Below are 56,527 nucleotides of genomic sequence, written 5' to 3'. Positions count from 1 at the left end.
GGACCGTCTGACCTTTGAATTGCTTCGTCAGTTTTTCAACCACAATCATGCGTTCAAGACTCCTGGTCGTGCCGATTGACCCGCTCTTCCAGACGGTTCTGCAGGTGCGCGAGCAGGCTGGCCAGAATCCAGTAGATCAGTGCGGCGGCAAGATACATGGTGAAAATTTCGAAGGTTCGGGCGGTGATCAGCTGCGCCTGACGGAACAACTCCGGTACTTGAATGGTGGCTGCCAGTGCGGTGTCCTTGACCAGCGAAATAAAGCTGTTGCCCAGTGGCGGCAGAGCGGTGCGCGCCGCTTGCGGCAGGATCGCCCGACGCAAGGTTTGCGCACGCGTCATGCCGATACTGGCGGCAGCTTCCCACTGGCCGCGTTCGATCGAGCTGATCGCGGCACGAAGGATTTCGCAGGCATAGGCGGCCATGTTCAGCGAGAAGCCGATCAACGCGGCCGGCAGCGGGTCAAGTTCGATACCCAATTGCGGCAAGCCGTAATAGATCACGAACAATTGCACCAGCAGCGGTGTGCCGCGAAAGAAAGACACATAGACGCGGGCAATCCAGCTCACCAGCTTGAAGCGCGAAAGGCGCATCAAGGCCAGGCCGAACCCCAGTAACAGGCCGAAAAACATCCCGCCCAGACTGAGAAATACCGTGTAATACGCGCCCTTGATCAGAAAGGGCGCGGAGTCCAGCGCAAGCTGCAGCGCCGCCTGGAGCTGCGGGAAGTGCAGTGCTTCCATTATTGAGTGACGTCAGCGTTGAAGTATTTTTCCGAGATTTTTTTCAACGTGCCGTCTGCGCGCAGTTTCTCGATGGCTTTGTTGACGGCGGCCAGCAGTTCAGGCTCGCCTTTGCGCAACGCGATACCGGCTTCCTGACGGGAGAAGGGTTCGCCGGAGACTGCGGTGTCCTTGGCCTTGCCGACCAACTCAAGGGCTGCCAGACGGTCCACCAGAATGGCGTCGATGCGGCCTACGCGCAGGTCCTGGTACTTGGTCGGATCATCATCATAGGTTTTGATGATGGCTTGTGGAACGTTGTCCTTGAGCCATTGCTCGTAGTTGGTGCCAAGGCCCACACCGACCTTCTTGCCGGCCAGGTCAGCGGAGGTCTTGATAGTACCTTCGTTCTTTTTCAGGGTCAGGGCCTGAATCCCGGAGATGGTGTAGGGCGTGGAGAAGTCGTACTTTTTCTTGCGCTCTTCGGAGATGGTCACCTGGTTGATCACGGCGTCCAGACGCTTGGATTCCAGCGCTGCGAGGATGCCGTCCCATTTGGTCGGCTGCAGTTTGACCTTCACGCCCAGCTCTTTGGCCAGCGCCTCGGAGAACTCTACTTCGAAGCCGGCCAGCTTGCCGTTTTCATCGACGAAGCTGAACGGAGGATAGGTGCCTTCAAGGCCGACGTTGATCACGCCGGCATCCTTGATTTTTTGCAGTTGCTCACCGGCAACCGCTTGCCCCAACAGACCGGCACCCAGTGCCAGGCCCAGCGAGCCGATAAGCAGACTTCGACGTAGTGCGGAAAAATTCATGACAAGCCCCTATGTTTTCTTATGAAGATGCATTTGGAAAAGAAGGCAAATTTCAGGATCTGGACGACTGCAGCATCCTGCCTGAAAGCAGCCTATGCGTCTTTCGGCATATTCGCCTACAGAGCGACTATATGGCGGTTTTTTTAGATTGGAAAATAATAAAAATTAATGTTGTTATTCTTTTATTTTGATTAAAAAGTTCGTATTGATCATTCCCACGCTCGCGCGTGGGAATGCCTCCATGGATGCTGCGCGTCCAAGTGACACAGAGCGTCGCAGGCTGCATTCCTACGCAGAGCTTGAGGAGGAACGATCAATCCCTAGGCGAGCGTGTTCGCATACGCAAACAACGCCGGCGCCCCGCCGGTGTGCAGGAATATGATCGGGCCGTCATCAAAACGCTGGCGGCCGATACCGTCGAGCAATCCAGCCATGGCCTTGCCGGTGTACACCGGATCCAGTAATAAACCTTCCTGGCTCGCCACCAGCTTGATCGCCGCCAGCGTGCCGGCGTTTGGCTCGCCATAGCGCGGAGCGAAATATTCGTCCCACAGTTCAACCTTGAAGCTCGCCGGCAAACTCACACCGAGCAGCTCGGCGGTGCGTTCGGCCAGGCCTTGAACCTTCGGCCGCTGGGCTTCATCGCTGCGGGAAACCGTGACGCCCACCACAGGTAAATCCGGCAGTACTTCGCTCAGCGCTAGCGCCAGGCCGCTATGAGTCCCGGCACTGCCAGAGGCTAGCACCACGGCGGCGAACTTCAGGCCGGTGTCCTCGATCTGTCCGGCCAGTTCCAGGCCGGCCCGTACATAACCCAAAGCCCCCAAGGCGTTGGAGCCGCCAATCGGCACCAGATACGGTTTTTTGCCGTTGGACCGCAAGCGGTCGGCGAGGGCGTGCAGCTGATCGTCGGCGTTGTCCAGGTTGTCCACCAACTCGACCTTGGCATCGAACAAATCCAGCAGCAGGCGATTGCCGTTAGCCAGATAGTTGCTGTCGTGGGTGCCGATAGGGTTTTCCAGCAGCGCGACGCAACCAAGACCCAGCCTGGCGGCCAGCGCGGCGGTCTGGCGCACATGGTTGGACTGGATGGCGCCGGCGGTGATCAGCGTATCGGCACCGGCGGCCAGCGCATCGGCCGCCAGGTATTCGAGCTTGCGCAGCTTGTTGCCGCCCAGCGCCAGCGGTGTGGTGTCATCGCGTTTGACATAGATATCGCGACCCAGCCAGGTCGACAGGCGTTCGAGTTTTTCGAGCGCGGTGGCATTGCCAAGGAGTTCCAGACGATTGAAGCGAGCAAGCTGTTGTTTGATCATGGGTCCGCACTGGCTGTAGGAAATGTCTGGACTATAGGCAGGCCCTTTTACTCGGGCAACCGCCAATCGCTTATATCAAAAAATGCTGAGAGCAGCACAATTCGTTCTTAATTCAGGTCTGGGCGCATACCGTAAAGTGGATGTCGTTTGCGCGGCCAGACAGTCCGGCTGCCAGAGTGAGGAGTCTTTACCGTGAGCGAGCGTTCCAGCCATTGGCAATTGCAGACCATCGTCGGCCAATTGCGCTGCGCCAGAGATCAGTGGCGCACTCAGAACGGTCGCATCAGCGGCGAGCAGGGCGGGCGCGAACTGCCATCCCGCGCTGCCATGGCCGAGATTCTTGAAGCGCTGTGTGGTGCGCTGTTCCCTATGCGCCTTGGCCCGGTGGATCTGCGCGAGGAGAGTGAAGATTTTTACGTCGGTCACACTCTGGACGTGGCCCTCAATGCCTTGCTGGCCCAGGCACGACTTGAGCTGCGCTATGTCGCTCGGCAAAGCGCGCAGGTCGATAGCGAAGTCGAGATCAAGGCGATCCGGCTGATCCAGGATTTCGCGCTGGCCTTGCCAGGGTTGCGCAGCCTGCTCGATACCGACGTGTTGGCGGCCTTCCACGGTGACCCGGCGGCACGCAGCGTGGATGAAGTGCTGTTGTGCTACCCGGGGATTCTCGCGGTGATCCACCATCGCCTGGCGCATCACCTGTACCGCGCCGGGTTGCCGCTGCTGGCGCGGATCAGTTCGGAAATCGCCCACTCGGCAACGGGCATCGATATCCATCCCGGCGCGCAGATCGGCGCCAGTTTCTTTATCGATCACGGCACGGGTGTGGTGATCGGCGAGACGGCCATTATTGGCGAGCGGGTGCGCATCTATCAGGCCGTGACCCTCGGTGCGAAACGTTTTCCTGCGGACGAGGACGGGCAATTGCAGAAGGGCCATCCGCGCCACCCGATTGTCGAGGACGACGTGGTGATTTACGCCGGCGCGACCATCCTGGGGCGGATCACCATCGGCAAAGGCTCGACCATCGGCGGCAATGTCTGGCTGACCCGCAGCGTGCCGGCGGGTTGCAACCTGACCCAGGCGAATCTGCAGCATGATGACGGGACGCAGAAGTAGAGATCCACGGTGATCGTTCCCATGCTCTGCGCTCATCGTATTGATCGTTCCCACGCTCCGCGTGGGAATGCCTCACTGGACGCTCCGCGTCCGCTTCGGCAGTGACGCGGAGCGTCACGGGCTGCATTCCCACGCTGGAGCGTGGGAACGATCGGCGCTGCTTCGCCCGAGCGCGGACCGGCCGGCGGGAGCAAGCTCCCTCGCCACAGAGATTCCCCCCACCACACCACCTCATACCCCTCCTTGAGCCAGCGTACGAAAGCTGCCGCTGAGCCTTGCGATTAGTCCTGAAACGCCTATCCATGTTTAACTTGACCGTTCGTTCAAGTTAAACCGGTGGTTCGCTGCCCGCTCACAACAGGAGGCTTACCTTTGCTGAGTCCGTTTTATTCAGCCACATTTCACACCTTCGAGGTGCACCGTTCATGAGTGCATCGTCTACCCCTCCCAGAGGCCAGATCCGCATGAACCCGCCGGTGTTTTACTTCGCCGCAGGCTTCATTCTGTTGTTTGGCCTAGTGGTAATCGCCATGCCGGAACAGGCCGGCGCCTGGCTTCTGGCCGCACAAAACCGGGCGGCCAATACGGTCGGCTGGTACTACATGCTGGCGATGACCCTGTATCTGGTCTTCGTGGTGGTCACCGCCTTGTCCGGCTACGGCAAGATCAAGCTCGGTGCCGACCACGACGAGCCCGAATTCAGTTACCTGTCCTGGGCCGGCATGCTGTTCGCCGCCGGGATCAGCATCACGCTGTTTTTCTTCTGCGTCTCTGAACCGCTGACGCACATGCTGCAGCCGCCCCAAGGCGAACCCGGTACCGCGGACGCCGCGCGCCAGGCCATGCAGATTCTGTTTCTGCACTGGGGCTTGCACGGCTGGGGCGTGTTCGCCTTCGTCGGCATGGCGTTGGCCTACTTCGCCTATCGGCATAACCTGCCGCTGGCCCTGCGCTCGGCGCTTTACCCGCTGATCGGCAAGCGCATAAACGGCCCGATCGGTTACGCGGTGGATGGCTTCGGGATCATCGCGACGGTGTTCGGTCTCGGCGCGGACATGGGTTTTGGCGTGTTGCACCTCAACTCAGGTCTCGACTTCCTGTTTGGCGTCGCTCATACCCAGTGGATTCAGGTTGGGCTGATCACGCTGATGATGGGCGCGGCGATTCTCGTCGCGGTCTGCGGCGTCGATAAAGGCGTACGGGTGATGTCCGACATCAACATGCTACTGGCCTGTGCGCTGCTGTTGTTCGTGTTGTTCGCCGGCCCCACCCAGCACCTGCTCAACACCCTGATCCAGAATGTCGGCGACTACCTCGGTGCGCTGCCGACCAAGAGTTTCGATCTCTACGCCTACGACAAACCCGGCGACTGGCTGGGTGGCTGGACGGTGTTCTACTGGGCCTGGTGGATCGCATGGTCGCCGTTCGTGGGGCTGTTCATCGCGCGGATTTCCCGTGGCCGGACCATCCGCGAATTCGTCTTCGGCGTGCTGCTGATTCCGCTGGGCTTCACCCTGGCGTGGATGTCGATCTTCGGCAACAGCGCCATCGATCAGGTACTCAATCACGGTATGAGCGCACTGGGGATGTCGGCTATCGAAAATCCATCGATGACCATTTACCTTCTGCTGGAAACTTACCCGTGGGGCAAGACGGTCATCGCGGTCACGGTGTTCATCAGCTTCATGTTCTTTGTCACCTCGGCGGACTCTGGCACCGTGGTGCTTTCGACGCTCTGCGCCCGTGGCGGCAACCCCGACGAAGACGGACCGAAATGGCTACGGGTGTTCTGGGGAGCGATGACCGCGCTGATCACCAGTGCCTTGTTGTTTGCCGGCAGCATCGATTCGCTGAAGTCAGCAGTGGTGCTGACCTCGCTACCGTTCTCGTTGATCTTGCTGCTGATGATGTGGGGGCTGCACAAGGCGTTTTATCTCGAGTCGCAGAAGCAGATCGCGCAACTGCACTCGTTGGCGCCAGTGTCCGGTTCACGACGTGGCGGTTGGCGTCAGCGCCTGAGCCAGGCCGTGCATTTCCCTTCACGGGATGAGGTGTACCGTTTCCTCGATTCAACGGTGCGCCCGGCGATCGAAGAAGTGACGGCGGTATTCGTCGAAAAAGGCCTGCATATGGTCACCTGGCCGGTCCCGGCCAACGACAGCGTCAACCTTGAAATCAGTCATGGCGAACAACAAGCGTTCATCTACCAGGTGCAGATGCGCGGCTACTTCACGCCATCTTTTGCCCGTGGCGGGATGGGTTCCAAAGAGCTCAACAACCGTCGTTATTACCGGGCCGAAGTGCATCTGAGCGAAGGCAGTCAGGATTATGATCTGGTGGGTTACACCAAGGAGCAGATCATCAACGACATCCTCGATCAGTACGAGCGGCATATGCAGTTTCTGCACTTGGTGCGTTGATCGAGGGCCGGTGGCGCTCAGGCTCTGGTCAGCATCAGGAACAGCAGCAGAGCGATCACCGGCACGCCAAACACCACACTGCCGACCGCCAGTTCCGTGGTCAGCGGCTGCTTTGCGGTGACCATGCCGACCGCGCCGTTGATCACCGCGAGTGCCAACCACAGGCCGACGAAGCTATAGCTGAGCGTCTGCTGGTTGAAGCCGAGTTTGTCGCCGATAAAGAGCATCAGGGCCAGAAGGATCAGGCCGAAGGTGATGATGATGGTGGTGTGCATGTGGGTGATTCTCCTGATTTGAAATCTTTGGCGCCTGTTAAGCCGCCATCGCAGGCAAGCCTCGCTCCTACGGGGGGTGTATCGATCACATGATTGTGGCCTGACCCAACTTTGATCGTAGGAGCGAGGCTTGCCCGCGATGGGGCCCTTACGGATTCACTCGCGCTGAGGCGTTGTCCATCACGTCGTGATAATGAGCATAGGCGTCGCGGCGGGCCACGTCGGCCGGGCGGTTGTGCTGAGTGTTGAGGGCTTAAGCCAAACCGCCGTTGGTGCGCAGGATTTGCCCGTTGACCCAAGCGGCAGCGGGGCTTATCAGGAAGGAGATGACGTTGGCGATGTCTTCCGGCTGACCGAGGCGTTCCAGTGGCGGCATCTTGGCGAAGGTCTGGATCTGTTCTTCGCTTTTGCCGTGCAGGAACAGTTCAGTAGCGACCGGGCCGGGAGCGACCGCATTGACGGTGATGTTGCGACCACGCAGTTCCTTGGCAAACACCTGCGTGAAGGATTCCACCGCCGCTTTGCTGGCGATGTATACCGCGTAGCCCGGCAGGTTCATGGCCACGGTGCTGCTGGAGAAGTTGACGATCCGCCCGCCGGCATTCAGGCGGGTCGCGGCTTCGCGCAGGGTGTTGAAGGTGCCGCGGGTATTGATGGCGAAGGTTTGCTCGAACAGTTCGTCGCTGTGCTGGGCCAATGGCAGAACGTTGAGGATTCCGGCGTTGTTCACCAGTACGTCGACCTTGCCCAGTTGCGCTTCGGTCTCATCGAACATCCGGCGCACGTCGGCAGCGTTGGACACGTCAGCCTTGATCGCTATGGCCTGATGGCCGGCCTGGCGCAGTTCCACAACCAGAGCCGAAGCTTCGTTGGCGCTGCTGGCGTAGTTGATGGCAACCGCGAAACCTTCGCAGGCGAGTTGTCTGGCGATTACTGCGCCGATGCCGCGGGAGGCGCCGGTAACGATCGCGACTTTCGAGGTTGGAGTAGTCATGGCGTTGTTTCCTTGAGGTGGTGAAGTTGCTTGCCGGGTGTGAAGCAAGATTCACCTGTTTACCCATGGCGATAAATGCACCAGAGTTGCCTTGACTGTTCAATAATCGCCAACAATCGAGTGCCAGGAGTCCCACGTGGATCAAGTCAAAGCGATGAAGGTTTTTGTGCGGATCTACGAGCGCAGCAGCTTCACGCTAGCGGCCGATGACCTGAATCTGCCCCGCGCGACGTTGACCCACATCCTCAATCAATTCGAAGCCTGGCTCGGCACCCGGCTGCTGGAACGCAGCACGCGTCGGGTGCGTCCGACCCTGGATGGCGAGGCGTACTACGTGCGTTGCGTGCAATTGCTGGCGGAGCTGGAGGAGGCTGAACTGGCGTTTCGGAGCGTGGCACCGAAAGGGCGGTTGCGGGTCGATTTGCATGGCACGTTGGCCAAGTACTTCGTGATCCCGGCGTTACCGCAGTTCATGGAGCGCTACCCGCAGATCGAGTTGTCCATCAGCGAAGCGGATCGCTTTGTCGACCTGATCGCTGAAGGGGTCGACTGCGTGTTGCGGGCCGGCACATTGGGGGATTCGTCGCTGATTGGCCGCCGCGTCGCGACCTTGCGCCAGGTGACCTGCGCCAGCCCGGCCTACCTGCGTAAATACGGCGAACCGAAGAGCCTCGACGAGCTGGCGCAGCATCGGGCGGTGAACTACGTCTCGCGCACCACCGCCAAACGGTTCCCGTTCGAATTCATGGTCGACGGCGAGCTGAAAGAGGTCGCCATCGAGGGTGCGTTGTCGGTGTTCGGTGCAGAGATCTACGCCGCCTCGGCGGTCGCAGGTCTAGGTCTCATCCAATGCCCGCACTACCGCATGGCGACGCAGATTTCCCAAGGACTGGTGCAGGAAATTCTCCTCGACACTCCACCACCGCCCATGCCGGTGTCGGTGCTCTATCCGCACAACCGCCACATGTCGCCCAGAGTGCGAGTGTTTGTCGATTGGTTGAGCGAGGTGTTTGCCAAGGCTCAGTAACCGTCCGTCTGGGCAGAAGCGGGCGAAGCTCTTGTGGACTAATATTTAACATGGTGTGTATGGTGTGTATTAATTCCGCCCTTTGCTGCATACAGTTCGCCGCAGATGCTGTCGAAAAGGGCGAGGGTGATGCGAAGTCGGGAAATGATTAACGCGATCGAGGAGGATGGGTGGTATCTGGTGGCGGTGAAAGGCAGTCATCATCAGTACAGACATCCGAGCAAGCCGGGTAGGGTCACCATCAAGCACCCGGACTCCGATCTTCCAAAAGGTACGATCAACAGCATACTGAAACAGGCCGGACTGAAATGAGGCCGGCAAGCGGGTACGAGAGCCCACATGGGATCGCATTGAAGACAAACCGGTCTCCAACGAAACCGGATTTAAAGGAAGGGTCCACCAACATGAAATTCCCAGTCGTTCTGCACAAGGATGCCGACTCAGACTATGGAGTGATTGTCCCTGACGTGCCGGGTTGCTTCTCCTCAGGTAGCACGGTGGCGAAGGCATTCGAAAACGTGAAAGAAGCGTTGTCCTTGCATTTCGAAGGATTGGTCGCCGATGGCGATCCACTTCCACAAGTGCACGAGATAGATGATCACCTTGATAACCCCGACTACGCCGGCGGTGTATGGGGTGTGGTTGAGTTTGACGTGACACCTTACTTTGGGAAGTCGGTGCGCTTTAACGCCACGCTTCCTGAGCGGTTACTTGAACGTATCGATCAAACCGTAAAACGGGATCATCGTTACAGCTCGCGGTCCGGTTTTCTGGCGGCTGCGGCATTGCGAGAGTTGTCGGCTTAAAAAACAGTTGATCGTTCCTCGCGCATTTTTGGGGAACGATCAGGCTGTGTGCTGTTTCCATACCGAATACGGTGGTCATACCTTGCCCGCTAAATGGTCGAAACGACCTTCAGAATTCAAAGACACTGTTACCCCAAACAAGTAGAGAGTCCGATGACCTATATCGCTGCTGCTGATCGCTACGACTCCATTCCTTACCGCCGCGTTGGTCGCAGCGGGCTGGTGCTGCCGGCGCTGTCTCTGGGCCTGTGGCACAACTTCGGCGACAGCACGCCGATCGACACCCAGCGCTCCTTGCTGCGCACCGCCTTCGACCTGGGCATCAATCATTTCGACCTGGCCAACAACTACGGACCGCCCTATGGCAGCGCTGAGATCAACTTCGGTCGTTTGCTGCGCGAAGACTTCAAGCACTACCGTGACGAGCTGATTATTTCCAGCAAGGCCGGCTGGGACATGTGGCCGGGCCCGTACGGTCAGGGCGGCGGCTCGCGTAAATACGTGCTGGCCAGCCTCGATCAGAGCCTGCAGCGGTTGGGAGTCGACTATGTGGATATCTTTTATTCGCACCGCTTCGACCCTGACACACCGCTGGAAGAAACCGCCGGCGCATTGGCTACTGCAGTGCAACAGGGCAAGGCGCTGTACATCGGCATCTCGTCGTATTCCGGGGCTAAGACCCGGGAAATCACAGCCTTGCTCAAAGAATGGAAAGTCCCGCTGTTGATCCATCAACCGGCCTACAACCTGCTCAACCGCTGGGTGGAAAAAGACCTGCTGGACACCACCGACGAACTCGGTGCCGGGGTAATCGCCTTCACCCCATTGGCCCAGGGCCTGCTGACTGACAAATACCTCAACGGTGTGCCCAAGGATGCGCGGGTCAATCGTCCGGGCGGCGGTTCGCTGCAAGACTCGCACTTGTCGCAGGCCAACATTGCCCAGGTGCGGGCTCTCAACGAAATCGCCCAACGCCGTGATCAAAGCCTCGCGCAAATGGCGTTGGCCTGGACCCTGCGCGACCCGCGCGTGACCTCCGCCCTGATCGGCGCCAGCCGCCCGGAGCAGATCATTGAAAATGTCGGGGCGTTGAAGAACCTGAGCTTTAGCGCAGAGGAACTGGACGAAATCGACCGGTTTGCGCAGGAAGGCGGGATTAACTTGTGGGAGAAGCCTTCTACAGCTGAGTGATGCTGATCGTTCCCACGCTCTGCGTGGGAATGCCGCCGTGGATGCTCCGCGTCCACAGTGACGCAGAGCGTCACGGGATGTGTTCCCACGCGGGAGCGTGGGAACAATCATTGATCACTTAAACCGGTACATCCCCCAATATCGTCGCCCGGTGCATCACACGCCGTTGCGGGCGATAGTCATCCACTGCGTAATGCTGCGTCACGCGGTTGTCCCAGAATGCCACGTCGCTTTCCTGCCAGCGCCAGCGGATGGTGAACTCCGGGCGGGTGGCGTGGGCGAACAGCAACTTGAGGATGGCTTGGCTTTCCGTCGGCTCCAGCTCGTTAATGCGGGTGGTGAAGCCATCGTTGACGAACAGCGACTTGCGCCCGCTGACCGGGTGAGTACGGATTACCGGGTGCGACAGCGGCGGGTTTTTCTGGCGGGCTTCTTCCCAGCGCGCCAGGTCTTCGGCGGTGGTGCCGAAGCGTTCCAGCGGGAAGGATTTGGTGAAGTCGTGGGTAGCGGTCAGACCTTGCAACAGGGTTTGCATTGGTGCCGACAACGCCTCATACGCCGCGATGCCGCTGGCCCATAAGGTATCGCCACCAAACGCCGGCAACAGCTTGGCGCTGAGGACCGCGCCCAGCGCCGGGGTCGGCAGGAAAGTCACGTCGGTGTGCCAGATTGCGTTGTCTCGCACGTCGGTCACCGCGGTGTCGAGGATCAGCACTTCAGGCTGTTGCGGCACATTCGGATAAATCGGGTGGATATGCAGATCACCGAAGTTGGCGGCGAAATGCGCGTGTTGCTGCGGGTTCAACGGCTGCTCGCGAAAGAACAGGACTTGATGCTTTAACAGAGCCTGCTCGATGGCATCGCGCTGTTCGACGCTCAGTGGCTGAGTGATATCGACGCCGCTGATCTGGGCGCCAAGTGCGGAGCTAATCGGGGTGATGGTCAGGCTCATGATCTTTCTCAAATTCGGCGCCGAAGTGTCGGCGTGGTCAGTTTTTCAATACCTGTCAATGCGTCTGGCCATGCCACGGCACTAGCTTGCGTTGCAGCGCACGCAGACCCATTTCCATGGCGAAGGCAATCAGAGCGATCACCAGAATCCCCAGCACCACCACATCGGTGACCAGAAACTGCGCAGCCGACTGGACCATAAAACCCAAGCCACTGGTGGCGGCGATCAATTCGGCGGCAACCAGGGTCGACCAACCGACCCCCAGGCCGATCCGCACACCCGTGAGAATATCCGGCAAGGCGCTGGGCACAATCACATGGCGAATCAGCTGTGCCCGCGTCGCACCCAACGATTGCGCGGCGCGCAGTCTGGCCGGGTCGACCGTGCGCACGCCGGTAGCGGTAGCGATGGCAATCGGGGCGAATATTGCCAGGTAAATCAGCAGGACTTTGGACAGCTCACCAATGCCGCACCAGATGACGATCAGCGGCAGATAGGCCAGCGGTGGAATAGGGCGGTAGAACTCGATCAACGGGTCGAAAATGCCGCGCGCGATACGGTTGTGGCCAATGGCAATGCCGACCGGGACTGCCGTCAGCACCGCAAAACCCAGGCCCAGCCCGATACGGCTGAGGCTGGCGCCCAAATGCTGCCACAGCGTCGAATCCATATAGCCGGTGGTCGCCAGTAACCAGCCTTTTTGCAGCACCGACGAAGGTGGCGGCAGGAACAGCGGTTCAATCAGTCCGCTGGCCGTCACGGCCCACCAGATGGCGAGCAGGGTGATCATCGTCAACACGCTGATCCAGCGTGTACTCAGACTGCGACGAACAGGAATCACAACCGATTGGCCGACGGCAGGTTTAGTGGTGGCCGTAGCCGGTAATGGGTAGCTGCTCATGCGCGCTCCTGCCGCTGGACGGCGCTGCGTTGGGAGAACACCCGGGCCAGCACATGTTCGCGGGTTTCGATAAAACGCGGGTCAGACTTGATTGCCCGGGCCGATTCACCGGCGGCGTAACGCTGACCAAAGTCCAGGCTCAGACGCTCGACGATTTGCCCGGGGTTGGGTGCCAACAGAATCAAGTCGGTGGCGAGAAACACCGCTTCTTCAATGTCGTGGGTAATCAGGAACACCGGTTTGGCGGTGCGTTTGCAGACTTGCAGCAGCAGTTCCTGCATCTGTTCGCGGGTGAAGGCGTCGAGGGCGCCGAAGGGTTCGTCCATCAGCAACACGCGAGGATTGGCAGCGAGGGCGCGGGCCAGGCCGACACGCTGCTTCTGGCCGCCGGACAGCTGCCAGATGCGGCGATGGTCGAAGCCGGCCAGGTCCACCAGAGCGAGCATTTCCCGCGCACGGACTTCCCGTTGAGGCTTGGAGATGCCCGCCAGTTCCAGTCCGAAGCCGACGTTGGCCAACACGTCCTGCCACGGCAGCAGCGCGTCATCCTGAAACACCACGCCGCGCTCGGCACTCGGGCCTTTGACCGGCACGCCGTCGAGGGTGATGCGCCCGGCACTCGGTTCAACGAAACCGGCAATCAGGTTCAACAGCGATGTTTTGCCACTGCCGGAAGGGCCGAGGGCGACCAGCAGTTGCTGCGACCCAAGGCTCAGGGAAATATCCGCCAGCACCGGTTCGGCCGCGCCGGGGTACTGTGCGCTGATGCGCTCCAGTTCTAACAAGGCCATCGCCGTGTGCTCCTGGTCAGTTGGTAATGAACCTGGCGCTGACGTACGGCGCGTAGTCCGGCAGTACGGCTTCGACCTTGCCTTGTTCCTTGAGGAACGCCGCGGTGTCGGTGATGGCCTTGGTGGTCGGTGCGCCGAGGGTGATCACTTGATCAGCCGCCAGCGGGTAGACGTTGCCTTGCAGCAGCAATGGAATATCGCTGGCCTTGGCGCCGGAGAGTTTCACCAGTTTGTCGACGTTGCCTTTGTCAGCCAGCCAGGCTTGTGGGTCTTTGCGGTAAGCGGCGTAGGCGTCCAGGGTGACTTTGGCGAACGCGGTAACGATTTCCGGGTGCTTCTCGGCGAAATCTTTGCGCACGATCCAGGCATCGAAGGTCGGCGCACCGAACCTGGCCAGTTCGCCGGAGGTGATCAGCACCTTGCCGTTTTCCTTCGCCACGCCCAGCGCCGGGTCCCAAACGTAAGTGGCGTCGATGTCACCGCGTTTCCACGCGGCTATGATCGCTGGCGGTGCGAGGTTGAGAATCTGCACTTTCGACGGGTCGATGTTCCAGTGCTTCAACGCTGCCAGCAGGCTGTAGTGACCGGTGGAAACGAAAGGCACGGCGACTTTCTTGCCGATCAGGTCTTGCGGGGTTTTGATTGCGGAGCCGTCGCGGGCTACCAGAGCTTCGGCGGCGCCGATCTGAGTGGCAATAAGGAAAGTTTCCACCGGAACCTTGCGGGTGATCGCGGCGGTCAGCGGACTGGATCCGAGGTAACCGATTTGCACATCGCCCGAGGCGATGGCGGCGATGATGTCTGCACCGTTGTCGAATTTGCGCCAGTCGATCTTGGCGTGGGTGGCTGTTTCGTAAGTGCCGTCGGCCTGGGCGACTTTCGCCGGGTCAACGGTGGTTTGGTAGGCAACGGTAACGTCAGCCGCCTGGGCAAAGAGGCTCGCTGCGGCCAGGGACGCGGCCGCCAGGAGGCGAAGGGGAAAGTACGTTTTCATTGGCAAGCTCCTTGTCAGGCGGCCGAGAGTCGGCTGACAAAGAGACTAAATGATCTAATAAAGTTAAAATAAATAACTTTTTGGAATTAGCTTATGAGCGGAAAATTCTAAGAATCAAAAGATCGCAGCCTGCGGGGACCGGTTTGATCGTTCCCACGCTCCCGCGTTGATCGTTCCCACGCTCTGCGTGGGAATGCCTCATGGGACGCTCCGCGTCCGCTTCGGCTGTGACGCAGAGCGTCACGGGATGCGTTCCCACGCGGGAGCGTGGGAACGATCAATCCAACGATCAATCCAGGGAACGGTCCCCGCAGGCTGCAATATTTTTACAGGCGCCGCTTAATTACTGATCGCCAGAATGCTCGCCTGATACGACCCGACAAACACATCGAAATCGCCGACTTCGTTCTGTTCCAGCTCCGTTTGCTGAGCCAGCGACGACCGCGCCAGTTCTTCAAACTTCGCCTGCTCGTCGGCCGCCAGTGGTTCACTACGGAAGTACTCCGCGTGAGCCCGGCTCTGGCGCAGGGAGAACTGGGTAAAGCTCTCTTTATGCTCGTTCATGGCCGCCAGCACCTGAGCGGATGGCGTCAGGGACGGATCCTTGACCTTGGCCAGTTGCGCTTCCAGCGCGTTGCTATGGGCATCGCCGCCGTGGCTTTGATCGAGCAGCGCGGCCAATGGCGCAATCTTCTCCAGCAACTCGCTGGCCCACTCTTTCAAGTCCACCGGTTGGCCCTTGCGCCGCAGTTGCAGGCCCGGACGGCGACCTTCCTTGACCACGGTGAGGAAGTTAGAGGTGCAGTTGCCGCATTCGATGTTTTCAAGCAGCGGGCTTTCATTCAGCGCGCAATACAGCAGGAAAGCGTCGAGGAAACGCGACTCTTGCAGATCGATGCCCATCGGCAGGAACGGGTTGATGTCCAGGCAACGCGCTTCGACGTACTGAATGCCGCGGGCCACCAGCGCCTGGATCGGCCGTTCGCCGGTGTAGGTCACGCGTTTTGGGCGGATGTTGGAGTAGTACTCGTTTTCGATCTGCAGGATGTTGGTGTTGAGCTGAACCCACTCACCGTCCTGATGGGTGCCGATTTCGACGTACGGTGCATAGGGTGTCGCGACCGCCTTGCGCAGGCTGTTGGTGTAGCTGTCCAGATCGTTGTAGCACGGCGTCAGTCCTGCCTGAGCGTTGCTCTGGTAACCCAGATCGCTCATGCGCAGGCTGGTGGCGTACGGCAGGTACAGCGTGTCGGGATCCAGTTGCTCCAGCTGATGGGCGCGACCGCGCAGGAAGCCTGCGTCCAGAGCCGGCGACGCGCCGAACAAGTACATCAGCAGCCAGCTGTAGCGGCGGAAGTTACGAATAAGCGCGATATAGGCCGCCGACTGATAGTCGCGGTCGGTGCCGACATAACCCTCGGCTTGCTTGAGCAGCGGCCAGAGTTTCTCCGGCAGCGAAAAATTGTAGTGAATCCCGGCAATGCATTGCATGGTCTTGCCGTAACGCAGGGCCAGGCCCTTGCGGTATACGTATTTGAGCTTACCGATGTTGGAGGTGCCGTAGTAAGCGATCGGGATATCTTCCTCGGCCGGCAACGGGCACGGCATCGATGGACTCCACAGGTACTCGTTGCCGAGTTTGCTGTAGGCAAATCGGTGGATCTTGTCGAGGCTACTCAGCATCTCCGCCGGGTCAGGCAGGGCCGGAGTGATGAACTCCAGCAGCGACTCGGAGTAGTCGGTGGTGATTTGCTCGTTGGTCAGTGCAGATCCCAGTTCTTCGGGATGCGGCGTCTGCGCCAGACGGCCAACACCTGTAACGCGCAGGCATTCGCGCTCGATGCCATGCAGGCACTGCTCGAGCAGAGAGAGGTTAGCGCGCTCGCCAAGCAGAGCCAGGCGGCGGTTGAGAAGTTCGCTCAAGTTGGATTCCTTCACGCGTCAGTCGCCCCAATATGGGGGTGGGCAAGACGGTCTACAAGGGTGAAGTGAAAACTGGCGTAGTCGCCTGGTTTTGTAGGAGCGAGCTTGCTCGCGAAGGACGTGAGGACGCCGTGTTCATCCAGGCTGCCCTCGTCATCGTTAACCCCTATCGCGAGCAAGCTCGCTCCTACAGGATTCGCAGCGCCGAAATTAACTCAAATTGATGGCAGGGAGCTATAGGACAGCGAACGTGCCTTGTGCTTTTGCGACGAGTTTATCGCCTTGCATCACATCCGCTTCGACCACCAGCGTGCGCCGGCCAGGGTGGATCACCTTGGCTACGCACACCACGTCACCGTCAGAGACGGCACGCATGTAGTTGATCTTGCACTCGATGGTCACGCTCTGCTGGTCGAAACCATGGGCGCTGGAACAGGCCAGCCCCATGGCGATATCCACCAGACTGAACAACGCCCCGCCGTGCAGCTTGCCACCGCGATTACGCAGCGGCGGCGTCAGCGTCAGGGCAACTTCGGCTATGCCGACGTCCAGACGCTGCAAGCGGCAGCCGATCAACTCGCTGAAGGCGCTCTGAGTGAGGCCGGCGGGGATTTCCATCAGCGTTTCTTCAACTGCTTGGCGTTGGCGAAGAGCGAAGCCATGGCGTTGTTGCCCGGAGCTGGCGTCTGGGTTTCTTTACGCGGTGCAGTGTTTTGCGACTGGCGTGGAGCCGAGCCAGGGCGGGCGCCACGAGCACCGTCGATCTTCTCGCCCGGAGTGTCGCTCATGCGCATCGACAGGCCGACGCGTTTACGCGGGATGTCGACTTCCATGACCTTCACCTTGACCACATCACCGGCCTTCACCGCTTCGCGCGGATCCTTGATGAATTTCTCCGACAAGGCGGAAATGTGCACCAAACCGTCCTGATGTACGCCGATATCGACGAAAGCACCGAAGTTGGTCACGTTGGTGACCACGCCCTCGAGAATCATCCCCAGTTCCAGGTCCTTGAGGTCTTCGACGCCGTCCTGGAACTCGGCAGTCTTGAACCCGGGGCGCGGGTCGCGACCAGGCTTTTCAAGCTCTTGAAGAATGTCGGTCACTGTCGGCAGACCGAAGGTTTCGTCGGTGTACTTCTTTGGATCCAGGCGCTTGAGGAAGCTCGAATCGCCGATCAGCGAGCGAATATCGCGGTCGGTTTCAGCCGCGATGCGCTGTACCAGCGGATAGGCTTCCGGGTGAACGGCAGACGAATCCAGCGGGTTGTCGCCATTCATTACCCGCAGGAAACCGGCGGCCTGTTCGAAGGTTTTCTCACCCAGACGCGCGACTTTCTTCAGCGCGGCGCGGGTCTTGAACGCACCGTTTTCGTCACGGTGAGTCACGATATTCTGCGCCAGCGTCGCATTGAGGCCGGAAATCCGTGCCAGCAGCGCCACCGAGGCGGTGTTCACGTCGACGCCGACGGCGTTCACGCAGTCCTCGACGACTGCATCCAGGCCGCGAGCCAGTTTGAGCTGCGATACGTCGTGCTGGTACTGGCCGACACCGATGGATTTCGGATCGATTTTCACCAGCTCGGCCAATGGATCCTGCAGGCGACGGGCAATCGACACTGCGCCACGGATCGACACGTCCAGGTCCGGGAACTCCTTCGATGCCAGTTCCGACGCCGAATACACCGAAGCGCCGGCCTCGGAGACCATGACCTTGGTCATTTTCATGGCTGGGTATTTTTTGATCAGCTCAGCGGCCAACTTGTCGGTTTCGCGGCTGGCGGTGCCGTTACCGATGGCAATCAGGTCCACCGAGTGCTTGGCGCACAAGGCGGCCAGCACGGCGATGGTCTGGTCCCACTGGTTTTTGGGTACGTGCGGGTAAACGGTGGCGTAGTCCAGCAGCTTGCCGGTGGCATCGACTACCGCAACTTTGCAGCCGGTGCGCAGGCCCGGGTCAAGGCCCAGGGTCGCGCGCGGGCCGGCCGGTGCGGCCAGCAGCAAGTCGTGCAGGTTGTGGGCAAATACGTTGATCGCTTCGGTTTCCGCGCCATCGCGCAGTTCGCCCAGCAAGTCGGTTTCCAGGTGGGTATAGAGCTTGACCTTCCAGGTCCAGCGCACCACTTCACCCAGCCATTTGTCCGCCGCACGGTTCTGATTCTGAATGCCAAAGCGTTCGCCAATCATCCCTTCGCACGGATGCATGCTGCCCGGCAGCTCTTCGCCGACTTTCAGTGCAGAGCTGAGAATACCTTCGTTGCGGCCACGGAAAATCGCCAGCGCGCGGTGCGACGGCATGCTTTTCAGTGGTTCGTCGTGTTCGAAATAGTCGCGGAACTTGGCGCCTTCCTCTTCCTTGCCGGCGATCACACGGGCACTGAGGGTGGCTTCCTGCTTGAGGTAGCTGCGCAGCTTGTCCAGCAGGCTGGCGTCTTCGGCGAAGCGCTCCATGAGGATGTACTTGGCGCCTTCGAGGGCCGCCTTTACATCGGCAACGCCCTTTTGAGCATCAACGAAGCGCGCGGCTTCGGTGTCCGGGCTCAGGGTCGGGTCGTTGAACAGACCGTCAGCCAGCTCGCCGAGGCCGGCTTCCAGGGCGATCTGGCCCTTGGTGCGGCGCTTTTGTTTGTACGGCAGGTACAAATCTTCGAGGCGGGTCTTGGTGTCGGCGAGTTTGATGTCGCGGGCCAATTCCGGGGTCAGCTTGCCTTGCTCTTCGATACTGGCAAGGATGCTGATGCGCCGTTCGTCGAGTTCTCGCAGGTAGCGCAGGCGCTCTTCCAGGTGTCGCAATTGCGTGTCATCGAGGCTGCCGGTCACTTCTTTCCGGTAACGGGCGATGAAGGGCACTGTGGAGCCTTCATCCAGTAGAGCGACGGCCGCTTCGACCTGTTGCGGGCGTACACCGAGTTCCTCGGCGATGCGGCTGTTGATGCTGTCCATAAAACCACCTGACAAATTGTGAAAGCAGGCTCGCAGGCGCTGTTTAGAAGGCTTGGCGAGTCTGGTTGAGCGGCCTGGCCGGCGCCGCTACCTGGATCAAAAGGCAGCCTGTTGACCCGTGGAATCGAAAAATTACTGCGCGGCGATGGAAAATAAATAGCAGCCATTCACAGTAACGATCAGACGTTGCCCTACACAAAAGGCGGCGCATTATAACCAGCGTTCTGTCCTTCGGGGGCATCGCGCAATGTAGGCACAATGGCTGGTTTGCTGGCGGTCGAGGAAAAATCTGCTAACAATGCACACGGTGCGTATAACGGCGGCTACGCCATAATGCGCGCCGAGATCAAAGGAGCATCCAATGAGCAGCACTGCACAAACTGCTGAAGGCGAAAAAATTCTCATCGTTGACGACGACCCGGGACTGAGCAGCCTGCTGGAACGTTTTTTCGTCAGCAAGGGCTATCGCGCCCGCGCGGTGCCGAACACCGAACAAATGGATCGCCTGCTGGGTCGTGAGGTCTTCAACCTGGTGGTGCTCGACCTGATGATGCCCGGTGAAGACGGCCTGAGCGCCCTCAAGCGCCTGCGCACGGCGAAGAATCAAATACCGATCATCATGCTCACCGCCAAGGGCGATGAGCTGAGCCGCATCAACGGCCTCGAACTGGGCGCCGATGATTACCTGGCCAAACCGTTCAACCCGGACGAGTTGATGGCCCGCGTCAAAGCGGTCCTGCGTCGTCAGTCGGCACCGGTGCCCGGCGCACCGGGCAGCGAAGACGAAAGCGTGACCTTCGGCGACTACGAACTGTCCCTGGCCACCCGCGAACTCAAGCGAGGCGAGGAAGTGCACATGCTCACCACCGGTGAATTCGCTGTGCTCAAGGCGCTGGTGATGAACGCTCGTCAGCCGCTGACCCGCGACAAACTGATGAACCTGGCCCGTGGCCGTGAATGGGATGCCCTGGAGCGTTCCATCGACGTGCAAATCTCCCGCCTGCGCCGGATGATTGAGCCCGACCCGTCCAAACCGCGTTATATCCAGACAGTCTGGGGCGTGGGTTATGTGTTCGTACCGGACGGTACCGCAACCAAGTGATCAGTGATTTGTAGGAGCGGGTTTCTCGGGCGCGTTGTCATATGATTGCGAGCCGGGCGGCTCGCAATCCGCAATTCTGCGAGTGCGCTCGCTCCTGCAAAGTGTGTCTGCTGTCTATGAAAACCCCCGTGTGGTTCCCCCAAAGTTTCTTCTCTCGCACCCTCTGGCTGGTGCTGATCGTCGTGCTGTTCTCCAAGGCGCTGACCCTGGTTTATCTATTGATGAACGAGGACGTGCTGGTGGACCGCCAGTACAGCCACGGTGTGGCCCTGACCTTGCGGGCCTATTGGGCTGCAGACGAATCCAATCGCGACACCATTGCCAAGGCGGCCGGGTTGATCAAAGTGGTCGGTAGCGGCGTACCTGAAGGCGAGCAGCACTGGCCGTACAGCGAGATCTACCAACGACAGATGCAGGCCGAACTGGGCTCAGACACCGAAGTGCGCTTGCGCATGCACGCCCCGCCGGCCCTTTGGGTGCGTGCGCCGAGCCTGGGTGATGGCTGGCTGAAAGTGCCGCTGTACCCACACCCGTTGCGTGGTCAGAAAATCTGGAGCGTGCTTGGCTGGTTCCTGGCAATCGGTTTGTTATCCACAGCCTCGGCCTGGATTTTCGTCAGTCAGCTCAACCAACCCCTCAAGCGTCTTGTGTATGCCGCCCGCCAATTAGGTCAGGGGCGTAGCGTGCGTCTGCCAATCAGCGATACCCCGAGCGAAATGGCCGAGGTGTATCGCGCCTTCAACCAGATGGCCGAGGATGTCGAACAGGCCGGACGTGAGCGTGAATTGATGCTCGCCGGCGTGTCTCATGACCTGCGCACGCCGTTGACCCGTCTGCGGCTATCCCTGGAACTGATGGGCGACCACAGCGACCTGAGTGACGACATGGTGCGCGACATTGAAGACATGGACGCGATTCTCGATCAGTTCCTGGCGTTCATTCGCGACGGTCGTGATGAGACGGTCGAAGAAGTCGACCTCAGTGATCTGGTGCGTGAAGTCGCGGCGCCTTATAACCAGAACGATGAGCGGGTTCGCCTGCGCCTGGAGCCCATCCAGCCGTTCCCGTTGCGCCGGGTTTCGATGAAGCGTCTGCTGAACAACCTGATCGGCAACGCTTTGAATCACGCTGGCACTGAGGTTGAAGTGGCCGCCTATGTATCAGGCGACACCAACGCACCTTATGTGGTGTTGAGCGTAATGGACCGTGGGGCAGGGATCGATCAGTCAGAGCTGGAGGCTATCTTCAACCCCTTCACCCGTGGTGACCGCGCCCGTGGCGGCAAAGGCACCGGGCTTGGTCTGGCGATCGTCAAGCGGATCGCCTCCATGCACGGCGGCAATGTGGAACTGCGCAACCGTACGGACGGCGGGCTGGAAGCGCGAGTGCGCTTGCCGTTGGGGCTGATGTTGCCCAGGGATGCGGTGTAAGGGCCTGACAGTAGATCGTTCCCACGCGCAGCAAAGGAACGCATCCCGTGCCGCTGCGCGTCACAGCGGAGCCGGACGCGGAGCGTCCAGGGCGGCATTCCCACGCAGAGCGTGGGAACGATCAAACGATCTACCTTCAGCCTTAGCCTTTTCCTTTAGTCCGCGTCATGTTCGGCCCGCCATTCTTCTCCAGATGCTGAATGATGATCCCTGCCACGTCCTTGCTCGTGGTGGTTTCAATCCCTTCCAGCCCCGGTGAGGAATTAACCTCCATCACCAACGGCCCGTGGTTGGAGCGCAGGATATCCACACCCGCGACACTCAGGCCCATGACCTTGGCTGCGCGCAGCGCGGTCATGCGTTCCTCGGGAGTGATCTTGATCAGGCTGGCGCTGCCGCCACGGTGCAGGTTGGAGCGGAACTCGCCGGGCTTGGCCTGACGCTTCATCGCGGCGATCACCTTGTCGCCCACCACGAAACAGCGGATATCCGCACCGCCGGCCTCCTTGATGTACTCCTGTACCATGATGTTCTGCTTGAGGCCCATGAACGCCTCAATCACCGACTCCGCTGCCGTGGCCGTTTCACACATCACCACGCCGATGCCCTGAGTGCCTTCCAGCACCTTGATCACCAACGGCGCGCCATTGACCATCTCGATCAGGTCGGGGATATCGTCCGGCGAGTGGGCAAAGCCGGTGACCGGCAAGCCGATACCGCGACGCGAGAGCAATTGCAGCGAGCGCAGCTTGTCCCGCGAGCGGGCAATGGCCACCGATTCGTTGAGCGGGAATACACCCATCATTTCAAACTGGCGCAATACCGCGCAGCCATAAAAGGTTACCGAAGCGCCGATCCGCGGGATCACCGCATCGAAGCCTTCCAGCGGCTTGCCGCGATAGTGAATCTGCGGCTTATGACTGGCAATGTTCATATAGGCGCGCAGGGTATCGATCACCACCATTTCATGGCCACGCTCGGTGCCGGCCTCGACCAGACGACGAGTGGAATACAGACGCGGGTTACGCGACAGCACAGCGATCTTCATGCAACACCTGTGGCAGAGGTAGTGGACGCCGGAAATGCCGGCTTGTCTTGAACGTATTTAATCCCCGGATTGACCACTAACTGGCCATCGATCAGGGCTTTGGAACCGAGTAACAAGCGATAACGCATGGCTTTGCGGCAGGCCAGGGTGAATTCCACCCGCCAGACCCGATCGCCCAGTGCCAGGGTCGTGCTGATCACGTAACGCACCTGCGCCTGGCCGTTGGAGCTTTTAATGGTTTTTATCGCTACCAGCGGTGCTTCGCAATGACGATGGCGCAGCTGCACCACGGTGCCCAGGTGGGCGTTGAAGCGCACCCACTTTTCCCCGTCGCGCTCGAATGGCTCGATCTCGGTGGCATGCAGGCTGGAGGTGCTGGCTCCGGTGTCGATCTTCGCGCGCAGGCCTGCCACTCCCAAATCTGGAAGCGCCACCCACTCGCGTAGACCGATAACGGTCAAATGGTCAAAAGTCTTCAAATGTGCTCAACCGGTGAGAAACCTGCTCGCGCCGCAAGCGGCCGAATTCGCGGTATTCACGCAGAATAATGGGTAAAAGGCGACAGATATCTACGGCCCGGATTTCCAGTCCTCGAACGAGGCGCTGGAGAGGCGCGCATTCTAAACTGAGCCGGTGTAATTCATGGCACAACAGAAACGGTAGTACAGTTCAGAAATATTTCAGGATGAGGAAATCCCATGGCACAAAAGACCGAAGAGGACGACAAAGTCCGTCTGGATAAGTGGTTGTGGGCTGCGCGCTTTTACAAAACCCGCGCGCTGGCCAAAGCGGCGATTGAAAGTGGCAAAGTGCACTGCCGGGGCGAACGCTGCAAACCGGGCAAAGAGCCGAGAGTCGGTGATGAGTTGCAGATCCGCACTGGTTTCGAGGAGCGCACCGTGACGGTCCTGGCGCTATCGATCGTGCGCCGTGGCGCACCGCAAGCCCAGACGTTGTACGCCGAAACCGAAGCCAGCATCGCCAAACGCGAGAACGCCGCCGCAATGCGCAAGGCCGGTGCCCTGGGCGTCAGTACCGATGGCAAACCGACCAAAAAACAGCGGCGTGATCTGTTCAAGTTTCATGGCGGGAGTAGTGGGGAGTAAGCTTGCCCGGAAAGCCCGAAGCCCGGAACCAAAAACACCGCAGCGCCAGAGGTAGTAAATTACACGGAACCAACCTGCCGATGTTCTACCTTGCTTGGAACAATCCCGGATTGTTCATAAAATGCGTTCCATGGCCGAACATTCGTGCACCAAAATGGCGCAAAAACGCAAGTTTCGATCCTTGTAACCATTTTTGTTTTCACTTTAGATACCCAAACCTATGACCGATCTACCGGATAACGACTACACCCAACGCTTCATCTTCGATGAAAGCGACGCCCGCGGCGAGATGGTTGCGTTGGAGCGTAGCTACGCCGAAGTCCTTGCCAAACACCCTTATCCCGAGCCAGTCGCGCAACTGCTCGGCGAGCTGATGGCCGCGGCGGCGTTGCTGGTCGGCACCTTGAAGTTCGATGGCTTGCTGATCCTCCAGGCCCGTTCCGAAGGCCCGGTGCCCTTGCTGATGATCGAGTGTTCCAGCGAGCGCGAGATCCGTGGCCTGGCGCGTTATGACGCAGACAAGATCGCTCCTGATGCGACCCTGGCCGACCTGATGCCCAACGGCGTGCTGGCGCTCACCGTCGACCCGCGTCAGGGTCAGCGTTACCAGGGCATCGTCGACCTCGACGGCGAGACCCTGTCGGAATGCTTCACCAATTATTTCGTCATGTCCCAGCAAGTCGGCACACGCTTCTGGCTCAACGCCGACGGCCGTCGCGCCCGTGGTCTGCTGCTGCAGCAGCTGCCGGCCGATCGCATCAAGGATGACGAGGAACGCGCCTCCAGCTGGCAGCACATCACTACCCTGGCCGGCACCCTGACCGCTGACGAACTGCTTGGCCTGGACAATGAAACCGTACTGCATCGCCTCTACCATGATGAAGCGGTACGTATGTTCGACGTGCAGACATTGCGCTTCAGCTGCAGCTGCTCGCGCGATCGATCGGGTAACGCGCTGGTGAGTCTGGGTCAGGAAGACGCGCAACAACTGGTTATCGAAAGCGGTGGCAGCGTCGAGATCGACTGTCAGTTCTGCAACGAGCGCTACCTGTTCGATGCTGCCGATGTTGCTCAATTATTCGCTGGAGCGGGTGTCAACACACCGTCAGATACTCGCCACTAAAACGGTTCAGCGCAGGTAAATTACCTGTCAAACGCCAGATTTACGCCGCCCTGACAGGAGGGCCCTACTTTTTTTGGGCATTTCTGGCATAATCCGGCCCACTTTTTTCGCGGTAGTAGTGCACAACTTTCTACTACAAAACGTTTGGAGCACTCGGCCACTGGCCGACGGGGAACCTCATGACGCAAGCCAATAACGCCGTGTACACCGATCTGAGTGTTGATGATCTGGTTAAAGAAGCCCTGAACCGCGGTGAAGGCGAGCTGTCCGATACCGGCGCTCTGGTTGTACGCACCGGTCACCGCACCGGCCGTTCGCCAGTCGACCGTTTCATCGTGGAAGAGCCTTCCACCCAAGGCGCCATCGCCTGGGGCCCGATCAACCGCAAGTTCCCGGCCGACAAGTTCGATGCCCTGTGGAACCGCGTTGAAGCCTACCTGGGCGAGCGCGAGCGTTTTGTTTCCCACGTCCACGTAGGTTCTGACCCTGCGCATTACCTCGCGGTCAAAATGACCACCGAGACTGCCTGGCACAACCTGTTCGGCCGTTGCCTGTTCATCAACCCTGAGCAGTACAACCAGGGTGACAAGGACGAGTGGCAGGTGATCAACGCCCCTGAGTTCGTCTGCGTGCCTGAGCGTGACGGCACCAACTCCGACGGCACCGTGATCATCAACTTTGCAGCCAAGAAAGTGCTGCTCGCGGGTATGCGTTACGCCGGCGAAATGAAAAAAGCCCTGTTCTCGGTACAAAACTTCCTGCTGCCAGCAGTCGACGTTCTGCCGATGCACTGCGCGGCCAACATGGGCGAAGAGGGCGACGTAACGTTGTTCTTCGGCCTGTCCGGCACCGGTAAAACCACCCTGTCCGCTGACGAAAGCCGCTACCTGATCGGCGACGACGAACACGGCTGGGGCGTTGGCGTGGTGTTCAACATCGAAGGCGGTTGCTATGCCAAGTGCATCGACCTCTCCGAGAAGAACGAGCCGGTCATCTGGAAAGCCATCCAGCACGGTGCCGTACTGGAAAACGTCGTACTCGACCCGGTCACCAAGAAAGCCGACTACGCCGATGACAGCCTGACCCAGAACAGCCGCGCCGCTTACCCGCGCGAACTGATCGAAAAACGCGCCCCGAAAAACCTCGGAGGCGAGCCAAACGCTGTGATCTTCCTGACTTGCGACCTGACCGGCGTACTGCCGCCAGTCTCGATCCTCAGCGAAGAACAAGCGGCCTACCACTTCCTGTCCGGCTACACCGCTTTGGTGGGCTCGACCGAAATGGGTTCCGGCAGCGGCATCAAATCGACCTTCTCCACCTGCTTCGGCGCCCCGTTCTTCCCGCGTCCGGCTGGCGAATACGCTGAACTGCTGATCAAACGCATCCGCGGCTTCGGCTCCAAGGTCTACCTGGTCAACACCGGCTGGACCGGCGGTGGCTACGGCGTCGGCAAACGCTTCAACATCCCGACCACCCGTGGCGTCATCGCAGCCATCCAGAGCGGCGCGTTGATCGGTGCAGAAACCGAACACCTGGACACCATCAACCTCGACGTGCCGCTGGCCGTACCGGGCGTTGAAACCGGCCTGTTGAACCCACGCAACACCTGGGCTGACAAAGCTGCCTACGACGAAGCTGCTAAAGCGTTGGCCGGTTTGTTCATCGAGAACTTCAAGAAGTTTGAAGTGAGCGATGCGATCAAGGCTGCTGGGCCGAAGTTGTAATTATTCGGTAGTGGTTTGAGGTAAGAGAAAGCCGCCCTTAGGGGCGGCTTTTTTGCGGGTGCGATTCAGACCAGCGGAGGCAGAACTACCAATACTCCAGCTGAAAAGGCGCTAAACGGCCAGAATAATGGCACTTGTGGTGTCGACTAGATGCCTTCCAACTCCTGTGTATTCCACTGCTGCACCTTGATCGCCTGGTAGAGCATGCCAATGGTCAGTGGGTGTTTGTCACCACGTCCCTTGGCCCGCCGCTTGAGGAACACATCAAAGCCTTCGGGCTGGAAGTAGCGATAGGCGTCGTAGTCGATGAAGTCGATGGCGAACTGTTCTTCCAGGGTTTCCATCAGGTGCCGCGCATCGGCGCCGTCACAGCCGAGGTCAAAATTGATCGAGGTGCTGAGGCTGATGGTTTTGCGTTCGGGCAGGCCGAGTTCTTCGTGCAGCAGCTGCATGAGCAAGTGCATGGCGTGGTCGTCGGGGAAGTTGGGGGCGAGGTGCATTGCGGGGCGTCTGGTTGGGCTTAGGCGGATTTTATTGGCCGTCGGGCTTGGGGGGAAGGGCGGACGCAGATATTGGTGGTTCGTCTTGTCGGTACTTTGCGAGCACTTCTTCTCGTGTAGGAAGTGGTTTGTCGAGGTCTACCGGTGACGTGTCGAATCCGGCGAGGCGTAGTCTGGCCAAGTAGTTTGAGCGGCGGACTTTTTCGTAATGCGCTTGTTTTTGTTTGAAGGTTAATTGGCTCATGGCGGTGGTCCCGGGGCTGTTGTTTCTTTCACTTATGTTTGAAAACACGCGGCGCGTTCATCGCTGGCAAGCCAGGCTCCTACAGGAACGTGGCGTGCCTGCGAGTGGGGTGTGTCAGGTAGGTGCTTTCCAGTTCAGCATGCGTTGCTGGGCGACTTGGAGCAGGTCGCGGCCGTCTTGAGTCAGCAGGTACAGGGCGTGGGTGATATGGGGAATGTCTTTAACGTCGCCGTGCTTGAAGCATTGGCAGTGCAGGGTTTCGAGCAGGTCGCTGGAGGCTCGGATGCGCTGAAGGGCGGCTTCGAGGATGTCTTGCGGGTGGCCTCTGTGTCGATGATCAGAACCGGGGTGTCGGTGAAGTTGGTTTTGGTGGGGCGATAGCGATCTGCAAACGGATCTAATGTGTTCATGGTTAGTTCTCTGTATGGATCAAATGAACCACACCAACCGTGACCAAACGATGGGTGGCGGACTGTGTTCAGGTTGGTCAACCGGCGAGAACACCCGGCACGCTCGAAAGCGTCCCAAACACAGCCGCCATAAAGCGTGCCGACATGTTAGTGCCGGCAGCATACAAGGGGATGCGAATGTTCTCTGTAATTTTTCGGGTGACCAAACCCGGCCGCTGATTTTGCAGCAACGCAAACAACTATAGATGTGGGTTGCAGGCTGGCGAAAGGCGACAAGGAGCACGAGGTTGTAGGACGGGGACGAATATTGGTAAGGCCGTGTCTATCGGTCTGTCCGTCGACGTAGGGCGTCTCGTTTCTTAGCCATAAAACGCTTGGCTTCCTCGTCTTCAATGCTGGGTCCAGGGTCGTCGATGGACGCTTGAATGTCGGCAGCGAGTTGCCGGTTGTATGCGGCGACTTGATGGGCAGGCATGAAAGAATCCTTTATTGGCTACGTTTTCACCTTGTCATCCGCTGCCGTGCCACCTCGCACTACCCGGGTTTTTTTCAGCGATTCCCCTGGAGGTCGAATTTCCCACGCGCTTGTCAGGCGTGTCGAATAGAGCCGCAGTAACGCGTGCGCCAGACTGTGTAGGGGATTTCGTGATCTTCGATTCACATTTGAACGCCATCAGCCATGGAATTGCATCACGGGCCTTGCGCCGTTCTCCCTGTATCATGCCGTATCCTTTTTGCGCCCGACCTTTTCTCGACCCGCCGATTTGCCGCGCTAGGCTTCAGGCATCTGCGCGGTCAATGGAGTGACAGTTTATGCACAACACCCTTGAACAGGTCTTTGGTTATCCACAGTTTCGGCCCGGCCAGGAGGTGGCGGTCAGCGCGGTGTTGGCCGGGCGGTCGGCGGCGGCGATTTTTCCTACTGGGTCCGGCAAGTCGTTGTGTTATCAATTGTCGGCCTTGCTGCTGCCGAATCTGACGCTGGTGGTCTCGCCGTTACTGGCGTTGATGCAGGACCAGTTGGCGTTCCTGGCGCGTCACGGCATCGCGGCGGCGAGTATCGATTCGGCGCAGAGCCGCGATGATGCCAACGAGGTGATGGCGCGGGCCCGCTCCGGCGAGTTGAAGATTTTGATGATCTCCGTGGAGCGCCTGAAGAACGAACGTTTTCGCAACTTTTTGCAGCAGGTGCCAATCTCGTTGTTGGTAGTGGACGAGGCGCACTGTATTTCGGAGTGGGGTCATAACTTCCGTCCGGACTATTTGAAGCTGCCGGCCTATCAGCGCCAGTTCAACATTCCTCAAGCTTTGCTGCTGACCGCCACCGCAACGCCAAAGGTGATCGCCGACATGCAGGCGAAATTCGCCATCGCCCCGGCGGATGTGGTGACCACCGGTTTCTACCGACCCAACCTCAACCTGCTGGTGGAGCCGGTGCGTGGCCAGGACAAGCGTCGGCGTCTGGTCGAGTGGATGGGCCAGCGCGCCGGGCAGCCGAGCATCGTTTACGTCACGTTGCAGAAAACGGCCGAACAGATCGCTCAGCACCTGGCTCAGCACGGCATTCAGGCCGAGGCTTATCACGCAGGTTTACCCCACGAGCAACGCGAAGCGATTCAGCGCCGGTTCATGGGCGGGCAGTCCAATTGCATAGTCGCCACCATCGCTTTCGGGATGGGCATCGACAAGAGCGACATCCGCAACGTGGCGCATTTCGACTTGCCGAAATCCATTGAAAACTACAGCCAGGAAATCGGTCGCGCCGGGCGTGACGGGCAGTCCTCCGACTGCCTGGTGCTGGCCAACCGCGACAGCCTCAATGTGCTGGAGAATTTCGTTTACGGCGACACGCCGGAGCTGGAAGGCATTCGTTGTGTGCTGGATGAACTACAAGCAGCCAGCCCCGATGGTCAGTGGGAGTTTCTGCTGGGACCGCTGGCGGATCAGAGCAACATTCGTCAGTTGCCGCTCAAGACCTTGCTGGTGCAGCTGGAGCTGCGTGGTTTGATCGCGCCGCGTTATGCCTACTTTGCGGAGTACCGCTTCAAGTTTCTGGTCGAGCCCGAAGCCTTGTTGGCGCGTTTCGAGGGCGAGCGGCGGGACTTTGTGGCGGCGATTATTCAGACGTCGAGCCGCGCCAGGACCTGGGCCACGGTGAATTTCGACGCGTTGTATTTACAGCATCAAGCCGAACGAAATCGGGTGGTGAAGGCGCTGGATTATTTCCAGGAAAAGGGTTGGGTGGAGCTCGAAAGCAAGCAAATGACAGAGGTCTACAGCCTGCTGCTGACAGATTTCGATGCGCAGGCGCTGAGCGTCGAATTGCATGCGTACTTCACACAGCATGAGCGCACCGAGATCGCGCGGATCCACGCGATGCTCGATTTGTTCGCGACCGAGCGTTGCCTGGGTTATCGACTGGCGCAGTACTTCGGCGATGAAAACGCACCGCAGCGGTGCGGGCATTGTTCGGTGTGCCACGGCCAGGTGGCTCGTCTGCCAGAGCCTCCCGAGTTGCCGGCGCTTGTGGATAAAAATTTCCAGGCACTGTGCGGCGATTTTATCCACAGGCATGAGCAGTACAACGGGAGTCTGCCGGGTGCGGAACGGCTGACGCGGTTTTTGTGCGGGATCAGCGTGCCGCTGTTCACCAAACTCAAGGCTCGGGCGATTCCGGGGTTTGCGGCGTTGGAGGATTACCCGTATGCAGAGGTGAGGGCGTGGGCTGAGGCGAATCTTTAGGCCAAAGCTTCGCGGGCAAGCCCGCGAATGACCCTGAGTCTCGCCCGATCGTGGAGGTCACAGCGATTACACTGCTTGCCCATTCTCTGAGAGACCACTCAATGACCAACCGCATGCCGCAACGCACTGACTACCGTCACTTCCAGCCGATCATCACCCGGTGGCACGACAACGACGTTTACGGCCATGTGAACAACGTCACCTACTACAGTTTTTTCGACACGGCAGTGAACACCTACCTGATCGAGGTGGGTGGGCTGGATATTCATGACGGTGAAGTGGTGGGTTTTGTGGTGAGTTCGGCGTGCGATTATTTCGCTTCGATTGCTTTCCCCGAGCGTATCGAAATCGGATTGCGGGTGGGCAAGTTGGGTAACAGTTCGGTGCAGTACGAGTTGGCGGTATTCAAGGCGGGGGAAGAAGACGCCTGCGCGGCAGGGCGGTTCGTGCATGTGTTTGTGGATCGGGCGTCGAATCAGCCGGTGGCGATTCCTGCCGGGTTACGCGGGGCGTTGGAGCGGTTGCTGGTGTGAGGTCGTCGGCTACAGTGAAGACTTCTGTAGCCGCTGCCTTGGGCAGCGGCTACAGATCGCATGTCAATCCCGGTCGCGCCAGTGGCGGTGATGCTTGTAATGCCCGTAGGCATGGCCACGGCCGCGGTGGTCATCGTCATCGTCATCACGGTAGTAGCGGCGATCACCACGACCGCGGTAGTCGTGATCCTCACGATAGCTTTCATTGCCCATATGGTTACCCAGCGCACCGCCCACGCCGCCGCCGGCTGCTGAGCCGATCAGGCTGCCACTGGTGCCGCCCAGGCTGCGGCCAACCACGTTGCCGCCCGCAGCACCGAGTGCGCCGCCAATGGCCGCCTGGCCACGGCTGCGTCTGTCGGCTCCGACCGCACTACCACCCGCGCCGCCCAGGGCTGCACCAATGGTAGAACCGGTGTTGCCGCCTAACGACTGACCGACGACCGAGCCTAGAACCCCGCCCAATGCGCCGCCCACGCCTGCCTCGGTGGTGCCTCCGGCAAAAGCAATGCCACTGACCAGGCCAAGGGACAACAAGAGAATCGAGGAGTACTTCATGGGAGAGCCTCTAAGGGATGACGGCGCGATCGTGAGGCTGTGTTGAGATGCTTACAATCGAAATCCGACGAGTAACACGACTTGTGCACAATTCTATAAGTTACTGTTTTTTAGACGGAACTTAAGTGTTTTTCGCCGGTCTTTAGCTAATTCGGAAAGGCCGCTTTTATGCAAAAGCGGCCTTTTTTGTGGGCGTTTGAAAGGTTTCGTGATCAGCGGCGACGCGGTCTTTTGATCTTGCCTTACGCCGACTTTGCCATGATCAACCCGTTATCACTCGCCGCTTGCAACCGAATCGCGACGAACTTCGATGTTGGCGTATGGCTGCCGTCGCCGGTGCTTTCCAGGGGCACCAGGGGATTCACTTCCGGATAATAGGCGGCCGCTTGACCGGCGGGGATATCGAACGCCAGCAAGGTGAAGCCCTTGACCCGACGTTCGCGGCCATCGTCCCAGATCGACACGATGTCGGCTTTCTGACCGGGTTTGAAGCCCAGGCGAATGATGTCGGCTTCATTGATGAACAGCACATCCCGCTGACCTTTGACACCGCGATAACGGTCGTCCAGGCCATAAATGGTGGTGTTGTACTGATCGTGGGAACGCATCGATTGCATGATCAGGTCCGGCAGCACGCCAGTGGCGCGGGTGCGCTCATGCACCAGATCGACCGGCAGGATGTTCGCGCAGAAGTTGGCCCGCCCCGACGGGGTGTTCCACTGACGTGCTCCGGCAGTGTTGCCCAGGTGGAAGCCGCCTGGGTTCTCAATACGCTGGTTGAAATCCTTGAAGGCAGGAATGGTGTCGGCAATCAGGTCGCGGATGCGGCGATAGTCGGCGACCAGCCAGTTCCAGTCCACCGGATGTGCACCCAATGTCGCGACGGCGATGCCGGCAATGATCGACGGCTCTGAACGCATCTGTTTCGACAGCGGCTGCAACTGGCCGTTGGAGGCGTGGACCATGCTGAACGAGTCTTCCACGGTCACTGCTTGCGGGCCTTCGGTTTGCAGGTCGATGTCGGTACGGCCCAGGCAGGGCAGGATCAACGCTTCTTTACCGTGGGCCAGATGGCTGCGGTTGAGCTTGGTGCTGATCTGCACGGTGAGGTCGCAGTTGCTCAGCGCCTGGAAGGTTCGTGTGCTGTCCGGGGTAGCTTGGGCGAAGTTACCACCCAGACCGATAAAGACTTTCGAGCGACCGTCGAGCATCGCGTGAATCGCTTCCACCACGTTGTGACCGTTTTCGCGTGGCACTTTGAACTGGAAGCGCCGTTCCAGTGCATCGAGAAAGAACGCTGGTGGGCGCTCGTTGATGCCCATGGTGCGGTCGCCCTGCACGTTACTGTGGCCACGCACTGGACACAGGCCGGCACCCGGCCGGCCGAGGTTGCCGCGCAACAGCATCAGGTTGGTGATTTCCTGGATGGTCGGTACCGAATGGCGATGTTGGGTGATGCCCATCGCCCAGCACATGATCACGTTCTTGGCCTTGGCATACATGCGTGCGGCTTGTTCGATATCGCTCAGGGGCAGCCCGGACTGCTCGACAATCTGCGTCCATGAGGTGTCGTCGATGGCGGCCAGGTAGTCGAGCACACCATCGGTGTGTTCGTTGAGGAAGTCGTGGTCAAACACCGCCGGTTCATACGTCAGCTGCGCTTCGCGCTCCCATTGCAGCAGGAACTTGGCCATGCCTCGCAGCAATGCCATGTCACCGCCCAGTGCGGGTCGGAAATAGGCGGTGTTGGTCGGACGGTCACCGTTGGTGAGCATCTCGATAGGATGTTGCGGGTGTTGGAAGCGTTCCAGCCCACGCTCTTTGAGCGGGTTGACGCACACTACTTGAGCGCCGCGCTTCACCGCTTCGCGCAGGGGTTCGAGCATCCGCGGGTGGTTGGTGCCAGGGTTTTGCCCCAGGACGAAAATCGCATCGGCGTGTTCGAAGTCGTCGAAGGTCACCGTGCCTTTGCCCACACCGACGCTTTGCGCCATGGCCACACCGCTGGCTTCGTGGCACATGTTCGAGCAGTCGGGGAAGTTGTTGGTGCCGAAGGCGCGCACGAACAGTTGGTAGAGGTACGCCGCTTCGTTGCTGGCCCGGCCGGAGGTGTAGAACTCGGCCTGATCGGGGCTGCTGAGGTTCTGCAAGTGTTTACCGATCAGCGCGAACGCCGCTTCCCAGCTGATGGGTGTGTAGCGATCGGTTTCAGCGTCGTAGCTCATCGGTTCGGTGAGACGGCCCTGGTATTCGAGCCAGTAATCACTTTGTTCCAGCAACGAGCTGACGCTGTGCCTGGCGAAGAAGGCGCCATCGACCCGGCGCTTGGTGGCTTCCCAATTGACCGCTTTGGCGCCGTTTTCGCAGAACTTGACCATGCCACTTTCCGGCGAGTCACCCCAGGCGCAACCCGGGCAGTCAAAGCCGCCGTTCTGGTTGGTCTTGAGCATCATGCGGATGTTTTTCAGTGCGTTGTCGCTGGTCAACCAGGCTTGAGCGACGCTGATCAGTGCGCCCCAACCGCCGGCTGCGCCTTTGTAGGGCTTGTAGCGTTTGTAGCGCGGGGTTGGTTTTTGGTCGGTTTGAAGATGAGTGCTCACGCTTGATTTTCCATCGAAGGGCTGTAGACCCGCGGCGCACTTTTCTGCGGCAGGTGGATGAGATTGAGGTTGTGCCGGCGGGCCCATTGCAGGGCCAGGCCGGTGGGCGACGACAGGCTGACTAATGTCTGGATGCCTGCGCGCAAGACTTTCTGGATCAATTCCAGGCTGCAACGGCTGGTGACAATGGCCAGGCCGCCAGCAGTGGGGATGTTCTGCCGGATCAGCGCGCCGATCAGCTTGTCGAGAGCGTTGTGCCGACCGATGTCTTCGCGACCCAGTAGCAGTTCGCCCCGGTTGTTCATGAACACGGCCGCATGCACCGCGCCACTGTGCTGACCCAAGGGCTGGAAGGCACTGATGCGCTGACGCAAACCGTCGAGCCACTCGGCCGGTGGCAAGGGCGCACCGGGCAATACGTTTAGCTCGGGTAATGCCTGTTCAACCGCCTCTACGCCACAGAGCCCGCAACCGCTGGTGCCGGCCAGTTGGCGGCGTTGCTGTTTGAGGTTCCAGAAGGCGCGGCTGGAGATTTTCACTTGCGCGTATTGCGCCGGGCCGGATCCGCTGAGTTGCAGGTCGTAGATATCGCAGGCGTCGGTAATGATGCCGCTGCCCAGGCTGAAGCCGACGATGAAGTCCTCAAGGTCGGTCGGGGTGACCAGCATCACTGCCTGACTGATGCCGTTGTAGGCAATCGCCAGCGCAACTTCTTCAGCGAGCGCGGTGCTGGCCGATTCGGTTTGCGCAAGGTTGCAGTAGTGATAACTCTGACTGGCGGCGGGCGCAGGCGTTTCGACGGCAGGCGCCGCGCAGTCGGGGTGCTTGGCGTTCATGAGGAGTTACCGGCAGTATCAGGTCGTATTGACTACTGATAAGACTAGGCGCGTCAAAGTGTCGCGTCTAATCGCTAATACTGATCTGCCGATAGATGGCGTCGATCAAGAGTCTGTCGGTGATTTCTGATACAACGCAAAAACGGCCTCGGCCAAGGCTGAACGCGGCGCGCCGCGGCGCATGATCAGGCCCAGGCAGGCGAGGGTCTGAGCGCTTTCAATCGGTTGCAGACGCAGGTCGTCGATCAAGTCTTCAAGACCGCCTTCCAGTGGCATCACCGCACAGCACAGGCCACCGTGTACCGCTTGTAACAGCTGATGGACCGCGTCGGTTTGCAGCAGCGGTTGCGGGTTGAGGCCACGGCTGTGGAAGTTGTGGTCGATGGACTGGCGAAAGTGCATGCCGCTGGTGAGCATGCCCAGTGGTAACTCGATCAGCGCCTCCCAGCTCAATGGCTTTTCGCCAAAGCTGAAGAAGCGTTGGTCGTAGAGCAGGCCCATGCGGGTTTCGCTAAAGGCCAGCGAGTCGAAGCGTTCGTTGTCCAGCCGCTCCAGATACGAAACGCCGAGGTCGAGGCGATTGCTCGCCAGTTGCTCAAGAATTTCTTCGGAGCTCAACGCCGAGAGTTCGAAGCGCAGGTTCGGGTGTTCTTTGTGCAAGCGTTGCATCAGCGCCAGCGGGTCGAAGCTCGACAGCGGTACCACGCCCAGACGCAAAGTCCCGACCAGGTTGCCACGACAGGCTGCGGCCTCGGCATGCAGGCCGTCGTAGGCCGCGAGCACGGTGCGGGCCCAGGCCAGCACACGCTCGCCCGGAGCGGTAAAACCTTCAAAGCGCTGACCGCGGTTGACCAGCGGCAGCTCGAGCTCTTCTTCAAGGCTGCGCAGGCGCATGGATAAGGTTGGCTGGGTGATGTGGCAGCGAGCAGCGGCTTGGCCAAAGTGACGGGTTTCGTCGAGGGCGATGAGGAATTTCAGCTGTTTGATGTCCATCTTCGCTCCAGGGCGCAGGCAAGGGAGCAATTCTAACGTGCTTGCAGTGCACTTGAGTCATTGGCCGGATCGCGCAACCTTGCCCGTGGCCATCGCGGGCAAGCCTCGCTCCTACGGACCGCGCTATCTGTGGGAGCGGGCTTGCTGGCGATGCAGTCGACTCGGTCTAAAGACCTGCTATCAACTCCCGATAATCCCCGACCGCCGCAAATTCGGCGGTGTCTTTGGGCTCTTTTTGGCTGTCCGGCTGGCTGACCGCCAGCAGATGCCCAACGCCGAAATTTCGCGCGCTGCGCAGGATCGGCAAAGTGTCGTCGATAAACAGGCTACGGGCCGGGTCGAAGCCGATATCGGCTTGCAAGGCATCCCAGAACTGCGGGTTTTCCTTGGCGAAGCCGTAATCGTGGGAGCTGATCAAACGCTCGAAATACGGCGCCAGTTCGATTTTTTCCAGCTTCAATGACAGCGAATCGCGGTGAGCGTTGGTGATCAGCACCACGCGCTTGCCGGCCTGTTTGATCGCAGCCAGAAAGGTGTCGGCGTCGGGACGCAGGGCAATCAGATGGGCGGTTTCCAGTTTCAGTTCGCGCACGGGCAGTCTCAGTTCCGCGCTCCAGAAGTCCAGGCAATACCACTGTAACTGGCCGGCGTTGTGCTCGAATAACGGCTGCAACTCCAGTTCGGCCATGGCCCGGCTCACACCATGCAACTCGGCGTAGCGCTGGGGCAGGTGCTCCATCCAGAAATGGTTGTCGTAGTGCAGGTCCAGCAGCGTGCCGTCCATATCCAGCAGAACGGTATCGATGTCGCGCCAGGGTAATGAGGGCATGGAAAACTTCTCGAACAGTAGAAAGACATCCGACACAAATGATCGGCAACGCCGGGTACGCACTGATTTGAAAGTGTAGCGAGCGATGCGCGCAGTAGCTTTCAAACAGCCTGTATAGTAACGCGTTCACGCCAAGGAGCTTGTCATGCGCCAGAAACCCACCGTACTCGCCCGCGAGATCGTCGCCACTAGTCGATTGTTCTGCGTCGAAGAGTTGCAGTTGCGCTTTTCCAACGGCGTCGAACGCACCTATGAGCGACTGGTCAGCAAGGGTACCGGTTATGGCGCAGTGATGATCGTGGCGATGGTCGATGACAACCATGCGCTATTGATCGAAGAATATTGCGGCGGCACCGGGGAGTACGAACTGTCTTTACCCAAGGGCCTGATCGAGCCGGGCGAGGATGTGTTGGCAGCGGCCGAGCGTGAGCTCAAGGAAGAGGCCGGTTTTGGCGCACGTCAACTTGAGCATCTGACTGAGCTGTCATTGTCGCCCGGTTACATGAGCCAGAAGATTCAAGTGGTCCTGGCGACCGATCTTTACGAAGAACGACTTGAGGGCGACGAGCCTGAGCCGATGCGCGTGGATCGCGTCAACCTGCGGGAATTGTCTGCTCTGGCGCAGAACTCGCAATTCACTGAAGGCCGTGCCTTGGCGGCGTTGTACCTGGCCCGCGATCTGTTGACTGAGCGCGGGGTGTTTCAACCATGAGTGTGCACTCCATGAATTTCCCCCATCCGTTACTGGCCCCCGTCATCGAACTGGCGCGTCAAGCCGGTGAAGCCATCCTGCCGTTCTGGCGCGCCGACGTGGCGGTCACCGCCAAGCTTGATGACTCGCCGGTGACCGCGGCTGACATGGCGGCGCATCATCTGATCCTCGCCGGCCTGACGGCGCTCGACCCAAGCATTGCGGTGCTCTCGGAAGAAGACGCCGACATCCCGATGAGCGTGCGAGCCGGCTGGCAGCGCTGGTGGCTGGTGGATCCGCTGGATGGCACCAAGGAATTCATTTCCGGCAGTGAGGAATTTACCGTCAACATCGCGCTGATCGAACAAGGGCGCGTGGTGTTTGGCGTGGTGTCGATGCCGACCAACGGTCGCTGCTATTTCGGCGGTGCTGGCCTGGGTGCCTGGCGTGCAGACAAAGATGCCGAGCCGACGCCGATTCATGTACGGGACGTTCCGCCAGTAGGTGAAGCGTTCACCGTGGTTGCCAGCCGTCGACATTCGAGCCCTGAACAGGAGCGTTTGCTGGCCGGGCTGAGTGACAGCCTGGGCGAGCTGCAACTGGCGAATATCGGCAGCTCGTTGAAGTTTTGCCTGTTGGCGGAGGGGGCTGCCGATTGCTATCCACGCTTGGCGCCGACGTCGCAGTGGGACACCGCCGCCGCGCAAGGCGTGCTGGAAGGCGCGGGTGGCGAGGTGTTGAATTTGAGCGGCGAGCCGTTCAGCTATCCGGCGCGCGAATCCCTACTGAATTCATTTTTCCTGGCACTGCCGGCCAAAGCCGCATGGCGGGAGAAGTTGTTGGTGTTGGCCAGGTCTTGAGAGCGCTACAGGTTGATCGTTCCCACGCTCCGCGTGGGAATTGCATCCAGTGACGCTCTGCGTCACCCACGGCGGACGCAGAGCGTCCAGGGCGGCATTCCCACGCAGAGCGTGGGAACGATCAAACGATCAGCGCCAAGTCTACCGATGCAACACATACTGCCCGGTAAACCTTACGGCATCCTCTGTGCTGCCGGCATTGACGATGCGTGAATGCAGCGTCAGCCGGGCCCGTCCGTAGCGCTGGTACATCACCAGAAACTTCTTCCATACCGCCGCACTTGGCGCATCGCCAATTGCCATCGCATCGGTCGTGACCGGCAGCGGATAGCTGATGTGCCCTTCCTGAATCACGATATGCCCGTCTTCGATGCCCTCTTCACGCAAGCGTAAATGCAGCCAGCCCCAGCCGGCCAGTACCGCGCCACAGTACAGGCTGCCGCCGAACATGGTGCTTTTGTGATTGACGTTGGCTTCCAGCGGCAAGTGCAGACGCAGTTGATGTGCTTGCCAATCAAGCACTTTGAGACCCATATCCCGCGTGAGGGGGATGTCGCGATGCAGGACTGATTCCAGGTGACGACTGTCGCGGTTCATGCAGGGTCTCTTTGTTCAGGATGCTTTTTCAAGATTAGTCGGCGTGGCTCAATCGAGTTCGTCGGTGCCACTGTTGGCGCCGCCATCGGCGAAGCTCAGACCGTGTTTGCGTAATTTGTCGTGCAAGGTCTTGCGTGGAATACCCAGCGCTTCGGCCAGGCTGCGCAGCGAACTGTGGGAGCGTGCCAGCTCGGCAGCAATCAAGGTTTTTTCGAAGTTTTCCACTTGCTCGCTCAGGCCTGCGCTGATGTTTGCGCTGATCGGCGCAACGCTGCCGTCCGGCGCGCTGTTATCCAGTGCCAGTTCCAGGCCGAGGGCGAAGCGTTCAGCGGCGTTCTGCAGTTCGCGCACGTTGCCTGGCCAGTTATGGCGCAACAGCGATGCCCGTTGCCCCGGCTGCAGTTCGTGAGGCGGCAGACCGTGACGGGTGCTGGCTTCATCGGCGAAGTGCTGAAACAGCATCAGCGCGTCTTCGCCGCGTTCACGCAGTGGCGGGATGCGCAGCGGCGCGACGTTCAGGCGGTAATACAAGTCGGCGCGGAAGCGGCCCTGATCCGCCGCCTGGCGCAAGTCTTCCTTGGTTGCAGCAATGATGCGGATATCCAGCGGGATCAGCTGATTGCCGCCCAGGCGCTCAACCACCCGCTCTTGCAGCATGCGCAACAACTTGACTTGCACATCCAGACTCATGCTTTCGATTTCATCGAGGAACAGCGTACCGCCGTTGGCGAATTCGAACTTGCCGATGCGGCGCTTTTGCGCGCCGGTGAAGGCGCCCGGTTCGTGGCCGAACAGCTCGCTCTCCACCACCGACTCCGCCAGGGCGCCGGCATTGATCGCGACAAACGGCCCGTTACGGCGGCTCGACAGGTCGTGCAGCGCGCGGGCGACTACTTCCTTGCCGGCACCGGTCTCGCCGAGGATCAACACATCGGCTTTGGTCGCCGCCAGGGCGCCGATCTGCTCGCGCAAACGCAGCATCGGTGCCGACTGCCCTACCAACCGGGTGCTGAGTTCATTGCGGTCGCTCAGGGCCAGGCGCAGGCTGCGGTTATCCAGCACCAGCCGGCGCAGCGCCAGGGCGCGGCGCACGCTGTCGAGCAGGGCGTCGCTGGCGAAAGGTTTCTCCAGAAAGTCATACGCCCCGGCACGCATCGCTTGCACGGCCAGCGGCACGTCGCCGTGACCGGTGATCAACAGTACTGGCAGTTCCGGGTCTTGCTCGTGCAGTTCGCTCAGCAGTTCGAGGCCATCCATACCGGGCATGCGAATGTCGCTGACCACCACGCCCGGCCAGTCGCGTTCAAGACGTCCGGCCAGGCCCTTGGCTTCAGCCAGCGGCAGGACTTTCAGTCCGGCGAGGTCGAGGGTCTGGCTCAGGGCCTGACGCAAATGTGGATCGTCGTCGATCAACACCACCTGGATGCGGTTGTCGATGTTCATGCACTGCGGTCCTCGGATGGTTGCAGATTGACTCCTGGCGCACCGGCGCGCAGTCGCAGGGTTAGCAGGGCGCCGCCATCGCGGTGGTTGGCGAACGACAGTTCACCGCCAAAGGCGCGCATCAGGGTGTCGCAGATTGCCAATCCCAGCCCGAGCCCTTGGGTGCGGGTCTTGGTGGTGTAGAAAGGCTCGCTGGCGCGGCCAAGGGCTTCCATGCAAAAACCCGGGCCGTTATCGCGAATGTACAGGTTGACGCCATCGGCGGTGGATTCGGCACTCAACCAGAGTTTGCGTGGCGGGCCCTTTTCGGTCAGAGCGTCGAGGGCGTTGGCCAGCAAGTTGCCGAGCACCTGGCGCAGGCGGGTTTCTCCGGCCTCGACCCACAGGGTGGCGGCCGGCAGGTCGCGGATCAGCTCGACTTCCATGGCGCGTCTGCGCTTGGCCAGCAAGGCCAGCGCGTCATCCAGCGCCGGTTGCAGGGCGACGCTTTCCGGCGCGTGGCGGTCGCGACGGGCGAAGGCTCGCAAGTGGGCAATGATCGAGGCCATGCGCCCGGTCAGTTCGCTGATCAGTTTCAGGTTGCCGCGAGCGTCGTCGATGCGTTCGTGATCGAGCAGAACTTCGGTGTTTTCCGCGTAGCTGCGAATCGCCGCCAGCGGTTGATTGAGTTCGTGGCTGATGCTCGCCGACATCGTCCCCAGCGCCGACAGCTTGCCGGCCTGTACCAGGTCATCCTGAGCGCGCACCAGCTCTTGCTGGGCGTGTTCGCGCTCCAGCACTTCCTGTTTGAGGCGACGGTTGAGGCCTTCGAGGTCGCTGGTGCGTTCGACGACGCGCATTTCCAGCTCACGACGGGCCTTGGCTTCGAAAGCGATGCGCTCCAGGTAATGACGCCGGCGCTGCATCATCAGACCGAGCAACAACATCAATACCAACAGCGTCGCGCCGCCGATCGCGACCACGGTGCGCACCGGGCGGGCGATCAGGGTGCGCGGGGCGAGGATGCTGACGCTCCAACCGGTTTCCTGGATCTGTTGGGTCTGGGTCAGCCAGGCGTCGGGATTGAGGTGCAGAGGCTGCGGGTCGCGGGTCGGGTAGGGCTGGACCGTGATGATCGCCTGGCGCTCTTCGTCAGTCAGCGGACGGGTCGCGCGAAAGCGCCATTCCGGCCGCGAGGTGAGAATCACCACGCCGTTGTGGTCGGTCATCAGCATTTGTTCGGGGGTTTTGCCCCACAGGCTTTCGGTGAGATCGAGGTCAACCTTGACCACCAGCACGCCGATGATCCGCTCGCCATCGCGTACAGCACCGGCAAAGAAATAACCGCGTTTGGCAGACGTCGTGCCCTGGCCGAAGAAGCGCCCCAAACGCCCGGCCATGGCTTCGCTGAAATACGGCCGGAAAGAAAAATTGCGCCCGACGAAGCTGTCGTGTTTGTCCCAGTTGGACGCCGCTAGGGTGTTGCCGGTGGTGTCCATCAGGTACATGACTTCGGCGCCGGTCTGGGCACAGATGTCTTTGAGCAGCTGGTTGGCGTTGTCTTGAGTCACGCGCTGTTGCGGCTCGGCGAGGGCGGCACGCAGGGCCGGCAGATCACCGAGGATTTGCGGCAGCACTTCGTAGCGATGCAGCGTGCCCAGCAGGTTGGCGACGTACAGGTCGAGGGTCTGACGGTTTTGCTCCACCAGTTCGCTGCGGTAATAACGCTCGGCCAGGTGCTCCAGCGGCCACAACAATGGCGCCAGGCACAGTGCGAGCAGTGCCAGGCTGCGCCATCGGGGTCTGCGGGGGAGGGTTGGGGTCATGGGAGTCGAGCGCCTGTGGGTACAGGCGCATTATGCCTAGCCGTGAACGAGAACGCTCACGGGAACAGGTCGGCCTCTTGAAGGGTCTTGCCAGCCAGATCCTTTGCCGACAGCTGCGGCGTTTCACTGAGCTGCCAGTCAATGGCCAGGGTCGGGTCGTCCCAGCGAATGCAACGCTCGGCCGATGGGGTGTAGTAGTCGGTGGTCTTGTAGAGGAATTCAGCGAAGTCGCTCAGCACCACGAAACCGTGGGCAAAACCTTCCGGAACCCAGAGCTGGCGATTGTTTTCAGCTGACAAACGCACAGCAACCCAGCGACCAAAATTCGGCGAACTGCGGCGGATGTCCACCGCTACGTCGAGCACTTCACCGGCAATAACGCGCACCAGTTTTCCCTGGGTGTTTTCAAGCTGGTAGTGCAAGCCGCGCAGCACACCTTTTTGCGAGCGGGAATGATTGTCCTGAACGAATTGTGTGTTCAGGCCGGTCGCCTCCTCGAAAGCCCTGGCATTGAAGCTCTCGTAGAAGAAGCCGCGCTCGTCACCAAATACCTTGGGTTCGATGATCAGAACACCGGGCAGGTCGGTGGTGACTACATTCATTGGTTTTCTCCAGCATTAGTGAACAGGTAATGGCCGTGATCGGCGTGCCCAGAGTGAGCATGATAGAGCAGTGCCTTGATCAGGCGATCAGATCTTTGAAGTCGCTGGCACCCAGGCGTTCGCCTTGATAGCTGCCGTCCTGGACCCGTTGGCACCACTCCAGGTTATCCAGATACCACTGTACCGTTTTGCGCAGACCGGTTTCGAAGGTTTCCTCGGGAACCCAGCCCAGTTCGCGCTCGATTTTGCTGGCGTCGATGGCGTAACGCAGATCGTGGCCCGGACGGTCCTTGACGAAGGTGATCAGGTCGGCAAAATTCGCAACGCCAGCAGGGCGCTGTGGCGCCAACTCTTCCAGCAGGCTGCAGATACCACGCACCACGTCGATGTTCTTCTGTTCGTTATGACCGCCGATGTTGTAGGTCTCACCGACTACACCTTCGGTTACCACTTTGAGCAGCGCCCGGGCGTGATCCTCGACGAACAACCAGTCGCGCACTTGCAGACCGTTACCGTACACCGGCAGTGGTTTGCCTGCCAGCGCGTTGAGGATAACCAGCGGGATCAGCTTCTCGGGGAAATGGAACGGCCCGTAATTGTTCGAGCAGTTGGTCAACAGCACAGGCAAACCGTAGGTGCGCTGCCAGGCGCGAACCAGGTGGTCGGACGCGGCTTTGCTGGCTGAATAGGGAGAGCTGGGCGCGTAAGGCGTGGTTTCGGTGAACAGGTCATCGACGCCATGCAGGTCACCATAGACCTCGTCGGTGGAGATATGGTGAAAACGAAAGGCGGCTTTCTCGGGCTCGGCCAATGTCTGCCAATAGGCACGAGTAGCCTCCAGCAGGCTGTAGGTGCCGACGATGTTGGTCTGGATAAAATCCGACGGACCGTCGATGGAGCGATCGACATGGGATTCGGCCGCCAAATGCATGATGGCATGGGGCTGAAACCGTGCCAGCACGGCGCTGACGGCGGCCTGGTCGACGATGTCGGCCTGTACGAACTCATAGCGGGTGTCAGTGGCGATGCTGGTCAGCGACTCCAGATTGCCGGCGTAGGTCAGCTTGTCCAGGTTGAGCACTTCGTGTTCGGTGTGCTGGATCAGATGACGGACCAAAGCCGAACCAATAAAACCGGCGCCGCCGGTAATGAGAATGCGCATGTCAGGAGCCTTCTTCCGTAAGACGGGTTATAGAGCGAATGGGGCATAGCTTGTCGGCAGGTGAGGGGCGGTGCAAGAGGGGCGTTGGTCAGATTTTGGAGAAGGTTCGGGATTGAGGTCGTTTGGGAGGACGCTTTCGCGGGCAAGCCACGCTCCTACAGGGGACGGTGGCGCTTTTCTAGGAGCGAGCGGTGCGGCGATCCGACTTGCCCGCGATGGCGATAGTGCTACCACCTTGATGCTGGGCTTACCCAGTGCTTATTGTTCCTGGCTGAAAAACATCGGATTTTCTGCACGGAAGGTTTTAAAGGTCTTGTGCCTCCAACGTTCCTCTTCGGAGCCATCATCGGCTTCATCGACCTCGCCAAAGTACCAATGCTCGGACTCAAACCTTTGCCCATCCTCATCCTCGTGAACAAAGTGGAACCCTGCTTCATTCATTCCGGCAGGAAGGGTTAAACCCCAGTCTGCGGCGAGGCTTTTGTCGGTGATACGGGTTTGGCAGAAGTATTCGTAGTCGAACGGTAATACATGGCCGCGATAGCGGCTCATGTCGGTGTAGATGCATATTTCACTGGAGAACATGGAGGGAGTGATAACGCAGGCGACTACTCGACAGTTGATAGTATTGTCAGGTCTGGCCTGGAGTAGGTGGTGGGCGGCATTGATCAGTTGTTGGGCGCATTCTTTCTGGATGGCGAAGGTTGTTTGTTTTCCTTCTACCAAGGTTTCCAGAACAGGGATCTTGTCCTTGAGATAACCATCTTCCAAAGACAGATCTTCGGGGAAGTATCCTTTGTAGCTGGCTGCCCACCGGATCAACGCCCTGAGGCGTCTTGGGATGTTGCGTACTTTTTTGTCTGAAAGTGCAATTCGGCGCATAAGTAGTGTTCTATGTCGTGGTCTAGTTGGATTTATGCGTAGCTGGTTAAAAAAAGCTCTAGATTCTTGGGTAACTCCAATGAACAGGCTTTTTCTATATCGCTGATCTGTTGTTCGGTTAGGTGATAATCGAAGGCGCATTCATCCGTATCGTCCCACCCCATAATTGGCATTAGTTCAGTTGCAGAAAGAGGAAGCTCTTTCTCAAAAAATGGAAAGTCCTGATCTTGCGGAACGCCCATAATTACATGTCTCATGGTTCTACCCATCTTGTTGGATCAGCATCTTTCGTCTGTTCACCAGTTATATGGTTGAACTCGCCGAGATGTTTTCCTCGTTTAGTGTACTTTTCTACTGCCTTACTTTCTGAGTCCCATTCGTAAATTTTTCCGTCCGGATCCTTCCAACGGGCACGTTTACCACCTCCGCCTCTAATTGGTGTTTTGGGTTTCGCCCATTTGGCGCTGGGGAACGCTGGCAGAAATGTGGGTTTCGAGTGGTACTTATGATCAGGGTCTACAAGCCCATTTCTCCGTCCACTCACCACCACATAAAGCGGCCTAACCCCCGAATCCGCCGGGAACACCAGGATGAAATCCTGATACTCCGGTGGGTAGATCGGGTTGACCAATATGTCGTTGCTGGCCTCGGTTGGAGGATAGACCCAGATGTTCGGTGCTTGTGGCGCGGCTTCCAGTGCCGGGATGCCTAGGGTGTCGGCGGGGTTGAGGGCTGGGGTCCAGATCAGTTCCAGGCCGTCGCCGAGCACGGCTACTTGTTGGCTGCCGCGGGGCTGGAACTGGATGATGTCGATCATTTGCCAGTCGGCGTTTTTGCCGGTGTAGAAGCCGTAGCCCTTGAGCGTGCCGTCGGCTTGTTGTTCGACGTGCAGGCGCACCCGTGAGTTGGCTTGCTTGAGCGAGCGCAGCTGTTCTTCGTTGTAGAGGGCGCTGTCGCCGAGTTCGGAGGGCCAGAGCAGGGCGACCAGGCCGGTCAGCAGGCCGGCGGCGACGGTGCCGCCGGCTGCTACTGTGACACTGCTGACCGATAATCCGGCCAGAGCAAGACCACCCAGGCCGACCGGTAATGCACTGCCACTGATTTTCTTTAGCGGGACGGCGCCGCAGCTGTCGGCCTCACGTGCGCCCAATAATGCGAAGTGGCCGTAATCCTTCAACGCATCCAGGGGGACGAAACCGGAGGGGTTGGCGTAGTTGATGATGCCGTCTGGCAGGTTGCAGGACTTGGCGAAGACACAGCCCAGTGGTGTTACGGGCTCAGGATCAGATGGCGTGTTCTCGAAGAGCTCGGCAATGGGTGGATACAGTTCTGCCGACGGCTGCGGTGTCAGGATGCGGCGGCGCAGTTGATCTTTGTAGGTCAGTGGGTATGAGCGTTCTGGCATGAGTGACTGGCTTCCCTGTCCAAGGAAGTCAGCCTATGGGCAGGGGTAAAAGCCGAACATTCCTGCCATTCGACGTATGGCGTAGGAAAGGTCTTTGAATGGCTGGCGCACTCAAACACTCATCCGGTTCCGAGGACTGACCTGCATCAAAGGGGGTTGCGTATCGGCGGTCGCAGTGGCGATATAGATGCCTTATAAAAATTCCAGAGGTCGTTGTATGTCGCTCGCCACGTTGATTCATCGCGCCAGTTTGCCGAGTCCGCAGGTCACTGCGCAGCAAGCGCTGCAACTGCTGCAGGTGCATTACGGTCTGAGCGCAACGCTGCACTCGCTGGGTAGCCAACAGGATCTAAACTTTCGGGTCGACAGCGACCAGGGCCGTTTCGTCCTGAAAATCTGTCGCGGCGACTACGCGAGGATTGAGCTTGAGGCCCAGCACGCGGCTCTCAATCATCTGGGCGCGCACCCCGAGCTTCATGTGCCACGGGTGATTGCGGCAAACAACGGTGAAGACCTGCTTTCTCTGGACGTGGCCGGGCAAGCGGTGCACGTGAGGTTGCTCGATTACATCGAAGGCCAGTCGCTGACCCACCTCAAGCACTTGGGGCATGAGCTGGTGTCCGGCCTGGGGCAACTCTGTGGAAAGATGGATCTGGCCCTGGCCAGCTTCCAGCACCCGGGGCTGGAACGCGCACTGCAATGGGATGCCCGTCACGCCAACGCACTGATCACCCATCTATTGCCGGTGATCACCCATGAACACCAGCGAGCGTTGATTGCCGAGGCCGCGCTGCACGCCGAGCGTCGTTTGCAACCGCTGGTGGCGAAGCTGCCGGTGCAGGCGATCCATATGGACATCACCGATGACAATGTGGTCTGGCAACGGGACCAGCAGCGCCACTGGCAGCTGCAGGGCGTGATCGATTTCGGCGACTTGATTCGCACCTGGCGCATTACCGATCTGTCGGTGACTTGCGCTGCTCTGCTGCACCATGCCGACGGTGATCCATTCTGCATTCTTCCAGCGATCCAGGCGTATCACGCGGTCAATCCGTTGCAGCATGAAGAGTTGCTGGCGCTCTGGCCGTTGATCGTCGCCCGTGCGGCGGTACTGGTGCTCAGCGGGGAACAGCAGGTCAGCATCGATCCGCAGAACCAATACAGCCGCGACAACCTCACTCACGAGTGGGAAATTTTCCGCGTAGCCACCTCGGTTTCGTTCGAACTGATGGAGGCGGCGATCCTCACGGCGGTAGGGCATTCGCTGCCACTGATTGCCAGCGAAGGTTTTGCGCCGTTGCTGCCGAGCCTGGTGGGACGCGAATTCGCCTTGATTGACCTTGGCGTGCTCAGCCCGCATTTCGAAGCTGGCAACTGGGAGCAGGAGGGGATAGACGAGCGTTTGCTGGCTCAAGCCGCCGCGACTCACGGCCTGGCGGCCAGTCGTTATGGGCAATACCGTTTGTCCCGGACTCGCCCGGACAGTGCCACTGAACCGGACACCTGCCCGCTGCATGTGCAATTGCAGGTACCGCGAGGCACCGCCGTGGAGGCGCCGTTTGCCGGTGTTTTGCACGTGGCGGCCGATGGTGCGTTGCGGCTCGATAGTGCGCAGTTGAGCGTGCGCTTGTGGGGCGTCAGCCCTTCGCTGCATTCGGGAGCCGCGCTGGTCAAAGGCCAAGTGCTGGGCGAGGTCGAGGGTGCATTGCGGGTGCAGTTGTGCCGAGGCCTTGAGCTCAGCCCGCCGTTGTTCTGCACACCTTCACGGGTACCCGCCTGGCAGGCATTGTGCCCTTCTCCGTCGGCACTGTTGGGGCTGGCCTGCGATGCTGAACCCGAACTCGACCCGCAAACCCTGCTGGCCCGCCGCGACGCCAGTTTTGCCCGTTCGCAAAAACACTATTACGTCGACCCGCCGCGCATCGAACGTGGCTGGCGCAATCACCTGATCGACATGCAGGGCCGCTCCTACCTGGACATGCTCAACAATGTCGCGGTACTCGGCCACGGTCATCCGCGCATGGCCGCTGAAGCCAGCCGACAGTGGTCGCTGCTCAACACCAACTCGCGTTTCCATTACGCGGCAATCGCCGAGTTCTCCGAGCGCTTGCTGGCGCTGGCGCCGGATTCCATGGACCGGGTGTTCCTGGTCAACAGCGGCACCGAGGCCAATGACCTGGCGATCCGTCTGGCCTGGGCCTACAGCGGTGGGCGTGACATGCTCAGCGTGCTGGAGGCCTATCACGGCTGGTCGGTGGCCACCGATGCAATTTCCACCTCGATCGCCGACAACCCGAAAGCCCTCAGCACCCGCCCGGACTGGGTGCATCCGGTGACCGCACCGAACACTTATCGTGGTGAGTTTCGCGGCCTCGACAGTGCGCCGGACTACGTGCGCGGCGTCGAGCATAATCTGGCCAAACTGGCCGGGCAGAATCGCCAACTGGCCGGTTTCATCTGCGAACCGGTGTATGGCAATGCCGGGGGGATTTCGTTGCCGCCCGGCTACCTGCAACAGGTGTATGCACTGGTTCGCGCGCAGGGCGGTGTGTGTATCGCTGACGAAGTGCAGGTCGGCTATGGCCGGATGGGCAAGTTCTTCTGGGGCTTCGAAGAGCAGGGCGTGGTGCCGGACATCATCACCATGGCCAAAGGTATGGGCAACGGTCAGCCATTGGGCGCGGTGATCACTCGTCGGAAAATCGCTGAAGCGCTGGAGGCTGAGGGCTACTTCTTCTCATCGGCAGGCGGCAGCCCGGTCAGTTGCCGGATCGGCATGGCGGTGCTGGATGTGATGGAGGAAGAGAAACTGTGGGAAAACGCGCAGATTGTTGGCGGACATTTCAAGGAGCGTCTTGAAGCGCTGATCGACCGTCATCCTCTGGTCGGCGCGGTCCATGGTTCAGGCTTCTATCTGGGAGTGGAGCTGATCCGCAACCGCGAAACTCTTGAGCCGGCCACCGAAGAAACCACCGCGCTGTGCGATCGCTTGCGTGAGCTGGGAATCTTCATGCAGCCGACCGGCGACTACTTGAACATCCTCAAAATCAAACCACCGATGTGCACCACGCGGCAAAGCGTGGATTTCTTTGTCGATACCTTGTCGAAGGTGTTGGAAGAAGGGTTATAAAAACGCTGAACAAAGATCATTCCCACGCAGAGTGTGGGAACGATCAAATACCCCCTGTGGGAGCGAGCTTGCTCGCGATGAGGCCGGTACATCCGATATCAATGTTGACTATCAGATCGCCATCGCGAGCAAGCTCGCTCCCACAGGGATTGCGTTTAAGTTCGATTGTTATCGGGAATATTTGAAATATTTTCGATGGGTGGAGATATAAATACTGTTAAAGCCGATTTTTATCGGCTATAAAGTCGCCATAACTCAAGGTGTGGGTAATCCACGCCTCACTGTTCCTATTTCTGTCGTCGGTCGATGCCAATATCGACCCGATGCACCTGCCCAGGAGATGATTCATGAGCCGTATCGTTACCGTCGCCGCCACCCAGATGGCCTGTTCCTGGGACCTTGAAGCCAACATCGAGACCGCTGAGAAGCTGGTCCGTGAGGCCGCTGCCAAAGGCGCGCAGATCATCCTGATTCAGGAACTGTTCGAGAGCCCGTATTTCTGCCAGAAGCCGAATCCGGACTACTTGCAGTTGGCCACTCCGGTTGAGACCAACGTCGCCATCGCGCACTTCCAGAAAGTCGCCAAGGAGCTGCAGGTTGTATTGCCGATCAGCTTCTTCGAACTGGCTGGCCGTGCACGTTTCAACAGCATCGCGATCATCGATGCCGACGGCAGCAACCTCGGGATTTATCGTAAAAGCCACATCCCGGATGGCCCTGGCTACCACGAAAAGTACTACTTCAACCCGGGCGATACCGGCTTCAAAGTCTGGAATACCCGTTACGCGAAGATCGGTGTCGGCATCTGCTGGGACCAGTGGTTCCCGGAATGCGCCCGTAGCATGGCGTTGCAAGGCGCGGAAATTCTGTTCTACCCAACCGCCATCGGCAGCGAACCGCACGACAAGACCATCTCGTCCCGCGACCATTGGCAGCGTGTGCAGCAAGGCCATGCCGGCGCCAACCTGATGCCGCTGATCGCCAGCAACCGCATCGGCAATGAAGAACAGGACGGTTACGACATCACCTTCTACGGCTCGTCGTTCATCGCCAACCAGTTCGGCGAGAAAGTCCAGGAGCTCAACGAAACCGAAGAAGGCGTGCTGGTCCACAGCTTCGACCTCGACGAGCTGGAACACACCCGCAGTGCCTGGGGTTCGTTCCGTGACCGTCGCCCGAACCTGTACGGCGCGATCAAGACCCTCGACGGTTCGCTGGAGTCCTGATCGCCATGAGCACTTTGCAAAGCACGCCTCGCGCCGACGGCTTTTACATGCCGGCCGAGTGGGCGCCGCAGACTCAGACCTGGATGATCTGGCCTGAGCGCCCGGACAACTGGCGCCTGGGCGGCAAGCCGGCACAGGCCGCACACACGGCGGTGGCCAAGGCCATCGCCCGTTTTGAACCGGTGACCGTAGCGGTGTCCGCCGGGCAGTACGAGAATGCTCGGGCGCGTCTGCTGGATGTGCCGAATATTCGCCTGGTCGAGATGTCCAGCGACGACGCCTGGGTCCGTGATACCGGTCCAACTTTTGTCATTAACAACAGCGGCGAAGTTCGTGGCGTCGACTGGGGATTCAACTCCTGGGGCGGCTTCGACGGCGGTTTGTATTCGCCGTGGAACCGTGACGAGCAGATTGCCGGCAAAGTGCTGGAGATCGAGCGTTGCCACCGTTACTGCACCGAAGGCTTCGTGCTTGAAGGCGGTTCGATTCACGTCGACGGCGAAGGCACGCTGATCACTACCGAAGAATGCCTGCTTAACCGCAATCGCAACTCGCACCTGAACCGTGCCGAGATCGAAGCGGTACTTAGCGCGCAACTGGCTGTGGATAAGATCATCTGGTTGCCGGACGGTTTGTACAACGACGAAACCGACGGCCATGTGGATAACTTCTGCTGCTATGTGCGTCCGGGTGAAGTGCTGTTGGCCTGGACCGATGACCCGCAGGACCCGAACTACTCGCGATGCCACGCGGCGATGAACGTGCTGCAAAGCAACCGCGACGCCAAGGGTCGCACCTTTACAGTGCATAAAATGCCTATTCCTGGGCCGCTGTATGCGACCGAGGAAGAGTGTGCCGGTGTCGATCCAGTGGACGGCACTCAAGAGCGTAATCCTTCGGTGCGCCTGGCGGGTTCCTACGTCAACTTCCTGATCGTCAACGGTGGCATTATCGCGCCAAGCTTCGACGATCCACTGGATAACCAGGCCAAGGAGATTCTCCAGAGCCTGTTCCCGCAGCACGAAGTGGTCATGGTGCCCGGCCGTGAACTGTTACTGGGTGGCGGTAATATCCATTGCCTTACCCAACAACAACCGGCGCCGCACAAAAGTTGAGTGAGGTTGTAACAGCTGGCCTCGTCTGAGGGACGATATCAGCGGTAAATTCAATCGCACGACCCGCCTCAAGCCCGCAGCCCGTCAGGACTGCGGGCTTTTTTGTACCCGCGTTCAAACAAACGGACACATTGGCATAGCTCTTGTATCTGTTTGAGTGTCATTCACGGACGTGAAGAACTGCGATGTTCTGTCATAAACCTTGGATAAGTTAGCCGCTCACAAACCGGGAGAGAGCGCTGAAATGAACGCCGAAATGAACGTGGTCAGCGAGCGGGCATCCCATCCCTTGGCAATAAATAGCGAATCGCTCCAGGTTCTGGTGCACTGGTTGAAGTCCAATGGAACGCGTCAGATCAGAAACTCTGATCCGCGCCGGATGATGATCGAGCGCTACCCCGCTGGTTTATTCAGCGAGGCGGAACTGGACGCGTTGTGGGATGTGATCGAAGGATAAGAAAACAACGGATTGGTAAAAGCGCTGCCTGGAAGGCGGCGTTTTTTTTGTCTGGCGTAAGCTCCCCCCGTAGCAGCTGCCGAAGGCTGCGTTCGGCTGCGCAGCAGTCGTAAACCTGACCCCGCGGTTTTTCAGGTATACCGAGGTGCCTGGTTTTGCGAGGACTACGGTCGAGCGCGACCCCGGCCCGAACGCAGCCTTCGGCAGCTACTACGCGGATTATGCATATGTCCAAATACATTGGTTCTGCGCGGCATTCGACCGATTCGCGAAACAAACTAAAAGCCATTCCAGCGTTTTTCACTGGCGAGCAAGGGATTAGGCTGCCGACATCGAATTTTCACGACTTCAGCTGGAGCCGATCATGTCTGCTGCAACCCTTCACTATATCTACGACCCTCTGTGCGGCTGGTGCTATGGCGCCAAACCCCTGGTGCAAGCGGCGCAGGCTGTTTTGCCGGTCATCGCCCATGGCGGCGGCATGATGACGGGCAATAATCGTCAGAGCGTTTCGCCACAGCTGCGCGATTACGTGATGCCCCATGACCGGCGCATCGCCGAATACACCGGGCAGCCGTTTGGCGAGGCGTATTTCGAAGGCTTGCTGCGCGATCATTCGGCGGTCTTCGATTCGGCGCCGCCGATTGCGGCTGTCCTGGCTGCCGAGCAACTGGCCGGGCGTGGTCTTGAGTTGCTAGGGCGTTTGCAGACGGCGCATTACGTCGAAGGTCGACGCATTGCCGATAAAGACGTTTTGCTGGAGCTCGCCAGGACTATCGGTTTCGAGCCTAAAGCCTTCGATATAGCGTTCGAGGAGGCCGCTGCGAGCGCAACCCAGAACCATATCAAGGAAAGTCGCGCACTGTTGGCGCAGGTCGGTGGCCAGGGTTTCCCGACATTGGTGCTGGAGCACGAAGGCACGTTCACGCTGATCGACATCGGCCCCTGGCTCGGCAAACCCGAAGCCTTTGCCACCTGGCTGAGCGAGTCGGTCGGTACTGCGGCGGTCGAATCCTCATCGAGCATTCAGGCCTGTGGTCTGGATGGTTGTGCACACTGAACCCACTCAATAGGCTATCGCGGGCTGAAGGCTAAACGGCCATGAATGCATCGCCGCCTTGCGCCCACCCGCGGTGTCGATCCCGCTGCCAGGCAAGCATATTCGCTACGTCTGGAGTGCCAGCAGCCGAAAAATCTCGTTTGTGTTCGAGATCAACGAGGTTTAAACCGAGAAGCCCGGCGGGCGTAAACCCAGCGACGTCCTTGTTTCTGCTGAACACCCATTCAGCCAATGTTTGATTCGGTGGCTGTGCGCTGTTTGGCGCTGACGCTACTGTGTGGAAACACCTCAGGCGAATGGGTGGCAGCTGTGCGCGGGCATAAAAAACGCCTGCAATCGTGTCGTCAACAGCGACATGTTCTCAAGACGTGTCGCAAAAAGTTAAAAGCAGCGACACGTTAATGCCCCACTAGCGACATGAGTTGAAGCCTCTCTTCTGCTTCAAAATGTATACGAAATGACCCCATCCGAAACTGATGTAGTTACTCATCCGCGCCAACAATAAATTTCCCCCCCTTTGCTCGTGAAACTTGTGTTGAGGCCCACAGTCTTAGCCCAGCCTTGGAATCCATTTGCGAGCCAATACAGCGAAGCGCTCTGCGGTCATTCCTCAGCCCACTATCGCCATTACCGCCGTCACCCCATCAGAGCTGCCCGCCTCATGCGCCAGACCGTTCGCTCCTCCCGCGTTTTCTCGCTCTGCCTTATTCCTTTACTCCCCCTGTTCGCCAGTCCCGCCCATGCCGGCGGGGAAAGGCAGCTGGTGGAGGACATCAACGACTACCGCGCCCAGCCGCAGCGCTGCGCGGGGCGCACGGTCCAAGCCTTGACGCCGCTGGCTCTGAAATCGAGCCTGGCCTTGCCGATCGGCTATGGAGGCGTTTCGCGGGAGACGTTGAAGGATTCCGGCTATCAGGCGGTGTCTGTGCGGACTATCCATCTGGTCGGCGCTGAAGATGCCGAGGAGGCCTTTGACATGCTCCAGAGCAGCTACTGTGGGGCCTTGCTCGATACCCAGTTCGCCGATATTGGCGTGTATCGCGACGAGAGTGAATGGCAGGTGGTGCTGGCGCGGCCCTTGCTCGATGGGCATCTGGACGATCCGCGAGCGGCGGGCAAGACGTTGCTGGCACAAGTCAACGCGGCACGGGCGAAACCGCGCCTGTGTGGTCATCAGCGCTTCGCCGCTGCACCGCCGCTGACCTGGAATGCCGCCCTGGGGACAGCGGCGCAGGGGCACAGCCGGGCGATGGCCAACGACAATTACTTCGCGCACCAGGACCCAAACGGTGATATGCCGTGGGACCGAGCGAAGGCCGCCGGCTACGGTGGCCGGCAGATCGGAGAGAACATCGCCGCCGGGCAGAGTTCGCCGGGCAAGGCTATGGAAGGCTGGCTGGCCAGCCCCGGGCATTGCGCCAACCTGATGAACCCGATGTTTACCCAGGTTGGCGCGGCCTATGCCGCGAACTCGAGTAGCGACGAGGGCGTCTATTGGACGATGCTGTTCGGCGCGAAATGAGAAAATGGGGGACACCCGTTAGCCGGTCCTGCGTCAAGATCCAAAGCCTACCCACCCTGCTTTATTAACGGCAGGGTGTTTTCCTCGCTAAACCTGATCGGGTGAACCGGTCGAACTCATTACATCACGTCACTAATGATGTTCCTGCACCCGTCTTTATCCCTCCCAAACAACCTCATACATTGACCTCCACTACCTACCCGTCATATCGAAGGGAGGTCACAGGAGAGTTGTCATGCCTTTCGTCAGCGTACGCATTACTCGCGATGGCGTCACATCGGAGCAGAAAGCTCAGGTGATCGCTGAAATCACTGAAACTCTGGAGCGCGTCCTCCACAAACGCCCGGACCTGACCCACATCGTGATTGAGGAAGTCGACACCGATAACTGGGGCTATGCCGGGATGACCACTACCAAGTACCGCAAACAACTCGCGGAAGGTCAGTCATGACCCAGTCCATCACCATCGATTTCGTCTCCGATGTGGTGTGCCCGTGGTGCGCCTTGGGCGTGACGGCTCTGGAGCAAGCCATCGACAACCTGGCCGGTGAAGTCTCGGTCGCACTGACTTTCAAGCCCTTCGAATTGAACCCGGACATGCCGGCGGTCGGCGAGAACGCGGTCAAGCACTTAATGCGCAAATATGGGCGAAGCGCCGAGGAAGTCGCGGCTGGCAAAGCGATGCAGATCGCCCGTGGTCAAGCCATCGGTTTCGAATTCGATCTGGAGAAACGCAGCCACTTCTACAACACCTTTGATGCTCACCGTCTGCTGTTGTGGGCGTTGCAGGAAGGGCGGCAGGTCGCACTCAAGAAAGGCTTGCTGCGCGCTTATTTCACCGACGGCCAAAACCCAAGCGATCAGGAGACGCTGGTGCGCCTGGCCGCTGAAGCGGGGTTGGATTCGGCCCGTGCGCGTGAGGTGTTGGTGTCCGGAGAGTTTGCCAAGGAGGTACGTGAACTTGAAGAGTTCTACCGCGAACGCGGCATCAATTCGGTCCCGGCCATGATCCTCAACGGTCGTCACCTGGTGTCCGGTTCGCAGTCGGTCGAGTACTACGAACAAATGTTGAGACAAATGGCGAAGGCACCCGCCGAAGCCTGATTGATCACTTTTCAAACCCCAGTATTTAGTAGAGGTTCATCATGAGCAATTCGAAAAAAGTCATTGTTATTACTGGCGCATCCCAAGGTCTCGGCGCAGGTATGGTCAAGGCCTTCCGTGATCTCGATTACCGGGTGGTTGCCACTTCGCGTTCGATCAAACCGTCCACCGACCCGGACATCCTCACCGTGGCGGGCGACATCGGCGACCCGGCGATCGCCGAGCGCGTGATTCGTGAAGCGGTCGCACGTTTTGGCCGTATCGACACCCTGGTCAACAACGCCGGGATCTTCGTCGCCAAGCCGTTCACCAGCTACACCCACGAAGACTACGCCGCTGTGCTGTCGGTGAACCTGAATGGTTTCTTCTACATCACCCAACTCGCCATCACCGAGATGGAAAAACAAGGCAGCGGCCACGTCGTCAACATCACCACCAGTCTGACGGATCACGCCATCGACGGCGTGCCTTCGGTACTGGCGTCGTTGACCAAAGGGGGC

General features: G+C 59.5%; 53 protein-coding genes and 3 pseudogenes (2 of these 56 cut by a window edge). 25 read left to right on the top strand and 31 right to left on the bottom strand.

The genetic code is table 11. The annotated features are described in order from the left end of the window. From tcyN to AC07UI_RS21715, 4 genes are all read right to left on the bottom strand, one after another. Window positions 1–49: the 5' portion of an L-cystine ABC transporter ATP-binding protein TcyN gene (tcyN, locus tag AC07UI_RS21730; RefSeq protein ID WP_494994440.1), read on the bottom strand. The gene continues 704 nt to the left of window position 1, outside the view; only the first 49 of its 753 coding nucleotides appear in the window; the start codon lies at window positions 47–49; its stop codon lies off the left edge, out of view. A gap of 4 nt (window positions 50–53) precedes the next feature. Then, complete coding sequence (gene tcyL / locus AC07UI_RS21725; protein ID WP_489073555.1) at window positions 54–743, bottom strand: cystine ABC transporter permease; 690 nt, start codon at window positions 741–743, stop codon at window positions 54–56. Continuing rightward, window positions 743–1,537: a cystine ABC transporter substrate-binding protein gene (gene tcyJ / locus AC07UI_RS21720; RefSeq protein ID WP_494994439.1), complete on the bottom strand. Its 795-nt coding sequence runs from the start codon at window positions 1,535–1,537 to the stop codon at window positions 743–745. The genes tcyL and tcyJ overlap by 1 nt, the downstream gene beginning before the upstream one ends. 320 nt (window positions 1,538–1,857) lie before the next feature. Then, entirely contained in the window at window positions 1,858–2,853 is a 996-nt protein-coding gene (locus AC07UI_RS21715; protein WP_494994438.1) for a D-cysteine desulfhydrase, read from the bottom strand. Between the two features lie 192 nt (window positions 2,854–3,045). On the opposite strand from AC07UI_RS21715, the gene epsC reads away from it, so the two are divergent. Continuing rightward, window positions 3,046–3,972 carry a serine O-acetyltransferase EpsC gene (gene epsC / locus AC07UI_RS21710; RefSeq protein ID WP_494994437.1) on the top strand — a complete coding sequence of 309 codons (927 nt, stop codon included), beginning with the start codon at window positions 3,046–3,048 and terminating at the stop codon, window positions 3,970–3,972. A 464-nt stretch (window positions 3,973–4,436) separates the two neighbouring features. Next, window positions 4,437–6,392 carry a choline transporter BetT gene (gene betT / locus AC07UI_RS21705; protein ID WP_494994487.1) on the top strand — a complete coding sequence of 652 codons (1,956 nt, stop codon included), beginning with the start codon at window positions 4,437–4,439 and terminating at the stop codon, window positions 6,390–6,392. Window positions 6,393–6,409: 17 nt separating this feature from the next. On the opposite strand, the gene AC07UI_RS21700 is transcribed toward betT, so the two are convergent. Together AC07UI_RS21700 and AC07UI_RS21695 are read right to left on the bottom strand one after the other, a co-directional pair. Further along, window positions 6,410–6,667: a hypothetical protein gene (locus tag AC07UI_RS21700; protein ID WP_494994436.1), complete on the bottom strand. Its 258-nt coding sequence runs from the start codon at window positions 6,665–6,667 to the stop codon at window positions 6,410–6,412. Window positions 6,668–6,920: 253 nt separating this feature from the next. Continuing rightward, entirely contained in the window at window positions 6,921–7,661 is a 741-nt protein-coding gene (locus AC07UI_RS21695; protein WP_494994435.1) for an SDR family oxidoreductase, read from the bottom strand. Window positions 7,662–7,797: 136 nt separating this feature from the next. Between AC07UI_RS21695 and AC07UI_RS21690 the strand changes: the two genes are divergently transcribed. The 4 genes from AC07UI_RS21690 to mgrA all read left to right on the top strand — a co-directional run bounded on the left by AC07UI_RS21690 (window position 7,798) and on the right by mgrA (window position 10,685). Beyond that, window positions 7,798–8,688: a LysR family transcriptional regulator gene (locus AC07UI_RS21690; protein ID WP_494994434.1), complete on the top strand. Its 891-nt coding sequence runs from the start codon at window positions 7,798–7,800 to the stop codon at window positions 8,686–8,688. Between the two features lie 129 nt (window positions 8,689–8,817). Then, entirely contained in the window at window positions 8,818–9,000 is a 183-nt protein-coding gene (locus tag AC07UI_RS21685; protein WP_494994433.1) for a type II toxin-antitoxin system HicA family toxin, read from the top strand. A gap of 92 nt (window positions 9,001–9,092) precedes the next feature. Next, entirely contained in the window at window positions 9,093–9,494 is a 402-nt protein-coding gene (locus AC07UI_RS21680) for a type II toxin-antitoxin system HicB family antitoxin (protein ID WP_494994432.1), read from the top strand. Between the two features lie 153 nt (window positions 9,495–9,647). Continuing rightward, window positions 9,648–10,685 (top strand): L-glyceraldehyde 3-phosphate reductase, encoded by a 1,038-nt coding sequence (gene mgrA / locus AC07UI_RS21675; RefSeq protein ID WP_494994431.1) that lies wholly within the window; start codon window positions 9,648–9,650, stop codon window positions 10,683–10,685. A gap of 118 nt (window positions 10,686–10,803) precedes the next feature. Here the strand turns inward: mgrA and tauD are convergent, their stop codons facing one another. The 7 genes from tauD to AC07UI_RS21640 form a co-directional block, all read right to left on the bottom strand. Further along, window positions 10,804–11,637 carry a taurine dioxygenase gene (gene tauD / locus AC07UI_RS21670; protein WP_494994430.1) on the bottom strand — a complete coding sequence of 278 codons (834 nt, stop codon included), beginning with the start codon at window positions 11,635–11,637 and terminating at the stop codon, window positions 10,804–10,806. Window positions 11,638–11,692: 55 nt separating this feature from the next. After that, complete coding sequence (gene tauC, locus AC07UI_RS21665) at window positions 11,693–12,538, bottom strand: taurine ABC transporter permease TauC (RefSeq protein WP_494994429.1); 846 nt, start codon at window positions 12,536–12,538, stop codon at window positions 11,693–11,695. Beyond that, window positions 12,535–13,329: a taurine ABC transporter ATP-binding subunit gene (gene tauB, locus AC07UI_RS21660; protein ID WP_494994428.1), complete on the bottom strand. Its 795-nt coding sequence runs from the start codon at window positions 13,327–13,329 to the stop codon at window positions 12,535–12,537. The genes tauC and tauB overlap by 4 nt, the downstream gene beginning before the upstream one ends. Before the next feature lie 16 nt (window positions 13,330–13,345). Next, the gene (tauA, locus tag AC07UI_RS21655) at window positions 13,346–14,323 is read right to left on the bottom strand and encodes a taurine ABC transporter substrate-binding protein (RefSeq protein ID WP_494994427.1); all 978 of its coding nucleotides are present in this window, start codon (window positions 14,321–14,323) and stop codon (window positions 13,346–13,348) included. A gap of 339 nt (window positions 14,324–14,662) precedes the next feature. Beyond that, a complete protein-coding gene (gshA, locus tag AC07UI_RS21650; protein ID WP_494994426.1) occupies window positions 14,663–16,246 on the bottom strand; it encodes a glutamate--cysteine ligase in 1,584 nt (527 codons plus the stop codon). A gap of 234 nt (window positions 16,247–16,480) precedes the next feature. Further along, window positions 16,481–16,864, bottom strand: coding sequence for a PaaI family thioesterase (locus tag AC07UI_RS21645; RefSeq protein WP_494994425.1), 384 nt, complete (start codon window positions 16,862–16,864; stop codon window positions 16,481–16,483). Further along, window positions 16,864–19,188 carry a Tex family protein gene (locus AC07UI_RS21640; protein ID WP_494994424.1) on the bottom strand — a complete coding sequence of 775 codons (2,325 nt, stop codon included), beginning with the start codon at window positions 19,186–19,188 and terminating at the stop codon, window positions 16,864–16,866. Before AC07UI_RS21640 ends, AC07UI_RS21645 begins: the two co-directional genes overlap by 1 nt. A 361-nt stretch (window positions 19,189–19,549) precedes the next feature. Between AC07UI_RS21640 and ompR the strand changes: the two genes are divergently transcribed. Both ompR and AC07UI_RS21630 read left to right on the top strand, forming a co-directional pair. Further along, window positions 19,550–20,290: an osmolarity response regulator transcription factor OmpR gene (gene ompR / locus AC07UI_RS21635; RefSeq protein ID WP_494994423.1), complete on the top strand. Its 741-nt coding sequence runs from the start codon at window positions 19,550–19,552 to the stop codon at window positions 20,288–20,290. Window positions 20,291–20,406: 116 nt separating this feature from the next. Then, on the top strand, window positions 20,407–21,720 hold the full coding sequence (locus AC07UI_RS21630; RefSeq protein ID WP_494994422.1) for an ATP-binding protein: 1,314 nt from the start codon (window positions 20,407–20,409) through the stop codon (window positions 21,718–21,720). A gap of 142 nt (window positions 21,721–21,862) precedes the next feature. Here the strand turns inward: AC07UI_RS21630 and rimK are convergent, their stop codons facing one another. Both rimK and rimB read right to left on the bottom strand, forming a co-directional pair. Next, complete coding sequence (gene rimK, locus AC07UI_RS21625) at window positions 21,863–22,768, bottom strand: 30S ribosomal protein S6--L-glutamate ligase (RefSeq protein WP_494994421.1); 906 nt, start codon at window positions 22,766–22,768, stop codon at window positions 21,863–21,865. Next, a complete protein-coding gene (gene rimB, locus AC07UI_RS21620; RefSeq protein WP_494994420.1) occupies window positions 22,765–23,247 on the bottom strand; it encodes a retropepsin-like aspartic endopeptidase RimB in 483 nt (160 codons plus the stop codon). The genes rimK and rimB overlap by 4 nt, the downstream gene beginning before the upstream one ends. 219 nt (window positions 23,248–23,466) lie before the next feature. On the opposite strand from rimB, the gene AC07UI_RS21615 reads away from it, so the two are divergent. From AC07UI_RS21615 to AC07UI_RS21605, 3 genes are all read left to right on the top strand, one after another. After that, complete coding sequence (locus AC07UI_RS21615) at window positions 23,467–23,874, top strand: RNA-binding S4 domain-containing protein (protein WP_494994419.1); 408 nt, start codon at window positions 23,467–23,469, stop codon at window positions 23,872–23,874. Window positions 23,875–24,094: 220 nt separating this feature from the next. Next, window positions 24,095–24,997: an Hsp33 family molecular chaperone HslO gene (gene hslO / locus AC07UI_RS21610; protein WP_494994418.1), complete on the top strand. Its 903-nt coding sequence runs from the start codon at window positions 24,095–24,097 to the stop codon at window positions 24,995–24,997. Between the two features lie 179 nt (window positions 24,998–25,176). Beyond that, entirely contained in the window at window positions 25,177–26,721 is a 1,545-nt protein-coding gene (locus tag AC07UI_RS21605) for a phosphoenolpyruvate carboxykinase (RefSeq protein ID WP_494994417.1), read from the top strand. A gap of 146 nt (window positions 26,722–26,867) precedes the next feature. Here the strand turns inward: AC07UI_RS21605 and AC07UI_RS21600 are convergent, their stop codons facing one another. From AC07UI_RS21600 to AC07UI_RS21590, 3 genes and pseudogenes are all read right to left on the bottom strand, one after another. Next, window positions 26,868–27,221, bottom strand: coding sequence for a DUF1493 family protein (locus tag AC07UI_RS21600; protein ID WP_494994416.1), 354 nt, complete (start codon window positions 27,219–27,221; stop codon window positions 26,868–26,870). Window positions 27,222–27,309: 88 nt separating this feature from the next. Next, window positions 27,310–27,465 (bottom strand): annotated as a pseudogene (locus tag AC07UI_RS21595) (YhfG family protein); the annotation flags it as partial. Between the two features lie 114 nt (window positions 27,466–27,579). Next, window positions 27,580–27,875, bottom strand: a pseudogene (locus AC07UI_RS21590) (hypothetical protein). 813 nt (window positions 27,876–28,688) lie between these two features. On the opposite strand from AC07UI_RS21590, the gene AC07UI_RS21585 reads away from it, so the two are divergent. Continuing rightward, window positions 28,689–30,617 (top strand): RecQ family ATP-dependent DNA helicase, encoded by a 1,929-nt coding sequence (locus AC07UI_RS21585; RefSeq protein WP_494994415.1) that lies wholly within the window; start codon window positions 28,689–28,691, stop codon window positions 30,615–30,617. Between the two features lie 101 nt (window positions 30,618–30,718). Beyond that, the gene (locus AC07UI_RS21580) at window positions 30,719–31,150 is read left to right on the top strand and encodes an acyl-CoA thioesterase (protein ID WP_494994414.1); all 432 of its coding nucleotides are present in this window, start codon (window positions 30,719–30,721) and stop codon (window positions 31,148–31,150) included. Between the two features lie 63 nt (window positions 31,151–31,213). On the opposite strand, the gene AC07UI_RS21575 is transcribed toward AC07UI_RS21580, so the two are convergent. The 5 genes from AC07UI_RS21575 to yrfG form a co-directional block, all read right to left on the bottom strand. After that, window positions 31,214–31,708, bottom strand: coding sequence for a glycine zipper domain-containing protein (locus AC07UI_RS21575; protein WP_494994413.1), 495 nt, complete (start codon window positions 31,706–31,708; stop codon window positions 31,214–31,216). 242 nt (window positions 31,709–31,950) lie between these two features. Further along, a complete protein-coding gene (locus AC07UI_RS21570) occupies window positions 31,951–34,308 on the bottom strand; it encodes an FdhF/YdeP family oxidoreductase (RefSeq protein ID WP_494994412.1) in 2,358 nt (785 codons plus the stop codon). After that, complete coding sequence (fdhD, locus tag AC07UI_RS21565) at window positions 34,305–35,144, bottom strand: formate dehydrogenase accessory sulfurtransferase FdhD (RefSeq protein ID WP_494994411.1); 840 nt, start codon at window positions 35,142–35,144, stop codon at window positions 34,305–34,307. Before fdhD ends, AC07UI_RS21570 begins: the two co-directional genes overlap by 4 nt. Window positions 35,145–35,249: 105 nt before the next feature. After that, window positions 35,250–36,137 (bottom strand): LysR family transcriptional regulator, encoded by an 888-nt coding sequence (locus tag AC07UI_RS21560; protein WP_494994410.1) that lies wholly within the window; start codon window positions 36,135–36,137, stop codon window positions 35,250–35,252. A 166-nt stretch (window positions 36,138–36,303) separates the two neighbouring features. Beyond that, entirely contained in the window at window positions 36,304–36,966 is a 663-nt protein-coding gene (gene yrfG / locus AC07UI_RS21555) for a GMP/IMP nucleotidase (protein ID WP_494994409.1), read from the bottom strand. A 145-nt stretch (window positions 36,967–37,111) separates the two neighbouring features. Between yrfG and nudE the strand changes: the two genes are divergently transcribed. Both nudE and cysQ read left to right on the top strand, forming a co-directional pair. Further along, the gene (gene nudE / locus AC07UI_RS21550; RefSeq protein ID WP_494994408.1) at window positions 37,112–37,678 is read left to right on the top strand and encodes an ADP compounds hydrolase NudE; all 567 of its coding nucleotides are present in this window, start codon (window positions 37,112–37,114) and stop codon (window positions 37,676–37,678) included. Window positions 37,679–37,689: 11 nt separating this feature from the next. Further along, window positions 37,690–38,517 carry a 3'(2'),5'-bisphosphate nucleotidase CysQ gene (gene cysQ, locus AC07UI_RS21545; RefSeq protein ID WP_494994486.1) on the top strand — a complete coding sequence of 276 codons (828 nt, stop codon included), beginning with the start codon at window positions 37,690–37,692 and terminating at the stop codon, window positions 38,515–38,517. 141 nt (window positions 38,518–38,658) lie between these two features. Here the strand turns inward: cysQ and AC07UI_RS21540 are convergent, their stop codons facing one another. The 8 genes from AC07UI_RS21540 to AC07UI_RS21505 form a co-directional block, all read right to left on the bottom strand. After that, on the bottom strand, window positions 38,659–39,114 hold the full coding sequence (locus tag AC07UI_RS21540) for a thioesterase domain-containing protein (protein WP_494994407.1): 456 nt from the start codon (window positions 39,112–39,114) through the stop codon (window positions 38,659–38,661). A 48-nt stretch (window positions 39,115–39,162) separates the two neighbouring features. Then, on the bottom strand, window positions 39,163–40,557 hold the full coding sequence (locus AC07UI_RS21535; protein WP_494994406.1) for a sigma-54-dependent transcriptional regulator: 1,395 nt from the start codon (window positions 40,555–40,557) through the stop codon (window positions 39,163–39,165). Further along, the gene (locus AC07UI_RS21530; protein WP_494994405.1) at window positions 40,554–42,362 is read right to left on the bottom strand and encodes a sensor histidine kinase; all 1,809 of its coding nucleotides are present in this window, start codon (window positions 42,360–42,362) and stop codon (window positions 40,554–40,556) included. The genes AC07UI_RS21535 and AC07UI_RS21530 overlap by 4 nt, the downstream gene beginning before the upstream one ends. A gap of 56 nt (window positions 42,363–42,418) precedes the next feature. After that, complete coding sequence (gene rfbC / locus AC07UI_RS21525) at window positions 42,419–42,964, bottom strand: dTDP-4-dehydrorhamnose 3,5-epimerase (RefSeq protein ID WP_494994404.1); 546 nt, start codon at window positions 42,962–42,964, stop codon at window positions 42,419–42,421. Window positions 42,965–43,043: 79 nt separating this feature from the next. Next, the gene (gene rfbB, locus AC07UI_RS21520) at window positions 43,044–44,126 is read right to left on the bottom strand and encodes a dTDP-glucose 4,6-dehydratase (RefSeq protein WP_494994403.1); all 1,083 of its coding nucleotides are present in this window, start codon (window positions 44,124–44,126) and stop codon (window positions 43,044–43,046) included. A gap of 258 nt (window positions 44,127–44,384) precedes the next feature. Beyond that, window positions 44,385–45,008, bottom strand: a complete 624-nt coding sequence (locus AC07UI_RS21515) for a DUF3916 domain-containing protein (protein ID WP_494994402.1) — start codon at window positions 45,006–45,008, stop codon at window positions 44,385–44,387. Window positions 45,009–45,040: 32 nt separating this feature from the next. Next, a complete protein-coding gene (locus tag AC07UI_RS21510) occupies window positions 45,041–45,265 on the bottom strand; it encodes a DUF7683 domain-containing protein (RefSeq protein ID WP_494994401.1) in 225 nt (74 codons plus the stop codon). Further along, window positions 45,262–46,413, bottom strand: a complete 1,152-nt coding sequence (locus AC07UI_RS21505) for a colicin E3/pyocin S6 family cytotoxin (protein ID WP_494994400.1) — start codon at window positions 46,411–46,413, stop codon at window positions 45,262–45,264. Before AC07UI_RS21505 ends, AC07UI_RS21510 begins: the two co-directional genes overlap by 4 nt. Before the next feature lie 217 nt (window positions 46,414–46,630). Here AC07UI_RS21505 and AC07UI_RS21500 point away from each other — a divergent pair, with 217 nt between their 5' ends. The 10 genes and pseudogenes from AC07UI_RS21500 to AC07UI_RS21455 all read left to right on the top strand — a co-directional run. Then, window positions 46,631–49,543: an aminotransferase gene (locus AC07UI_RS21500; RefSeq protein WP_494994399.1), complete on the top strand. Its 2,913-nt coding sequence runs from the start codon at window positions 46,631–46,633 to the stop codon at window positions 49,541–49,543. A gap of 347 nt (window positions 49,544–49,890) precedes the next feature. Next, window positions 49,891–50,769 (top strand): N-carbamoylputrescine amidase, encoded by an 879-nt coding sequence (aguB, locus tag AC07UI_RS21495; RefSeq protein ID WP_494994398.1) that lies wholly within the window; start codon window positions 49,891–49,893, stop codon window positions 50,767–50,769. A gap of 5 nt (window positions 50,770–50,774) precedes the next feature. Next, complete coding sequence (gene aguA, locus AC07UI_RS21490; protein ID WP_494994397.1) at window positions 50,775–51,884, top strand: agmatine deiminase; 1,110 nt, start codon at window positions 50,775–50,777, stop codon at window positions 51,882–51,884. Between the two features lie 244 nt (window positions 51,885–52,128). Then, entirely contained in the window at window positions 52,129–52,341 is a 213-nt protein-coding gene (locus tag AC07UI_RS21485; protein ID WP_494994396.1) for a hypothetical protein, read from the top strand. Between the two features lie 364 nt (window positions 52,342–52,705). Then, a complete protein-coding gene (locus AC07UI_RS21480) occupies window positions 52,706–53,401 on the top strand; it encodes a DsbA family protein (protein ID WP_494994395.1) in 696 nt (231 codons plus the stop codon). Between the two features lie 28 nt (window positions 53,402–53,429). Further along, a pseudogene (locus tag AC07UI_RS21475) lies at window positions 53,430–53,567 on the top strand (RES domain-containing protein); the annotation flags it as partial. Window positions 53,568–54,062: 495 nt separating this feature from the next. Beyond that, a complete protein-coding gene (locus tag AC07UI_RS21470) occupies window positions 54,063–54,923 on the top strand; it encodes a CAP domain-containing protein (protein ID WP_494994394.1) in 861 nt (286 codons plus the stop codon). A gap of 235 nt (window positions 54,924–55,158) precedes the next feature. Next, window positions 55,159–55,374 carry a tautomerase family protein gene (locus tag AC07UI_RS21465; protein ID WP_494994393.1) on the top strand — a complete coding sequence of 72 codons (216 nt, stop codon included), beginning with the start codon at window positions 55,159–55,161 and terminating at the stop codon, window positions 55,372–55,374. Further along, entirely contained in the window at window positions 55,371–56,027 is a 657-nt protein-coding gene (locus AC07UI_RS21460; RefSeq protein ID WP_494994392.1) for a DsbA family oxidoreductase, read from the top strand. The genes AC07UI_RS21465 and AC07UI_RS21460 overlap by 4 nt, the downstream gene beginning before the upstream one ends. Before the next feature lie 41 nt (window positions 56,028–56,068). After that, window positions 56,069–56,527, top strand: partial view of an SDR family NAD(P)-dependent oxidoreductase gene (locus AC07UI_RS21455; protein WP_494994391.1) — the 5' portion only. The gene runs 252 nt beyond the window's last position; 459 of the gene's 711 nt are visible here — the first part of the coding sequence; its start codon is at window positions 56,069–56,071; its stop codon lies off the right edge, out of view.

Source organism: Pseudomonas sp. GW821-FHT04C07 (assembly GCF_059420325.1).
The sequence above is the reverse complement of the archived record's forward strand: the minus strand, read 5'-3'. Positions and strand labels throughout refer to the sequence as shown.

What these genes read in the sequence shown, in the direction of transcription:
- tcyL (WP_489073555.1), bottom strand. Translation starts at nt 743, where the DNA reads ATGGAAGCACTGCACTTCCCGCAGCTCCAGGCGGCGCTGCAGCTTGCG.
- tcyJ (WP_494994439.1), bottom strand. Translation starts at nt 1,537, where the DNA reads ATGAATTTTTCCGCACTACGTCGAAGTCTGCTTATCGGCTCGCTGGGC.
- AC07UI_RS21715 (WP_494994438.1), bottom strand. Translation starts at nt 2,853, where the DNA reads ATGATCAAACAACAGCTTGCTCGCTTCAATCGTCTGGAACTCCTTGGC.
- betT (WP_494994487.1), top strand. Translation starts at nt 4,437, where the DNA reads ATGAACCCGCCGGTGTTTTACTTCGCCGCAGGCTTCATTCTGTTGTTT.
- AC07UI_RS21700 (WP_494994436.1), bottom strand. Translation starts at nt 6,667, where the DNA reads ATGCACACCACCATCATCATCACCTTCGGCCTGATCCTTCTGGCCCTG.
- AC07UI_RS21695 (WP_494994435.1), bottom strand. Translation starts at nt 7,661, where the DNA reads ATGACTACTCCAACCTCGAAAGTCGCGATCGTTACCGGCGCCTCCCGC.
- AC07UI_RS21685 (WP_494994433.1), top strand. Translation starts at nt 8,818, where the DNA reads ATGCGAAGTCGGGAAATGATTAACGCGATCGAGGAGGATGGGTGGTAT.
- AC07UI_RS21680 (WP_494994432.1), top strand. Translation starts at nt 9,093, where the DNA reads ATGAAATTCCCAGTCGTTCTGCACAAGGATGCCGACTCAGACTATGGA.
- mgrA (WP_494994431.1), top strand. Translation starts at nt 9,648, where the DNA reads ATGACCTATATCGCTGCTGCTGATCGCTACGACTCCATTCCTTACCGC.
- tauD (WP_494994430.1), bottom strand. Translation starts at nt 11,637, where the DNA reads ATGAGCCTGACCATCACCCCGATTAGCTCCGCACTTGGCGCCCAGATC.
- tauC (WP_494994429.1), bottom strand. Translation starts at nt 12,538, where the DNA reads ATGAGCAGCTACCCATTACCGGCTACGGCCACCACTAAACCTGCCGTC.
- tauB (WP_494994428.1), bottom strand. Translation starts at nt 13,329, where the DNA reads ATGGCCTTGTTAGAACTGGAGCGCATCAGCGCACAGTACCCCGGCGCG.
- tauA (WP_494994427.1), bottom strand. Translation starts at nt 14,323, where the DNA reads ATGAAAACGTACTTTCCCCTTCGCCTCCTGGCGGCCGCGTCCCTGGCC.
- AC07UI_RS21645 (WP_494994425.1), bottom strand. Translation starts at nt 16,864, where the DNA reads ATGGAAATCCCCGCCGGCCTCACTCAGAGCGCCTTCAGCGAGTTGATC.
- AC07UI_RS21640 (WP_494994424.1), bottom strand. Translation starts at nt 19,188, where the DNA reads ATGGACAGCATCAACAGCCGCATCGCCGAGGAACTCGGTGTACGCCCG.
- ompR (WP_494994423.1), top strand. Translation starts at nt 19,550, where the DNA reads ATGAGCAGCACTGCACAAACTGCTGAAGGCGAAAAAATTCTCATCGTT.
- AC07UI_RS21630 (WP_494994422.1), top strand. Translation starts at nt 20,407, where the DNA reads ATGAAAACCCCCGTGTGGTTCCCCCAAAGTTTCTTCTCTCGCACCCTC.
- rimK (WP_494994421.1), bottom strand. Translation starts at nt 22,768, where the DNA reads ATGAAGATCGCTGTGCTGTCGCGTAACCCGCGTCTGTATTCCACTCGT.
- AC07UI_RS21615 (WP_494994419.1), top strand. Translation starts at nt 23,467, where the DNA reads ATGGCACAAAAGACCGAAGAGGACGACAAAGTCCGTCTGGATAAGTGG.
- hslO (WP_494994418.1), top strand. Translation starts at nt 24,095, where the DNA reads ATGACCGATCTACCGGATAACGACTACACCCAACGCTTCATCTTCGAT.
- AC07UI_RS21605 (WP_494994417.1), top strand. Translation starts at nt 25,177, where the DNA reads ATGACGCAAGCCAATAACGCCGTGTACACCGATCTGAGTGTTGATGAT.
- AC07UI_RS21600 (WP_494994416.1), bottom strand. Translation starts at nt 27,221, where the DNA reads ATGCACCTCGCCCCCAACTTCCCCGACGACCACGCCATGCACTTGCTC.
- AC07UI_RS21585 (WP_494994415.1), top strand. Translation starts at nt 28,689, where the DNA reads ATGCACAACACCCTTGAACAGGTCTTTGGTTATCCACAGTTTCGGCCC.
- AC07UI_RS21580 (WP_494994414.1), top strand. Translation starts at nt 30,719, where the DNA reads ATGACCAACCGCATGCCGCAACGCACTGACTACCGTCACTTCCAGCCG.
- AC07UI_RS21575 (WP_494994413.1), bottom strand. Translation starts at nt 31,708, where the DNA reads ATGAAGTACTCCTCGATTCTCTTGTTGTCCCTTGGCCTGGTCAGTGGC.
- fdhD (WP_494994411.1), bottom strand. Translation starts at nt 35,144, where the DNA reads ATGAACGCCAAGCACCCCGACTGCGCGGCGCCTGCCGTCGAAACGCCT.
- AC07UI_RS21560 (WP_494994410.1), bottom strand. Translation starts at nt 36,137, where the DNA reads ATGGACATCAAACAGCTGAAATTCCTCATCGCCCTCGACGAAACCCGT.
- yrfG (WP_494994409.1), bottom strand. Translation starts at nt 36,966, where the DNA reads ATGCCCTCATTACCCTGGCGCGACATCGATACCGTTCTGCTGGATATG.
- nudE (WP_494994408.1), top strand. Translation starts at nt 37,112, where the DNA reads ATGCGCCAGAAACCCACCGTACTCGCCCGCGAGATCGTCGCCACTAGT.
- cysQ (WP_494994486.1), top strand. Translation starts at nt 37,690, where the DNA reads ATGAATTTCCCCCATCCGTTACTGGCCCCCGTCATCGAACTGGCGCGT.
- AC07UI_RS21540 (WP_494994407.1), bottom strand. Translation starts at nt 39,114, where the DNA reads ATGAACCGCGACAGTCGTCACCTGGAATCAGTCCTGCATCGCGACATC.
- AC07UI_RS21535 (WP_494994406.1), bottom strand. Translation starts at nt 40,557, where the DNA reads ATGAACATCGACAACCGCATCCAGGTGGTGTTGATCGACGACGATCCA.
- AC07UI_RS21530 (WP_494994405.1), bottom strand. Translation starts at nt 42,362, where the DNA reads ATGACCCCAACCCTCCCCCGCAGACCCCGATGGCGCAGCCTGGCACTG.
- rfbC (WP_494994404.1), bottom strand. Translation starts at nt 42,964, where the DNA reads ATGAATGTAGTCACCACCGACCTGCCCGGTGTTCTGATCATCGAACCC.
- rfbB (WP_494994403.1), bottom strand. Translation starts at nt 44,126, where the DNA reads ATGCGCATTCTCATTACCGGCGGCGCCGGTTTTATTGGTTCGGCTTTG.
- AC07UI_RS21515 (WP_494994402.1), bottom strand. Translation starts at nt 45,008, where the DNA reads ATGCGCCGAATTGCACTTTCAGACAAAAAAGTACGCAACATCCCAAGA.
- AC07UI_RS21510 (WP_494994401.1), bottom strand. Translation starts at nt 45,265, where the DNA reads ATGAGACATGTAATTATGGGCGTTCCGCAAGATCAGGACTTTCCATTT.
- AC07UI_RS21505 (WP_494994400.1), bottom strand. Translation starts at nt 46,413, where the DNA reads ATGCCAGAACGCTCATACCCACTGACCTACAAAGATCAACTGCGCCGC.
- AC07UI_RS21500 (WP_494994399.1), top strand. Translation starts at nt 46,631, where the DNA reads ATGTCGCTCGCCACGTTGATTCATCGCGCCAGTTTGCCGAGTCCGCAG.
- aguB (WP_494994398.1), top strand. Translation starts at nt 49,891, where the DNA reads ATGAGCCGTATCGTTACCGTCGCCGCCACCCAGATGGCCTGTTCCTGG.
- aguA (WP_494994397.1), top strand. Translation starts at nt 50,775, where the DNA reads ATGAGCACTTTGCAAAGCACGCCTCGCGCCGACGGCTTTTACATGCCG.
- AC07UI_RS21485 (WP_494994396.1), top strand. Translation starts at nt 52,129, where the DNA reads ATGAACGCCGAAATGAACGTGGTCAGCGAGCGGGCATCCCATCCCTTG.
- AC07UI_RS21480 (WP_494994395.1), top strand. Translation starts at nt 52,706, where the DNA reads ATGTCTGCTGCAACCCTTCACTATATCTACGACCCTCTGTGCGGCTGG.
- AC07UI_RS21470 (WP_494994394.1), top strand. Translation starts at nt 54,063, where the DNA reads ATGCGCCAGACCGTTCGCTCCTCCCGCGTTTTCTCGCTCTGCCTTATT.
- AC07UI_RS21465 (WP_494994393.1), top strand. Translation starts at nt 55,159, where the DNA reads ATGCCTTTCGTCAGCGTACGCATTACTCGCGATGGCGTCACATCGGAG.
- AC07UI_RS21460 (WP_494994392.1), top strand. Translation starts at nt 55,371, where the DNA reads ATGACCCAGTCCATCACCATCGATTTCGTCTCCGATGTGGTGTGCCCG.